The organism is Pedobacter changchengzhani (assembly GCF_004354365.1).
Lineage (GTDB): Bacteria > Bacteroidota > Bacteroidia > Sphingobacteriales > Sphingobacteriaceae > Pedobacter > Pedobacter changchengzhani.
In genome coordinates, this window is sequence record NZ_SJCY01000005.1 from 173,014 (window position 1) to 230,684 (window position 57,671).

At 34.9% G+C, this 57,671-nt stretch carries 42 protein-coding genes, 1 tRNA gene and 1 pseudogene (2 of these 44 only partly in view); 17 read left to right on the forward strand and 27 right to left on the reverse strand.

What is annotated here, in order from left to right; genetic code table 11:
- Positions 1-338, forward strand: the final stretch of a protein-coding gene (locus tag EZJ43_RS09610; protein WP_133262496.1) for an aminopeptidase P family protein. It extends 1,045 nt beyond the left edge of the window; the window shows 338 of its 1,383 coding nt (coding positions 1,046-1,383); its start codon lies off the left edge, out of view; its stop codon occupies positions 336-338.
- Between the two features lie 5 nt (positions 339-343).
- A complete protein-coding gene (locus EZJ43_RS09615; protein ID WP_133262497.1) occupies positions 344-1,360 on the forward strand; it encodes a zinc-binding alcohol dehydrogenase family protein in 1,017 nt (338 codons plus the stop codon).
- Positions 1,361-1,387: 27 nt separating this feature from the next.
- Here the strand turns inward: EZJ43_RS09615 and EZJ43_RS09620 are convergent, their stop codons facing one another.
- The 7 genes from EZJ43_RS09620 to EZJ43_RS17115 form a co-directional block, all read right to left on the reverse strand.
- Positions 1,388-1,846 (reverse strand): hypothetical protein, encoded by a 459-nt coding sequence (locus tag EZJ43_RS09620; RefSeq protein ID WP_133262498.1) that lies wholly within the window; start codon positions 1,844-1,846, stop codon positions 1,388-1,390.
- A 5-nt stretch (positions 1,847-1,851) separates the two neighbouring features.
- The gene (locus EZJ43_RS17110) at positions 1,852-1,992 is read right to left on the reverse strand and encodes a hypothetical protein (RefSeq protein ID WP_165953117.1); all 141 of its coding nucleotides are present in this window, start codon (positions 1,990-1,992) and stop codon (positions 1,852-1,854) included.
- 286 nt (positions 1,993-2,278) lie between these two features.
- Positions 2,279-2,352, reverse strand: a tRNA-Met gene (locus EZJ43_RS09625).
- 298 nt (positions 2,353-2,650) lie between these two features.
- Positions 2,651-3,112: a JAB domain-containing protein gene (locus tag EZJ43_RS09630; RefSeq protein ID WP_133262499.1), complete on the reverse strand. Its 462-nt coding sequence runs from the start codon at positions 3,110-3,112 to the stop codon at positions 2,651-2,653.
- A gap of 418 nt (positions 3,113-3,530) precedes the next feature.
- Positions 3,531-4,697: a hypothetical protein gene (locus EZJ43_RS09635; protein ID WP_133262500.1), complete on the reverse strand. Its 1,167-nt coding sequence runs from the start codon at positions 4,695-4,697 to the stop codon at positions 3,531-3,533.
- A 164-nt stretch (positions 4,698-4,861) separates the two neighbouring features.
- Positions 4,862-5,785 (reverse strand): restriction endonuclease, encoded by a 924-nt coding sequence (locus EZJ43_RS09640; RefSeq protein ID WP_133262501.1) that lies wholly within the window; start codon positions 5,783-5,785, stop codon positions 4,862-4,864.
- A gap of 161 nt (positions 5,786-5,946) precedes the next feature.
- Entirely contained in the window at positions 5,947-6,447 is a 501-nt protein-coding gene (locus tag EZJ43_RS17115; RefSeq protein WP_165953129.1) for a hypothetical protein, read from the reverse strand.
- Between the two features lie 866 nt (positions 6,448-7,313).
- Here EZJ43_RS17115 and EZJ43_RS09650 point away from each other — a divergent pair.
- From EZJ43_RS09650 to EZJ43_RS09660, 3 genes are all read left to right on the forward strand, one after another.
- The gene (locus EZJ43_RS09650; protein WP_133262503.1) at positions 7,314-7,694 is read left to right on the forward strand and encodes an START-like domain-containing protein; all 381 of its coding nucleotides are present in this window, start codon (positions 7,314-7,316) and stop codon (positions 7,692-7,694) included.
- Between the two features lie 28 nt (positions 7,695-7,722).
- The gene (locus EZJ43_RS09655) at positions 7,723-9,141 is read left to right on the forward strand and encodes an LptF/LptG family permease (protein WP_133262504.1); all 1,419 of its coding nucleotides are present in this window, start codon (positions 7,723-7,725) and stop codon (positions 9,139-9,141) included.
- A gap of 116 nt (positions 9,142-9,257) precedes the next feature.
- A complete protein-coding gene (locus tag EZJ43_RS09660; RefSeq protein ID WP_133262505.1) occupies positions 9,258-10,469 on the forward strand; it encodes a bifunctional 3,4-dihydroxy-2-butanone-4-phosphate synthase/GTP cyclohydrolase II in 1,212 nt (403 codons plus the stop codon).
- A 369-nt stretch (positions 10,470-10,838) separates the two neighbouring features.
- Here EZJ43_RS09660 and EZJ43_RS09665 read toward each other — a convergent pair whose 3' ends face one another.
- Positions 10,839-15,269, reverse strand: coding sequence for a translocation/assembly module TamB domain-containing protein (locus tag EZJ43_RS09665; RefSeq protein ID WP_243718076.1), 4,431 nt, complete (start codon positions 15,267-15,269; stop codon positions 10,839-10,841).
- 78 nt (positions 15,270-15,347) lie between these two features.
- On the opposite strand from EZJ43_RS09665, the gene tsaD reads away from it, so the two are divergent.
- Positions 15,348-16,370 (forward strand): tRNA (adenosine(37)-N6)-threonylcarbamoyltransferase complex transferase subunit TsaD, encoded by a 1,023-nt coding sequence (gene tsaD / locus EZJ43_RS09670; protein ID WP_133262507.1) that lies wholly within the window; start codon positions 15,348-15,350, stop codon positions 16,368-16,370.
- Between the two features lie 148 nt (positions 16,371-16,518).
- Positions 16,519-16,725, forward strand: a complete 207-nt coding sequence (locus tag EZJ43_RS09675) for a hypothetical protein (protein ID WP_133262508.1) — start codon at positions 16,519-16,521, stop codon at positions 16,723-16,725.
- Positions 16,726-17,348: 623 nt separating this feature from the next.
- Here EZJ43_RS09675 and recA read toward each other — a convergent pair.
- The 4 genes from recA to EZJ43_RS09695 form a co-directional block, all read right to left on the reverse strand.
- Positions 17,349-18,362: a recombinase RecA gene (gene recA / locus EZJ43_RS09680; protein ID WP_133262509.1), complete on the reverse strand. Its 1,014-nt coding sequence runs from the start codon at positions 18,360-18,362 to the stop codon at positions 17,349-17,351.
- 203 nt (positions 18,363-18,565) lie between these two features.
- Positions 18,566-19,225: an endonuclease III gene (nth, locus tag EZJ43_RS09685; protein WP_133262510.1), complete on the reverse strand. Its 660-nt coding sequence runs from the start codon at positions 19,223-19,225 to the stop codon at positions 18,566-18,568.
- Positions 19,226-20,137: 912 nt separating this feature from the next.
- Entirely contained in the window at positions 20,138-20,329 is a 192-nt protein-coding gene (locus tag EZJ43_RS09690; RefSeq protein ID WP_133262511.1) for a hypothetical protein, read from the reverse strand.
- 88 nt (positions 20,330-20,417) lie between these two features.
- Entirely contained in the window at positions 20,418-21,002 is a 585-nt protein-coding gene (locus EZJ43_RS09695; protein ID WP_133262512.1) for an RNA polymerase sigma factor, read from the reverse strand.
- Between the two features lie 260 nt (positions 21,003-21,262).
- On the opposite strand from EZJ43_RS09695, the gene uvrA reads away from it, so the two are divergent.
- From uvrA to EZJ43_RS09715, 4 genes are all read left to right on the forward strand, one after another.
- Positions 21,263-24,076: an excinuclease ABC subunit UvrA gene (uvrA, locus tag EZJ43_RS09700; protein ID WP_133262513.1), complete on the forward strand. Its 2,814-nt coding sequence runs from the start codon at positions 21,263-21,265 to the stop codon at positions 24,074-24,076.
- A gap of 8 nt (positions 24,077-24,084) precedes the next feature.
- A complete protein-coding gene (locus tag EZJ43_RS09705; protein ID WP_133262514.1) occupies positions 24,085-24,744 on the forward strand; it encodes a LysE family transporter in 660 nt (219 codons plus the stop codon).
- A gap of 728 nt (positions 24,745-25,472) precedes the next feature.
- A complete protein-coding gene (locus tag EZJ43_RS09710; protein WP_165953130.1) occupies positions 25,473-26,954 on the forward strand; it encodes a sensor histidine kinase in 1,482 nt (493 codons plus the stop codon).
- Positions 26,951-27,694 carry a LytR/AlgR family response regulator transcription factor gene (locus EZJ43_RS09715; RefSeq protein ID WP_133262516.1) on the forward strand — a complete coding sequence of 248 codons (744 nt, stop codon included), beginning with the start codon at positions 26,951-26,953 and terminating at the stop codon, positions 27,692-27,694. Before EZJ43_RS09710 ends, EZJ43_RS09715 begins: the two co-directional genes overlap by 4 nt.
- Before the next feature lie 80 nt (positions 27,695-27,774).
- Here the strand turns inward: EZJ43_RS09715 and EZJ43_RS09720 are convergent, their stop codons facing one another.
- The 11 genes from EZJ43_RS09720 to EZJ43_RS17120 form a co-directional block, all read right to left on the reverse strand.
- Positions 27,775-28,809: a DUF2157 domain-containing protein gene (locus EZJ43_RS09720; RefSeq protein ID WP_133262517.1), complete on the reverse strand. Its 1,035-nt coding sequence runs from the start codon at positions 28,807-28,809 to the stop codon at positions 27,775-27,777.
- A 96-nt stretch (positions 28,810-28,905) separates the two neighbouring features.
- The gene (locus EZJ43_RS09725) at positions 28,906-29,922 is read right to left on the reverse strand and encodes a bifunctional riboflavin kinase/FAD synthetase (protein WP_133262518.1); all 1,017 of its coding nucleotides are present in this window, start codon (positions 29,920-29,922) and stop codon (positions 28,906-28,908) included.
- Positions 29,923-30,092: 170 nt separating this feature from the next.
- Positions 30,093-30,956 carry a YitT family protein gene (locus EZJ43_RS09730; protein WP_133262519.1) on the reverse strand — a complete coding sequence of 288 codons (864 nt, stop codon included), beginning with the start codon at positions 30,954-30,956 and terminating at the stop codon, positions 30,093-30,095.
- Positions 30,943-31,683, reverse strand: coding sequence for a tRNA pseudouridine(55) synthase TruB (gene truB, locus EZJ43_RS09735; protein ID WP_133262520.1), 741 nt, complete (start codon positions 31,681-31,683; stop codon positions 30,943-30,945). Before truB ends, EZJ43_RS09730 begins: the two co-directional genes overlap by 14 nt.
- Before the next feature lie 27 nt (positions 31,684-31,710).
- The gene (locus tag EZJ43_RS09740) at positions 31,711-32,505 is read right to left on the reverse strand and encodes an undecaprenyl-diphosphate phosphatase (RefSeq protein ID WP_133262521.1); all 795 of its coding nucleotides are present in this window, start codon (positions 32,503-32,505) and stop codon (positions 31,711-31,713) included.
- A gap of 134 nt (positions 32,506-32,639) precedes the next feature.
- Positions 32,640-32,858: a DUF2442 domain-containing protein gene (locus EZJ43_RS09745; RefSeq protein WP_165953131.1), complete on the reverse strand. Its 219-nt coding sequence runs from the start codon at positions 32,856-32,858 to the stop codon at positions 32,640-32,642.
- Positions 32,848-33,081, reverse strand: a complete 234-nt coding sequence (locus EZJ43_RS09750) for a DUF4160 domain-containing protein (protein WP_133262523.1) — start codon at positions 33,079-33,081, stop codon at positions 32,848-32,850. The genes EZJ43_RS09745 and EZJ43_RS09750 overlap by 11 nt, the downstream gene beginning before the upstream one ends.
- A 76-nt stretch (positions 33,082-33,157) precedes the next feature.
- Positions 33,158-33,385: a DUF3098 domain-containing protein gene (locus EZJ43_RS09755; RefSeq protein WP_133262524.1), complete on the reverse strand. Its 228-nt coding sequence runs from the start codon at positions 33,383-33,385 to the stop codon at positions 33,158-33,160.
- On the reverse strand, positions 33,385-34,263 hold the full coding sequence (locus EZJ43_RS09760; RefSeq protein ID WP_133262525.1) for a cell division protein FtsX: 879 nt from the start codon (positions 34,261-34,263) through the stop codon (positions 33,385-33,387). The genes EZJ43_RS09755 and EZJ43_RS09760 overlap by 1 nt, the downstream gene beginning before the upstream one ends.
- A gap of 474 nt (positions 34,264-34,737) precedes the next feature.
- The gene (locus tag EZJ43_RS09765) at positions 34,738-35,004 is read right to left on the reverse strand and encodes a hypothetical protein (RefSeq protein WP_165953132.1); all 267 of its coding nucleotides are present in this window, start codon (positions 35,002-35,004) and stop codon (positions 34,738-34,740) included.
- Between the two features lie 14 nt (positions 35,005-35,018).
- Positions 35,019-35,189, reverse strand: coding sequence for a hypothetical protein (locus EZJ43_RS17120; RefSeq protein WP_165953133.1), 171 nt, complete (start codon positions 35,187-35,189; stop codon positions 35,019-35,021).
- Between the two features lie 185 nt (positions 35,190-35,374).
- Here EZJ43_RS17120 and EZJ43_RS09770 point away from each other — a divergent pair, with 185 nt between their 5' ends.
- The gene (locus tag EZJ43_RS09770) at positions 35,375-38,347 is read left to right on the forward strand and encodes a leucine--tRNA ligase (protein ID WP_133262527.1); all 2,973 of its coding nucleotides are present in this window, start codon (positions 35,375-35,377) and stop codon (positions 38,345-38,347) included.
- Between the two features lie 377 nt (positions 38,348-38,724).
- On the opposite strand, the gene EZJ43_RS09775 is transcribed toward EZJ43_RS09770, so the two are convergent.
- Positions 38,725-40,026 (reverse strand): DEAD/DEAH box helicase, encoded by a 1,302-nt coding sequence (locus EZJ43_RS09775; RefSeq protein WP_133262528.1) that lies wholly within the window; start codon positions 40,024-40,026, stop codon positions 38,725-38,727.
- 588 nt (positions 40,027-40,614) lie between these two features.
- Between EZJ43_RS09775 and EZJ43_RS09780 the strand changes: the two genes are divergently transcribed.
- Positions 40,615-42,483, forward strand: a complete 1,869-nt coding sequence (locus tag EZJ43_RS09780; RefSeq protein ID WP_133262529.1) for a DNA topoisomerase IV subunit B — start codon at positions 40,615-40,617, stop codon at positions 42,481-42,483.
- 27 nt (positions 42,484-42,510) lie between these two features.
- Positions 42,511-44,652: an ATP-binding protein gene (locus EZJ43_RS09785; protein ID WP_133262530.1), complete on the forward strand. Its 2,142-nt coding sequence runs from the start codon at positions 42,511-42,513 to the stop codon at positions 44,650-44,652.
- Between the two features lie 4 nt (positions 44,653-44,656).
- On the opposite strand, the gene EZJ43_RS09790 is transcribed toward EZJ43_RS09785, so the two are convergent.
- Genes EZJ43_RS09790 through EZJ43_RS09800 form a run of 3 tightly spaced genes read right to left on the reverse strand, consistent with a single transcriptional unit; the run spans position 44,657 to position 52,946 of the window.
- Positions 44,657-45,676, reverse strand: a complete 1,020-nt coding sequence (locus tag EZJ43_RS09790) for a YihY/virulence factor BrkB family protein (RefSeq protein WP_133262531.1) — start codon at positions 45,674-45,676, stop codon at positions 44,657-44,659.
- 3 nt (positions 45,677-45,679) lie between these two features.
- A complete protein-coding gene (gene tamL / locus EZJ43_RS09795; RefSeq protein ID WP_133262532.1) occupies positions 45,680-47,971 on the reverse strand; it encodes a translocation and assembly module lipoprotein TamL in 2,292 nt (763 codons plus the stop codon).
- On the reverse strand, positions 47,955-52,946 hold the full coding sequence (locus EZJ43_RS09800; protein ID WP_133262533.1) for a translocation/assembly module TamB domain-containing protein: 4,992 nt from the start codon (positions 52,944-52,946) through the stop codon (positions 47,955-47,957). Before EZJ43_RS09800 ends, tamL begins: the two co-directional genes overlap by 17 nt.
- A 380-nt stretch (positions 52,947-53,326) precedes the next feature.
- On the opposite strand from EZJ43_RS09800, the gene EZJ43_RS09805 reads away from it, so the two are divergent.
- The 3 genes and pseudogenes from EZJ43_RS09805 to EZJ43_RS09815 form a co-directional block, all read left to right on the forward strand.
- Positions 53,327-53,812 carry a cytidine deaminase gene (locus tag EZJ43_RS09805; protein ID WP_133262534.1) on the forward strand — a complete coding sequence of 162 codons (486 nt, stop codon included), beginning with the start codon at positions 53,327-53,329 and terminating at the stop codon, positions 53,810-53,812.
- A 704-nt stretch (positions 53,813-54,516) separates the two neighbouring features.
- Positions 54,517-57,411: a DNA gyrase/topoisomerase IV subunit A gene (locus EZJ43_RS09810; protein ID WP_133262535.1), complete on the forward strand. Its 2,895-nt coding sequence runs from the start codon at positions 54,517-54,519 to the stop codon at positions 57,409-57,411.
- Between the two features lie 184 nt (positions 57,412-57,595).
- Positions 57,596-57,671 (forward strand): annotated as a pseudogene (locus tag EZJ43_RS09815) (IS256 family transposase) (its annotated part continues 121 nt past the right edge of the window); the annotation flags it as partial.

Genomic DNA, 57,671 nt, shown 5'->3' on the forward strand with positions numbered 1-57,671 from the left:
CCCACGATATGGAAGATTTAGGCGAACAATATGTTGGCTATACCGACGAATTGAAAAAAAGTACACAATTCGGTCTAAAATCATTACGGTTAGGTCGCCAAGTTGAAGAAGGGTTTGTGTTAACGGTAGAACCGGGAATTTATATCATTCCGGAATTGATCGATTTGTGGAAATCGGAAAACAAATTCTTAGATTTTATCAACTATGATAACCTAGAAAAATATAAGGATTTTGGTGGCATAAGGATTGAAGAGGATTTGTTGATTACCGAAAATGGCAACCGTATTTTAGGTAAAAACCTACCAAGAAATACCGAATTGCTAAAACCAAATAATTAATCGACATGAAAACATTAGTCTGTACGGAGCCTGGTAATTTTGAATATCAAAATGCTGAACAACCTGTTTTAGAAAAAGGGCGAGCTATAATTAAAATTAAAAGAATAGGCATTTGCGGTACCGATATTCATGCTTATGAAGGTGTGCAACCATTTTTCGAATATCCAAGAATTTTAGGTCACGAGTTGGCCGGCGATTTAATATCGTTTGATGATGCACCGGGATTTAAAATCGGCGAAGCGGTAACCATTGCGCCGTATTTTAGTTGTGGTACTTGTATCGCTTGTCGCAGTGGTAAACCAAATTGCTGTACCAGTATAAAGGTTTGTGGGGTGCATCAAGATGGTGGCATGGTAGAGTATCTTTCTGTCCCTTCATCATCGTTAATACATGGCGAGGGTTTAAGTTACGATGAACTTGCTTTGGTTGAGCCTTTAGCCATTGGTGCACACGGTGTGAGAAGAGCTGGAGTGCAGAAAGGCGAATTTGTTTTGGTAGTTGGCGCTGGACCAATTGGTTTAGGTACTATGGAGTTTGCGCGCATTGCTGGAGCTAAAGTTATCGCTTTAGATATTAACGACCAACGCCTTCAGTTTTGTAAAGATAAATTGGGCGTTACTCATACTATAAATGCTTTAAGTAACAATATAGTTGGTCAATTGGCCGAAATTACAAATGGAGATATGCCGACCGTAGTGATTGATGCTACAGGTAATTTAAAGGCTATTAACAACGCATTTGAATATATGGCGCACGGTGCAAGATATGTTTTAATCGGATTGCAGAAACAGAGTATTAGTTTTAATCATCCAGAATTTCATAAACGTGAGGCAACTTTAATGAGCAGTCGTAACGCTACTGCACAAGATTTTGATCATGTAATCGCAAGTATGAAGAGTGGCGCAGTTAATCCAGCCACTTACATTACCCATCGCATTGCTTTTGATGATGTTAAAGATGAGTTTAAGAAATGCTTGGATCCTGCAAACGGCGTAATAAAAGCAGTTATCGAAATTAATTAATTTTTAAAGTATTTAAGCAAACCGCATCTATTGCGGTTTGCTTAAAACTCTTTCGTGTACTTTAACCTTAAAATTATTGCTTTTTTTGGTAACTGAATTTACAATTGTATAAAAATCATCGCCTTTGTTTTTATAAATGCTATCCCCAATTTGTACAATACCCAACATTTCTTCGGGCATTGGTAAGGCTCTTCCATCATCAAATTTCATCTCTTTAAAATAGGCTTTACGTGGCTCGTTGTAAATGCCGACCACTGTGTTTTTTAGCGCTACCATTTTAACGATATTGTCTTTTTCAGAACTGCTTATTTGTTTAATGAAAAACCAAAATCCACCAAAAATTAATGCGAAAAAGAACATCACAATCTGAAAAAAACTAATTTTTGTATTGTATTTCTTTGTGTACCAGTTTGCTGTAATCATGATTGCGACCATGAAAAAGAACAAGCCGAACATAATCAGCATCATCATCTTGTCTCCGCTCATGTTGGTTATTTAGCTGGTTTTTTGTTTTTTAAACTTAGTGCAGACTTGGCATTTAATGCCGACACAACTTTTTTTCCTGTTCTTGCCTCTAATTCTTTTTTAGCAACACTTGCAACATTCCATGTTGCGTCGCTTTTGCTAGTCAAAGTTTAAAAACCTGATTTCTATAATTATTTTGCTGAAAATCATATTCCATTGGCGTTATACTTAGGCTCATCGTCATGCTGAATTTATTTCAGCATCTTTCTTGCTATTAAAACCCTGATCCCGATGAATCGGGCCAGGGTGACGGTGTCTAAAAACAGTAAATAAACTTTCCGTTAGTTATTGCTTATCCTACTAATTACTTAGCAATTTACGCATATCTAAACATCAAGCCTACAAAATTTTTTAAACAAAAAAAGCCCACTTTTCAGTGCGCTTTTAAATCAGTAGCGGGGAGCAGGATCGAACTGCCGACCTCAGGGTTATGAATCCTGCGCTCTAACCATCTGAGCTACCCCGCCGGGTTTTTAAACATTTACAAAACGTGTAAATATTCGAATGGTTATTTTTTCGAATTGCAAATATAGAACAAATTAATTTTTTTTTGAAATGAAATGTGAAATATACTGTAACAAGCTGTTAATCCATTAATTATATGACTTATATCAAATCGTTTATTGGTTTTAAGGGTTAAATAATATTGAAATTTTAATTTTTTGTAATCTTCATATGCGATTCTAAAGATAGATTTAGATTCGCATATAAATAATTTATTTAGTGTAAATATTGCTTTTTTGTCTCATATATATCTCATTTAGGTTAAATCATTCCTTCATCAAGGAAACTATAATACCCATATTCAGTAATTATGACGTGATCAAAAACTACTATTTCCAACAGCTTCCCACATTCAACTAATTTTTTTGTTAACCGTATGTCTGATTCACTCGGTCTTAAATTCCCACTAGGATGGTTATGTGCAACTATTATCGAGGAACAGTTACCTTTTAAAGCAGTAGCAAATACAATCTTAGGATCAACAACAGTTCCACTCACGCCACCTATTGAAATGTCAGCCAAACCAAGAACTCTATTTGCTCTGTTGAGTAGGATGACTTTGAACTCCTCTAGGAAGTTAATTCTCCCTTTATCCCACTCTTGTTTTAAAAGTTGATACGTTTCCAATGAAGATGTAATCTTAGGGCGCTCACTAATTTTGTAATCTGGTGTGTAGGTTACTTGTACCTCACATAATCTTAAACTGTTTTCTATCTGTACCATAGTATTTAATTAATTATGGTACTCAATCCACCTTTCAAACCAATTAAGCAAAGGAGGAACGGAATAAATGGGTTGTGTGGGGGCTACGTGAGCGTTTATGCCGGAAATTCCTTTAAGCGTATTGGGTGGACAAGGTTAAATTTGTATAATAATTGATAGATACTCTACTCTCTCTCCCTCTTCAATATCCAGTTTTCAATCTATCTCTTACTTTTAAGGGGTAGGTTTATTTTTTGGATATTGATCAAATGCCACTTACCATGTTGATAGAAATCCTTTTGATCCGACTTAATATTGGAACGCAAAATTGATCTAATAAAATTATATAAGACGAGTAAATGTAATCTGTTCCGTTCAACATAAGCCTCATTGTTGGGTCTGCGAGCCCAACGAGGCCTTAGCTGTTAGGCGATGTTTTTTACCAATCCATATTTGCTGAGTTATCAAAATCTGACATTAATTTATCTGAAAATATTCTCATAATTTCCATACTCCCAATAGCTGTAGAATAAAAACCATTAGAAGCCATTGTTAATATTGTAGGTAGTTCACATTCTTGGGTATAGTACATGATAGGTTCTAAGGAATCCTTCCATAAAAAACTTATGAATTTCTCAATTAATTCTATTACTTCTACTTCTTTAAATGAAAGCTGTCCATTTAGAGAAAATCTGTTTTTTGTCTTTTTATGATTCATAATAACTGGAACTGCCCCTGCATTTGAGTGAAACATAAATGCATTACCATTTTTTCCAAAAGCTCCGTGTGCTACAAAATTGCGAAGTTGTTGTCGTACGATTAATAAATCATTGTAAAATTTTGAAATTTCATTCGTTGTTATCGGAATTGCAGATGTGAATTTTGTTTTCCATTCTGCATCAATTAAGTTAGAAATTTCCTTTCCAGTTGTTACATTTTGTGAAATTACTGCAATATGAATAAATAAGTGTTCTGTCCAACTAAAGAAGGCTTCAATGCAGGAGATTGCAAACCAATTAGATTTTTGAGAATACTCAAAATCTAATGAAGTAATTATTATAGTTTCACTTGATTGTGATTTAGTTACTTTTTTTTCAGTTTTACCTTTGTTTTTAAGATATATTTCATAATTTTCCTTATATAATTTTAATAAGAAATCAAATCTTTCAAATAGTTTTGAATTATTATTATTTATATTAAATTTTGAACTATTAACAGCTTCTTGAGCTATATAATCATAAAATGGGCGAGCAGATTTAACAGCTCCGTTAATTTTTTTTACAATTTCTTCAGCATATTTTTCATCTTTTTCAGCATCTTGAATAAAAAGACCAATGCCAAATTTTCTATGTTCAATTAAAAAAGCTTTTCCATTGTAATCAATTGGAATTGAAAATGCAATCTTTTCAAATTTTCCAAGATTTTTGAAACCGAGTAAATCGACGAATAAAAAATATAATAAATAATATTCAGGAAGATTATATCCCGATTTACTTCGTGTAGCAGTAAATAAAAATTTTTCGTTAGCTTTGGTTTTAGAATCTATTTCCTTAATCGGTAATAAGATTTTTAAAGCGATTTGTTTGTATTTTTCTTGATCAATCAAATTCTTGTTTTTTCGGAATTTCTAAAATATTGCATAGGCTCGTTTTGCTAATTTGTGCAGAAATGGCATTGTTTGCAGAACCATTATTGCATCACACCAAATTAACTAATTATTTAACATAAATCACCGTCCGCCGTTTTTTTGTTAGAAGTAGTGCTTTATTGTTAAATGCCAATTATTCTGTAAAATAGTTCGCCAGTCTGCGATGCATTTCTTCGTTTTATATAAAGCATATCTGTTAATTTAATTCTACCTTCGAGAACCTGCATTAAATCTACCCCGTCCATTAAAATTATCGAGTTCAGCGTTGAGCTTTTGGTTTTCGTGCTTTCTGACGAGTATCCTTCTAAAGAAATATAAAGTCCTAAAGTGTTTTTTAATTTCCCGGTTATTTTGCCACCAAATCCATAAAGGTCTTGTGCGTCAATTTGTTTCTTTTGCCATTTTGCCTCCATAAGATAGTCTGTATTATCAAATGTGAACGTTCCATCAATCTGTTCTCCTGTTATTTTGAAAGAGTTTTTTGGGTCGAGGTCAAAGAAAAAAAATAGTTCTTTTAGGAATTTTTCAAGTTGATGCCCACGTTGTTGATGATTATCATTTAAGGCAATAGCAAAAAATTCAGTTTTTAGTTCGTCTAATTTTTGTTGATATGTGATGCTTTCTTTAATTTTTGCTTGATTACTTTCTCTTGATTTTTCTGTTTTCTTCAGTTCTTCAATTGTGTCAAAATAACTTTTTGTATTTAACCTTAACTTTTCAACAGATGCTTTTGCTTTTCGTATTTTGTCTTCGCTATTGTCCCAAATTTTCAAGTGAGAGAAATCATTTAAGTTGCCAGTTTCTTGTATGAGTTTTAACAAATCAATTTGATATATATCTTGACGTTTACTCATTCTATCTATAAGTTGCGAAACACTCTCAAGTTTAGTATTTTCATTCCAGTTAATTGTCGAAACTATTAGCGGGTTTTCAATTATCAGTTCAATAAATTGTCGTAAATCTTTCTTAGTCCAAAAAACATTTGTCAATGCATCTTTAAGAGCAAGTAATGATTGAACTGACACTTTTTTTTCTGTAAAACTCATATTGTCTGTGTTTGTCGGTTTTGCAGTATTACTGCTAAAGTTTTGAAAATTTGCGCATAAATGGCATTAATAGCAGTTCCATTGTCAGCCAGTACCAAACTTAGTAAATAACTGATGAATTAACGTAAACCACCGTCAGCCATTTTTGAATAATTTTGCTGTTAGTTGCCGTTTAATTCTTTTTCAGCAAGTATGTAAAATGGATCTATACTACCCGCGTAGTCAGAATTAATTGCAAATGGCAGAAAACCATGCTCTTCAAAAGTCGTGAAAAATAAAGGCAATTCCTTTTTATAAGTATCATAAACTTTTTGATATTTAGCTCTTATTTTTTTAACTGGATGATTTCGTTTTATGTATTGAATTTCTCGAAAAAATCTTACGTCTTCGTCAATTCTGTGAAATGTATCGGTTTCGCTAAGTAAATTAATGTCTATTGGTAAATTTCCTTCTGTCGTTTTATATAGGTTTTTTATTGATTGGCACAATAGAATAAACTCGTATTTTTCCGTAAAAGGTATTTTGTCAAAAACAATAATTTCATTTGATAAGCGCTTATCAACATAAAGTCCAAAACCCTCTAATGCCCCTTCCTCTCTATTACTTTCGTCTTTATAAGCGTCAATAAGTGCTAAACCATAATATGCTTGAATATTTGACATTTGGGTGAAATTAAATTCGCCAAAAGTCAAGATACCTCTGAAATAAACATTTATTAAGGACAGTCGATAAAAAAGTACTTGGGCGTACTCAACTAAATATGTACAATAATAATCTATGGAACGTTCTTCATCCTTATTAAAAACCAAAATTGTGTCGGAGAAAACAACGGTCTGTAAAGCAAAATGTTTGTGCACTTTTAGAGTATCAAAAATTGCAAATATTTGGTCAACCTTGGTAGAGTTTGTCCTTACAAGATCTTCAAAACCTAAAATGTCGATGTATAGGAATGTTCGGTTCATAAATGGCAGGTAACTTATATGTGTGTTGTAGTAGTTATTTTAAATATATTGCATTAAGACGCTCAAATGCACATTTCCTTAGCTGTGACACCAAATTTTGAGTTGTAGCTGTTAGTAAGTAACTACTACATCCGCTTATAATCGGGTAAATTTTGATCGAGCATGATGGCTAATTTAGTTTCTACAATGTATAAATTTTATATCAAAAATCAAATGCGGCTTTCACTAACAGGTGATATCCGAACACCTAAACATGCAGCTTCCCTGATTATTCGGCCAAGTTAAGTATTAGTAAATTAGCAACCTTACGGCAATCCGTAGTCGGCGGTTTTTTCTGAAAAATCTATTGCTGTTATTATCTTACGTGTTTTTAAGCTGGAACATTTCATATTCTTGTTAATTTCTACCAAAAACAAATATCGCTCACCTCATTTCCAAGCAAAATGTTTATAAATAAATAGCAACCCAACTTTTAAGAGTTGCAAATGATGAATAAATTACCTTTCTTTAGGAAAATTAATATTAAAATAATCAGTCAAGTTTTTAGCTGAGTAGTAGAAAATAGCATGGCAGAAAAGAAAAAATTCACGCTTGAGTACGAGATTAAATCTTCACCAAGAATATTATATACTTTTATAAGTGAGCCTAATGGATTATCGCAATGGTTTGCCGATGACGTTAATTTCCGTGATCAGGTTTACACCTTTACCTGGGATGACGAGGTGCTTAAAGCTAAATTAGTTTCGATAAAAGAAAATAAACTAATTAAATTTAAGTGGTTGGATGATGAGCCTCAATGCTATTTCGAAATGGAAATTGTGCAGGATGAGCTAACAAATGATGTAGCGCTTTCTATCACCGATTTTTGCACTGATGAGTTACTTGCCGAAAAGAGATTAATTTGGGATAATCAAATAGATTATCTGATTAGTGTTTTAGGCGCATAATTTCCTGTCTTTTGGCTACCTTTGAAGGGTGAAAAAAATACATCTTCTTTTAATAAAATCATTTATAAATCCATTCATTGCCACCTTTTTTGTGGTGATGTTTATTTTATTGATGTTTTTTTTGTTCAAATACGTTGATGATTTAATTGGTAAAGGCTTTGAGTGGTACACTATTTTAGAGCTGATGTATTACCAATCGTTGGTTCAAATTTCTATGGCATTACCACTTTCGGTATTGCTTTCCTCCATCATGACGTTTGGCACACTTGGCGAAAACTACGAATTGGTGGCCATTAAATCGGCCGGTATTTCGTTACAGAAAGCAATGCGGCCGTTATTTGTTGTTATTTTATCGCTCACAGTAGCCTCTTTGTTATTTTCGAATTATATTTTGCCGAAAGCCAATTTAAAACTTGGTTCAGCACTTTTCGATGTAACCAAAACTAAGTTGGCTTTTTTAATTAAGCCCGGTGTTTTCAATAACAGTATTCCAAATTACTCCATCCGGGTAGATAGTAAAGATAACACCGATAAATTATACGGTTTAATTATTTACGATCATAAAGGCACGAACGGTATCCCTAAAATTATAATGGCTAAAGAGGGCGAAATGCTCAAAACCGATGATGGAAAATTTCTGATTATTAAACTTAAGGATGGCATACAGTATGAAGAACAATCTGGAAAAGCAGGAAGTTATAATCCCCGCCAGATTTTAAATCGCACTCGTTTTAACGCCACTGAAATAAGATTGGATTTATCAACATTTGGAATGAGTAAAACCGATCCAAAAGCGTTTGGCACAAGCACTCAGGTACTAAATTTAAAGGGAATTAGTCGAAAGCAAGATTCGCTCATCAAAAAGATGGACACCATCAATCGTTTCACTAAAATTTCTATGGCAGCCAACTACAAACAAAATGATGTAGCAAGAGGTTACACCAAAATTAAAGTAAAGCCAATTGTAGTAGGTACCGATATTTTAAAAAATATTCCAAAAGATTACCGAATGCAGACTTTACAAAATGCAACTGCCACATTAACCAACGTAAGTCAATACCTCGAAAACAGAGTGCCAGCACATACTAACTTGGAGGGTGAAATTATTTTTACGAGTGTAGAATATCAACGGAAGTTTACGTTAGCGGCTTCGTGTATATTGTTGTTCTTTATAGGAGCACCTTTGGGCGCCATCATCAGAAAAGGTGGTATGGGTTTACCAGTTGTAATTGCGGTTGTATTTTTCTTAATTTACCATATTATTACTACTGTGGCCGAAAAATCAGCGAGAGATGGTTCCTTAAATCCTGTGTTTGGCATGTGGCTGGCGTTTATTATTTTATCGCCGTTGGCAGCTTTTTTAACTTATAAAGCCACAGCAGATTCTGCTTTATTTGATTTGAACTATTATAAACAATTTTTCATCAAACTTTTAAAGATCAAGTAGTCTTAACATATCCTTTTCCTTTACTTAGAAATGATATTTTTTTCGGTGTTTTGCTTAATAAGGTTGTACCTTTGTGCATAAAATCCGTTCAGGGTTTTTATTAATTGTACGCAAAAATGCAAGCAAAATTAAACTCAATACAAGAGGCAATCGCCGATATAAAAGCTGGTAAAGTAATTATAGTTGTTGATGATGAAAACAGGGAGAACGAAGGCGATTTTTTAACCGCTGCAGAAAATGCAACGCCTGAGGTAATTAATTTTATGGCTACTTATGGCCGAGGATTAATATGCGCATCACTCACCGAACAGCGTTGTAAAGAATTAAATTTGAATTTGATGGTAGGCAAAAATACGGCTGCTTACGAAACTAATTTTACTGTTTCGGTAGATTTGGTTGGCAATGGCTGTACAACTGGTATTTCGGCAAGCGACCGCTCTAAAACGATAATGGCGCTGGTAAATCCGCAAACCGAACCTGAAGAACTAGGCAGACCCGGACATATTTTTCCATTAATTGCCAAAGATGGTGGCGTAATTAGAAGAGCCGGACATACCGAAGCTGCGGTAGATTTGGCCCGTTTAGCGGGAATGAAACCAGCGGGTGTTTTAGTAGAAATATTGAAAGAAGATGGCGAAATGGCTCGCTTACCTGATTTGTTTAAGATCGCAGCACAACATCAATTAAAAATAATTTCTATAGAAGATTTAATCGCTTATCGTTTAAATATCGATAGCTTAATAAAACAAGAAGTAACCATTAACTTGCCTACGGAATGGGGAAATTTTAAAATGACTGCCTATACCCAGTTAGATAATGATGCGACACATTTAGCGATATCGAAAGGCGAATGGAATGCTGATGAACCTATTTTAGCCCGTGTACATAGCTCTTGCGTTACCGGAGATATTTTTGGTTCTTGTAGGTGCGATTGTGGACCACAATTGCATAAAGCGTTAGAAATGATTGAGAAAGAAGGTAAAGGAATTGTAATTTATATGAACCAAGAGGGTAGAGGTATTGGACTTGTAAATAAATTACGTTCGTACAATTTGCAAGATGCTGGTTTTGATACTGTAGAAGCCAATATAAAATTAGGTTTTAAAGGCGATGAACGCGACTACGGCGTGGGCGCTCAAATCTTACGTTCAGAAGGTGTAACTAAAATGCGCTTAATGAGCAATAACCCAACCAAGAGAGCAGGTTTAATTGGTTATGGATTAGAAGTGGTGGAAAATATTCCGATTGAAATTGAAAGCAATAGCCACAACGAAAGATACCTTAAAACCAAACGCGATAAAATGGGGCACTCGATTATGAAGGGATAGTTTTTTGGTTGAAAGTAGAAAGTTAAAAGTTGAGGGTTGAAGGTTTAGCGTTAACAATTATCTGAAACTTAGGCTTACCTTCATGCTGTCCCGAATTTTTCGGGATCAGCATCTTTCCTGCTATAAAGACCCTGAACTGAATTCAGGGTGACGGACGGACTACTATTATCTGAAACTTAGGCTTACCGTCATGCTGTCCCGAATTTTTCGGGATCAGCATCTTTCCTGCTATAAAAACCTTGAACTGAATTCAGGGTGACGGACGGACTACTTAAAACGCCATTTAGATTCTGGAAAGTAGTATTTATTTATCGAACTTAGGTTATGCAGCCCATCTCAAACTATGAGCCGAAAACTACGAACTGCCCACTATTTTCTGTTTTTATTTTCTCTCGTTTGCTTCATAATCACTTCTTTCGGTACCGATTTATTTGTTTTTATAGGATTCTCGGCTTGTTTGCGCTTTAAGTTTTTGCGATACGAACCCGTTATCTTCTGTATAAATTCCTTAAATGTATCAAATTGTTGGGTATAAATAATACCGAGAGAGGTTACATTTGCCGTCGGACTGATACCGCTATTTAAAAATATACTTTGTTGAGTTGGCGGTTTATTCGCAACTTTCCCGGTAAGCGTACCATCTTTTCTAATTAAAAATAAAGCTTCCACTTCGCTACCTACATTGTTTTTCGAAAAGTCGATTACAGAGAAATCATTCAAACTATTCCGATCAACAATACCCGCATTGATGATTAAACGATCGTTAAAAAACTTAAGTGATGCACTTGCCTCACTCAATGATTTTACGTTAAAATCGACAAAGTTTAAGTTTAATGAAGAAAGAACATTATTGAACTGATTAAAAACCAATTCTGTTGCGGTGCTAGAAACCGTAGATTGTAATTGGTTGGCGATAGATTGGCCACCATTTCCTGGCGCAAAACTCCTCCTAATAATCAAACTTAAAGCTTGAAGGTTTACATTGTTCTGGTCGCTAAAATAAGTTTGAAGCTCTTCCTTTATCGCTGGTTGGGATGGAAAATTAATGTTTAGTTTAATCTCGGGTTTTAATAAAAGCTCGGTTAAACCCATCTCTACTTCGGTATTTACACGTTGATTGGCGTTACTGCTTGCATCTCTATTTGCAGCTTTAAACAATTCGTTTAGGTTGGCCCTTACTGCATAAGTAGCCTTTAAATTAATTTGAGCTGCAGTCGGGTTTCCTGTCCACCTAATTGTTCCACCCTGTCTTATGTCAAATTTTTTATTTATATATTCTTGGGCAGTGAAATCAAAACTTCCGGTTTCAATGATATAATCTCCCGACATTTCAAAATCACCCAAGCTATTGATGTTTAAGTTTAATTCTGCATTTCCCTTCCCACTCAAATTACCTAAAGCGGTATAAATATTTGCTGTGGTATTTGGGTCTATTGTCAGTTTGAAACTTAACGTTAATCCATCAAAGTTAGTCGCTTTTTTAACTACTTTGCTGGTATCACTACTTACAAAATTTATAAAATCTTTATCACTTACCGTTTCAGAACTATTTAGCGGAAGGTTAAATACGGTGCCTTTTTCGGTTTTCGCTTTAATGTCTATCCGCATTTTACTGGTTGGGCCATTAAACTTAAATAAACCTGTGCCGTAAGCCCTACCATAATATACAGCGTTGTCTTTAGCAGTAGTATTAAGCGCCATTAAACCATCTGCATTTAGCTGAACATTAATGTCTGGATCATCAATATTAGTCAAATCAACAGTTCCGTTTGCAACCGCTTGGTGTCCTTCAACATCATTTAACGTAAAATCATTGATATTGATGATACTATTTTCCACATCCACATTATCGGTAATGATATAGGTGGTTTTTAGGTAATTCACCATCAGCTGACCTTTATTCAGCTTTAAAGTTCCATTTATTAATGGATGATCTAATTTGCCTTTGATGCTTAAATCTGCCGAAATATTACCTTTTAAATTGGTCACTAACTTCTTTACCAAGGGTTCTAAAACGGTTAGTTTCGTATCGCTCATCATAACCTGTAAATCAATTTCTTTTTGCTTTAGGTCAAGTCCGCCGGTAACTTTAAAAGTTTCTTTACCATCGGCTACGATTTTGGTATAAACATCAGCTTTGTTTAAATCTTTGCTAAAGGCAGAGGTATCTGTAAGCGTGCCAATATAAATGTCGTTAAATGTTAAGGAATCAACTTTGATATCATCTCTTACCCGCAAATTCTTTAAAGCACCATACAAATCAGTTTTTCCATTTACATTGCCACTTAATTTAACGCCAAAACCTTTTGTAAACGGATTTAAAGTTTTTAAATTAAAATTGTTAAATCCAATTTTCATCAAATCATTTGGATCATCTGATAGCAGGCCATCAGCCGTAATTTGCTGTGTTCCGTTACTTAAATCAAAGTTATCAATTTGGGTTTTTCCATTATTGAAAGCCACTTTAAATTTTTCTTCTATTCTCCATTCCTCTCCATTAATAATCAGAATTGATGGTAAGATGCTTAGTTTGGCGGTGGTATCTCGATTCTTTGTAAATTCCACTAAACCGTTCAAATCTAACTGATTAAAAGCTTCTGCGCTTGATAGTTTTACGTTAAAAGCTAAGCTATCGTTTCGTAGGATATTAGAAATGTTTACATCTTTTATGAAGAGGCTATCGTTAATTTGTACGCGATCGGAAGTAAGGTTTAATTGTAGTTGGCGTTCGGTTGTATTTTCATCAATGATGATGTTATTTACAACAATGCCTTTATACTTCAAATTCTTAATAAATCCGTTTAACGTCGCGATATTATTCCGCGAATCAAAATTACCTACAAATGTTGCACCTTCATCTAACGCTAAACTCGGCACAAATATTTGCGCAATCGGCTCAAATTTTTTAACCTTTAAATTAAACTGAAAAATTTGATTTTTATATTTTATTAAGTCTGGTTTAAACGATGGAATATAAGTTTTAGCGATGGCTTTATAGTACGAACCGATAGAATTTAAATCGAATTCACCTCGAATACTAGCATCTAAAATATCAGAGCTGATCACTAATTTCCTGTCAACACCATTTCCATTTGCCTGCAAGCTTACCGAGTCGATTGTGTAAATTCCTTTTGGGTTTTCAATCCTAATGTCGTTGATGAATAAACTTCCAGCAATGTTGCTTAAGTTCGTGCCCGAAAAATTCGTAGTAAACTTGGCATCAACCATTACTGTATCTTTTAACAGTTTTAGGGCTTTTAATTTAGCATTGGTAATGGTTGCATTAAAATTAAATATCGGTAATTTGGGGTTTAGGTTTACATTTCCGTCAAAAATAAGTTTTACATTTTTATCGTTGATGCTCAACTTTCCATCAAAAAATTTCTTTTCAAATGTGCCATCAATTTTAACATTGGTATATCGGTAATTGTTAAAATCTATATAAGAAACATCGCCATTTAATTTTTCTTTCAATCCATTAAGCTCGGTTCCTTTACCTTGAACGTTGAGTGATGATGTAATTCTTCCTAAGCTTTTTTCATCTAATAAGTTGCCAATATTAAAGTCGTAAGTTTTAATATTTCCGGTGTATGAAGGCACATTATTTTTGTCGATTTTCATATTAACATCCGAAACCACTCTACCTAATTTGGTTTTGAATTCTCCGTACGCTATAAAATCATTTTGGAAACCGGTAAAGCTACCGTTGAAATTTATGTTACCAAATTTTTTCACAATAATTGGGATTTGAGACTTTTTGCTTCCGGTAATGCCCTTTATCACCTCGTCTAAATCTGACTTGTTTGTTCCTGCCATTTCAATTTTTAAATCCATAAAGGTTTCTTTCCATTTTGGTAAGCCTTTAAGGATAAAATCGCCTTTTATGTATGTTGCGTTTCCGGCCTTTAATGATAGTTTCTTCGCTTTTAAATCGCCAACCAGACCAGAGATTTGTCCATCAATATCCAAATCTAAATGCATGTCATCTAATTCAGGTGCGAAGTAAGCAACGTCTTTTGATGATAGATGACTGTCTTTAAAGTTAGCTTTCATCCTCACGTTTCCTACATATTTGTTAAAATCCCGAAAAGTTTTAAAACGCATCTGATAAAAATCGGTAAGCCTACTGCGGTCGGTAACCAAAAGCAGTTTATTCAACTCTATTTTATTGCTGTCGATTGTAGTCTCTGCCGAAAGGTTTTTCAGGTAAAATCCGCTTTTCTCCCTAAAAGTTAAGTTTTTAATAGTTGTTTTAACTAAATGGTTTTTGGTATCTAAACCTTCAAAAATCCCACTTAGTTGCTTTAAACTTACGTTGTCGAAATTAACATGATTTTTAAGCGAATCTTTGTATTTATAATTGATGTATTTAAAGGCTATGTTGTTTAAAATAATTCTATCGAAATTTATTTTATAAGGCTGTTTTTTCTTTTTTGGCATAGTTGGCGCCGAATCGAAGTAGTTGATGATTACATCGAGGTTGGATGTTTTGTCTTTATAATCTTTTAAAAAGAATTTTCCATCGTTTAGTTGTACGGTATTTACATCCACAATCCGTTTATCCAACGATAGTCGATTTAAATCGACCATGAATTTAGGCATAAACAATAAGGTATCTTTTTGCGCATCTAAAACAAGTAAATCTTCGAGCACTACAGATTTAAAGGGTTTTAAATATAAACTCTTAATAGTTATTGTATTTTTGTAGTCTAATTCTTTTGATAAATATGCAGCTGCTTTTTGGGCAAAGTAAGTTTGAACAGGTTTAAACTGTAACGAGAACACAAGCAACGCGAGCAACAATATTATTGATGCAATTACCCAAAGAAATATTTTAAATAGTTTTTTAATAATTTTGAAGCTTAAAAAATAAATAATTTGTCTATTATACTTGCTATAGAGTCCTCTTGCGACGATACTTCAGTTTCCATTTGTAATAACGGCGAAATTACGTCCAATGTTATTGCAAACCAAACTATTCATCAAAATTATGGTGGTGTAATTCCCGAATTGGCTTCAAGAGTACATCAACAGAACATCGTGCCCACTGTAACACAGGCGCTGATTGATGCTGGAGTGACGAAACAGGACATAACTGCGGTTGCTTTTACACGTGGCCCTGGCTTATTGGGTTCTCTATTAGTCGGTGTTTCTTTTGCAAAATCTTTTGCGTTAGCGTTAAATATACCCTTAATTTCTGTTAATCACATGCATGCACATATTTTGGCTCATTTTATTCCTGCCCGTTCCGCAGGCGGGGATGAACCAAAGCCTGCATTTCCGTTTTTGTGCTTAACCGTTTCTGGCGGGCATACTCAAATTGTATTGGTAAAAGATTTTTTTGATATGGAAGTTGTTGGCGAAACTTTGGACGATGCCGCTGGCGAAGCTTTTGATAAAACGGCCAAAATACTTTCTCTACCGTATCCAGGCGGACCATTGATTGATAAACATGCCAAATTAGGAAATCCTAATGCTTTTAAATTTGCAGTGCCACAAATTGCCGATCTTAATTTTAGTTTCAGCGGTTTTAAAACGTCTATTCTGTATTTTATCAGAAAGCAAGAAAAAGTAAACCCAAACTTTATTGCCGAAAATTTAGATGATATTTGTGCATCGGTACAACATAGCATTATAGAAATTTTAATGAATAAGCTAAAAATGGCGTCAAAGCTTTATGGCATTAATGAAATTGCTATTGCGGGTGGCGTATCTGCTAATTCGGGCTTAAGACAAGCATTACAAAACGGTGCTGTTGATTATGGTTGGAAAGTTTATGTTCCGGCTTTTCAATATTGTACCGATAATGCTGGTATGATTGCAATTGCAGGTTATCATAAATTTTTAAAAAATGATTTTGCAGATCAAAGTGTTTCGCCATTGGCGAGAATGGAATTTTAATTTATTTGGTTAGGTTTGGGTGATTAATTGTTTGAATGTTTAGTTGGGTTATTTGTTAACCGACTTAGGATAATTGGTTAGATTTTTTTAATAGACGTTTTATTGTTGGTTTGTAAATTGAAAACTGCCAACTGAAAATTTAATTTATATGGCAGGAGCTTCTTTAGTATTTTGGTTGGTATGCGGACTTCCTTTAATAGGCGTATTATATTGGTTAATCAGGAAAGACAAAAATAAATTTGCGGGTATTTGGGGGATTGTTATCCTCGGTGCATTAATTGTAGGCGGGTTTTTAGCTATTATTTATATTACTAAAGATTTTAACGCAGTTTTTAGTCAAGATCCTACGAAGTAGCTTAAACCTTTGGATTGCAAGGCGCAAATGAAGTTTGTTGATTAGGATTTGCAATCCTAATCCCCGAATAGAGGATTTTAAAAATCCTCAGATCAGTAATCCAGGAAAACATTTCCTGACTAGCGAAATTTTGTCCTTATCCTAAAAATTCAATAAAAAAATCGTGTTTGCGAAAGAGCTTTTTCAGCCGATGAAGCAATCTATTAAACAAGAAAGGTTGCTTCGTCGTTCCTCCTCGCAAGGACGGGGCGTCGAGGCAGATGCAATAAAAAAATCGTGTTTGCGAAACAGCTTTTTCAGCCGATGAAGCAATCTATTAAACAAGAAAGATTGCTTCGTCGTTCCTCCTCGCAAAGACGAAGCGTCGAGGCAGATCCAATAAAAAGGTCGTTATTGCGAGAAGACTTTTTCAGCCGATGAAGCAATCTTTTTAGCAATAGGGAAAATGAAGTTTGTTGATTAGGATTTGCAATCCTAATCCCCGAATAGAGGATTTTAAAAATCCTCAGATCAGTAAGTCAGGAAAACATTTCCTGACTAGCGAAATTTTGTCCTTATCCTAAAAATCCAATAAAAAAATCGTGTTTGCGAGAAGACTTTTTCCTCCTCGCAAACACGATACACTATTTTTCTTCCAACTTATCGCCAGTTACTTCGGCTTTAATTTTAAGTTCTAATTCCTCTGCTAATTCTGGATTATCATTTAATAACTGTTTTACAGCATCTCTACCTTGCCCTAATTTAGTATCTCCGTAAGAGTACCAAGAACCTGCTTTTTTTATAATCCCGAAATCTACGCCTAAATCTACAATTTCACCATTTTTAGAAATGCCTTCTCCAAACATAACATCAAACTCTGCAATTCGGAAAGGTGGTGCAACTTTATTTTTTACAATTTTCACCTTCACTCGGTTACCCGCAACCTCGTCAGAATCTTTAATTTGAGACATTCGACGGATATCTAAACGTACCGAAGCGTAAAACTTTAATGCATTACCACCAGTTGTTGTCTCCGGATTACCGAACATAACCCCAATTTTCTCACGCAATTGATTAATGAAAATACAGCAACATCCCGTTTTAGAAATTGTTCCTGTTAACTTACGTAAAGCCTGACTCATTAAACGAGCATGTAAACCCATTTTACTATCGCCCATTTCACCTTCAATTTCACTTTTAGGTACTAACGCTGCAACAGAGTCAATCACGATTACATCAATTGCACCAGAACGGATTAAGTTATCCGCAATTTCCAAAGCTTGCTCACCATTATCTGGCTGAGAGATTAACAAATTATCAGTATCTACACCTAATTTCTTAGCGTAAAACTGATCGAATGCATGTTCAGCATCAATAAAAGCAGCAATACCACCTCGTTTTTGCGCTTCTGCAATAATATGAGTGGCTAAAGTTGTTTTACCAGATGATTCTGGACCATAAATTTCAATAACTCTTCCTTTCGGAACTCCACCAATGCCTAAAGCAATATCTAAACCTAAAGATCCGGTCGAAATAAAATCTATTGGTTCAATAGCAGTATCACCCAATTTCATTATCGTACCTTTTCCGTACGATTTTTCTAATTTATCTAAGGTTAATTGTAGGGCTTTTAATTTATCTGGGTTTGCGCTTGCCATGTTTGTTTTTTTAATTTGATTACGTAAATATAATTGATTATCGGCTAAATTACTATGATGTTTAAAACTATATTACTAATATATTTAGCTAAGGTAATTGTTTTTTAGCTAATATCAATAGTAAATTGAAAAATATTTTTATCGAATGATTTACTGTTGGTTTCGGGTTACCTGTTACAAGGGTTGAGTGATAGGGTAGAACATTAAACCTTCAACTTTTCAACTTTCAACTTATTTCTTTCAAAATACCTGCAAATATGGCTAATCTCGCAAATGCTACATTTCGGGCTTCTCGCCACGCAAACATATCTACCATGTAGTATTAGCCAGTGGTGGGCAATATGAATATCTTGTTCTGGCAAGTTTTTTACTAAGTCTTTTTCTACAGCTAACGGTGTTTTTCCATTGGTTAAACCCAAACGGTTTGCTACTCTAAATACATGCGTATCAACAGCCATTGCAGGCGCATTATAAATTACCGATGCAATAACATTAGCCGTTTTTCTGCCAACGCCGGGCATTTTTTGTAAATCATCAATGTCAGATGGAACGATATCATTAAACTCGTTGACTAAAATATTGGCCATTCCAACTAAATGTTTAGCCTTATTATTGGGGTAGCTAATACTTTTTATATAATCAAAAACAATGTCTGGCGTAACTTCGGCCAATGCTTTTGCGTTTGGAAACCGCTGAAAAAGTGCGGGCGTAACCATATTTATCCGTTTGTCGGTGCATTGGGCCGAAAGAATAACGGCCACTAACAATTGGTAAGGATTATTATAATGTAACTCTGTTTCGGCATTTGGCTGTTTAGCCGAAAAATGTTCTACAAAAAGTTTATACCGTTCTTTTTTAAGCATGGGCAAATATAGGTAGGTAATTTAAAGGATTTGTTTAGAAAGCGTTTAAATTTCGGTTTGCTAATTTGAAAACGAAAGTCAGTAGGTTGTCGGTAAATGTAGCCCCGCTTTCAGTTGTATCTTTTTAAACTGCTGTTTGTGCTTTAATTAAAGTGATGTGTTTCATCGGTTAGTTGCGAGCTAAAATTTCAGGCAGTAGAAAAAAAGTATACTTACTTCAATCGGGTTTAAAAACAAAATTGGTGCTAAAAACTCCTGTTTGCGGTAAGTAGTCGATCAGCCATCGGACCACTATTGGTAACCAGGCAAATATTGAAAGGATTGCTTTTAAGCGTTTTATTTTTTAACTGCACTAACCTTTGTTACTAAACGTGATGGCAGCGAACACGGAGTGCAACGGAGTAAAGCGAACAGCAGGACTGAGAATTTTTAAGATTACTGAACGATCGTTTCCTAATTATTGAAACAATTTTATTGGATTTTCGAGTTTATAATTGGCAATCGACTAGCAAAATAATCAACCGATGGCTTTTAAGTAATTAATTTTTGCCCAGATCAGCCATCGGACCACTATTGGTAACCAGGCAAATATTGAAAGGAATGCTTTGAAGCGTTTTATTTTTTAACTGCACTAACCTTTGTTACTAAACGTGATGGCAGCGAACATGGAGTGCAACGGAGTAAAGCGAACAGCAGGACTGAGAATTTTTAAGATTACTGAACGATCGTTTCCTATTAATTGAAACGATTTTATTGGCTTTTCGAGTTTATAATTGGCAATCGATTAGCAAAATAATCAACCGATGGCTATTAAGCGATTTAATTAGGTAGAAATGCGAAAAAAGTACCGGACTTGATAAAACAAAAAGAGCCATTTTACTTTGTAAAATGACTCTTTTCTTGTTGCAAAAATTACTTCGATTTGCTGTAAGCTAAAATCCTGTCGATGGTTTCATCTTGTGGACTTACAATTAGCGCGTTTAACTTGCTTTTAAGTTGATCGTAAAATAAGTCAAGATCAGCATCCGATTCCATATCTGTAACTAATGGAGACATGTTGTTTTGTAAATTTGCACTTTGTTTTGATGTAGAGGTTTTTGTCATAAGCAACTAAATGTGATAAGTTTTATAAACTTAACGGAAGTTGTTTAATTTTATTTTACGCACCTAAAAACAGTACGTAACATTTTTATTACCCTCTATATGTCATCTCTTTGGTTTTTAGCATTTTGCGCAAATTACTTAGCGCATAACGCATTCTACCTAAGGCTGTATTAATGCTAACTTCGGTTAATTCTGCAATTTCTTTAAAGCTTAAATCGCCGTAATGGCGCATTAACAATACTTCTTTTTGGTCATCGGGCAATAATTGGATCATTGCTTTTAATTCTTTATGAGATTGTTCTCGAAGCATTTTATCTTCGGTACTTTCATCGTGAAATTGGAGCATGTCAAACACATCTGTACCATCGGTGCTGGTAATTACAGGTGTTCGCTTTTCTTTCCGAAAGTAATCGATAACTAAATTATGGGCAATACGCATTACCCAAGGCAAAAATTTGCCTTCTTCGTTATATCTTCCCGATCGGAGGGTGTTAATTACTTTTATAAAAGCATCCTGAAAAATATCTTCTGCTAAATATTGGTCTTTAACCAATAAATAAATAGAAGTATAAATTTTGCTTTTATATCGCCTTATCAGCTCCTGCAATCCATTCTCGTTCCCGGTAATGTATAACTTTACCAGGTCCTGATCATTATATGATTGTAAATTCATAGGTGTACCTACACTAAAATCCCGTACTATTTGCTAAAAATTAATTTGTAGATGTTTAATTTCTATAGCGCTTCTCCTATGTTAATGAATTGTTTTTTGTTTGGTATGCGTAGTCGTTATTCAAAGAAAGTTATTTTTTTATCAAAAAGCAAAAAATTTAGGGTTAAAAAATGAATTAATCGCTCTAGTACCCTATTTTTGTATGTCTTTAAAAACCCAATACTATTTTACGGGGTTATATTTTAACTACCTTATTATCCATGAGCAAAAAAGAAGCCGAAAAAGATCCCCATAAAAATATAATTATAAAAGGTGCACGTGTGCACAACCTTAAAAACATAGATGTTGCCATCCCAAAAAACAAATTAGTTGTAATAACTGGTATGTCGGGTTCAGGAAAATCGTCGCTTGCTTTTGATACTTTGTATGCTGAAGGGCAACGCCGTTATGTAGAAAGTTTATCATCTTACGCCCGCCAATTTATGGGCAGAATGAACAAGCCCGATGTAGATTATATTAAAGGTATTGCACCTGCAATTGCGATAGAGCAAAAGGTAATTACCTCAAACCCGCGCTCTACGGTAGGTACATCGACAGAAATTTACGATTATTTGAAGTTACTTTTCTCTAGAATTGGCAAGACAATTTCGCCAATTTCTGGCAAAATTGTTAAAAGAGATACCGTAAGTACGGTTGTAGATTATGTTGGCGCTTTGCCCCAAGATACTACGGTAACCATTTTTTGTCCGCTCTACCCGCACAACAATAGAACGATTAAGGAAGAGCTTGCCATTTTATTGCAGAAAGGTTTTTTAAGGGTTTTAATAGCTGGCGAAATATTAAAAATTGAAGCTGTTTTAGATGATCCTGATTTTAAGGATGCAGAATTAACTGACGACAAAACAGTACAGATTTTGGTCGATAGGATTGTGAACAATATCGAAGAAGAAACTTTGAGCCGCTTAGCAGATTCAGTTCAAACTGCTTTTTTTGAAGGTAAAGGCGATTGCTATGTAGATGCCGAACATAAAACCAAGCATTTTAGCGATCGGTTTGAGCTTGATGGGATAAAATTTGAAGAACCAACGCCGAATTTCTTCTCGTTTAATAATCCTTATGGGGCTTGTAAGCGGTGCGAGGGTTACGGAAACGTAATTGGTATTGATGAAGATTTGGTAATACCCGATAAAAGCAAAAGTGTTTACGATAATGCAATTGCGCCGTGGCGTGGAGAAAAAATGGGTGTTTGGTTGCAGAATTTTATTAAGGTTTCTTCAAAATTCGATTTTCCTATTCACCGTTCATTTAGTCAGTTAACCGAAAAAGAGCAGAAATTATTGTGGACAGGCAATAAATATTTCGAAGGTTTGGATGCTTTTTTTAAAGAGCTTGAGACGCAAACTTATAAAATTCAATACCGCGTAATGTTATCGCGCTACCGCGGAAAAACGGTGTGTCCGGATTGTAAAGGTTCACGTTTACGCAAAGATGCTTCTTATGTTAAAATAGCCGAAAAATCGATTATTGATGTAGTTTTAATGCCTTTATCTAAAGCTTTAGTGTTTTTTAATGAGTTAAAACTTAATGTTAACGATACCAAAATTGCAAAACGTTTATTGGCCGAAATAGATAACCGTTTTCTATATTTAAACAATGTTGGTTTGGGTTATTTAACGTTAAATCGTTTGTCTAATACTTTATCGGGAGGAGAATCGCAACGGATAAATTTAGCAACTTCATTAGGCAGTAGCTTGGTAGGTTCTATTTATGTGTTAGATGAACCGAGTATTGGTCTGCATCCACGCGATACCAATAAACTCATCGAAGTATTAATCGCATTGCGAAATGTTGGCAATACCGTAATTGTAGTAGAGCACGAAGAAGAAATGATGCGTGCGGCCGATTATATTATTGATATTGGTCCGGAGGCAGGTACCCACGGTGGAAACTTAGTTTTTAGTGGCAATTACGAAGAAATTCTTAAAGATAAAAAGAGTTTAACGGGCCGGTATTTATCGGGAGCAGAAAAAATTGCGATTCCGACAAAACGCCGTAAATGGAACGATCATATTTTAATTAAAGGTGCAAGAGAAAATAATTTAAAAAACATTGATGTAAAGTTTCCACTTGGTGTTTTTACTTGTGTAAGTGGTGTTTCGGGTTCAGGGAAAACGAGTTTGGTTAAGAAAATTCTTTATCCTGCTTTGCAGAAAGTAATTGGAAATTATGCTGGCGAACAAACTGGTGCTTACGATGGCATTTTTGGTAATTATGATTTGGTAAGTGCGGTAGAAATGGTCGATCAAAACCCAATTGGGCGATCTAGTCGTTCTAATCCGGTTACGTATGTAAAAGCTTGGGATGATGTTCGGGCTTTGTTTTCAGGTTTAGCATCGGCAAAAGCAGCGGGATTAAAACCGGCAGCCTTTTCTTTTAACGTAGAAGGTGGCCGTTGCGATGTATGCCAAGGTGAAGGCGAAGTGAAAATAGAAATGCAGTTTATGGCCGATATTTATTTGCCATGCGAAGCTTGTGGAGGCAAAAGATTTAAGCAACAAGTTTTAGACATTTCGTATCACGATAAAAATGTATCTGAAATTTTGGATATGACCATTGAAGAAGCGGTTACGTTTTTTAAAGATGAGCAAAAGATCTTAAATAAGCTAAATCCATTGGTTGATGTTGGTTTGGGTTATGTGCATTTAGGGCAGTCATCAAACACTTTATCGGGTGGCGAAGCACAGCGGATTAAATTAGCTTCATTCTTAATTAAAGGCAATAATGCCAATAAAACGTTGTTTATTTTTGATGAACCCACAACAGGTTTGCATTTTCACGATATTAAAAAGTTGCTTAAAGCATTAAATACCTTAATTGAACAAGGCAATACTATTTTGGTTATCGAGCACAATATGGATATGATTAAATCTGCCGATTGGGTAATCGATATTGGTCCTGAAGGTGGTGATTACGGTGGTAATTTAGTTTTTGAAGGATTGCCCGAAGATTTAGCAAAGCAAAAAGATTCGTACACTGGAAAGTATTTAGCTACACATTTGAATTTAAATTTATAATTTCGGAAATGCTTTTCACAACGTTCTTCTTGGGCATTCTTCTAAACGCTATGGGCTATATTCCGCCCGGCAATATCAACTTAACCGTCGCTCAACTCGCCATTAACAAAGGCATGAGGCAGGTTTGGTATTTTATACTTTCATTTTCGATTGTTGAAGTGTTTTTTACTTTTGGGATGATGCGTTTTGCCCGTTGGGCGATGAGCGATATTAATCCGAATGCGGCGGTAAGCGAAGTTAGATTAGGGACATTAGTAGATTGTTTTATGATACTGATGTTCATCACCATGGGTACAATTACGTGGATTAATCGTAAAAAAGTACCAAAAACGAGTAAAAGTAAAGACGATAAAAGAAGCGGAAGCGTGTTATATGGCTTAATATTAGGCGTTCTAAATCCGGTTCAAATTCCGTTTTGGTTGTTTTTTGGCAATTATGTAATCTTGCACGAATGGATTAAAACTGATTATCTCTCGCTAATTATTTTCGCTGTTGGTTCTGGCTTTGGTTCTGCTTTGGCGTTGTATGTTTATGCACACTTTGCCACTTTCATTCAAGAAAAATTTGCACTGAGCAGTTTAATTATCAATAAATCTATCGCTATATTTCTTTGGGTTCTGGCAGTTTATTTAATTGTTAAACAGGGGATGATTATATTGCATTTGTAGATTTTCAATTTTAATTGGTTGTTTTTGTAAAGCAAGGTCAGGTAGTTCTTCTGATAAATCAGCCCTGCTATCCATTACAAGCCAAGCAGAAAAAGCTTGGGCTTTACATTTCTATCAGGTTTATTATACTTGGTTTTGTACTAAAAAGCCAGGTAAGGAAACCACCCCCGCCATCGCACAACCCATTCCACCCCCTCCTTGAAAAAAGGAGGGGAGTTTAAGTTCCACAACTATCCCGTGTTTGACTAATAGGAAGCCGAGAAGTCTTTTTTTTGATGTATTTTGTCATCCAGAGCACAGCGAAGGATCTATTTGGCATAGCCAATTTGGAAATGGACTCCTCTCCAATGAAATTGTTCTTTGGGACAAAGGCGAAATGAGAGAAAAGCAATCTATTTCCAGCATCGTAAAGTTGATGGGAAAGTTGAAATTCTAGCTCATTTCAGTTAAATACTAATTTGTATTACGTATTCGCTATTTTTCCATTTTGCAAACCATTTACAAACCGCAAGTTTGAGGACATCTTAAACTAAAAAATGATGAGAAATTACCTAACAATATTTTTATTGTGTATAACAACGGTTTGCTTTGGGCAAAATAAAGGTATTGACGAAATAACTTTACAACCCTTTAAAAATTCCCCAGATGGCTGTATAGGAGTGCTAACCTTTGGGGATGTCAAAAGACCAGAATCCCTCTGTCTTAATGCTGATTCGGGCACAAAAAAAATGTCTAATGTAATAATCCATCCATCCAAAGAAAGAACTTTTTTATTATATTTAGAAGGCGCCACTACAATAAAGCTCTATTCTTACATTCCAACAGATAGTTTGAAATATTATAGATACTCAATTTTTGATGGGGATGTAGTCGTAGCAGGAAAAAGAGACTTAATTCCTGTCGCATTAAAAGAAGATATTAGAACGGATTTTGGCACTTATTCCATTGCAAACCAAAATTTTGCCATCGTTATTTATAAGGTTGGTGATGAAGAAAACGCTAAAAGGCTTACTGTTTTGAACAAAAAGCTAAAGCCGGTGGAGATAGTATCGACTGAACTATCAGAGGCATTAATAGTGTATAAAAAGCCTAAGGTTATCAAATTTGAAATAAATAAAAAAGGTGACACAACTGTATTAGAAACGCAAATTAGCAATAGGACATCTAGTAATATTAATATTCATGGTGGAAAACTTCCTTTTAATAAGGATATTGATTATGCAGAAATAACGATTAAGCCAATAGACAACGATTTTTTATACAAAATTCTTATAAAAAGGCAACTAGGGGATGAAATTTTTATCGATATGATAGACAACGTAGGTTGGATTTATAATGAGATGGGAAATCTTAGTAAACGCTTAGATAAAGAGTATTTTGAAAAACCAGGTAAATACACAATGTTCATTTACCCGAAAATTGGAAATACAGATTTCGGCATGACAGGAAATGCTAAATGTATTGAATTTGAGATCGGTGCTCCAGATTACTTCACCGCCAAACAATTAGCTATTTACCTCTTAATCGTTGGTAGTGGTTTAGGTATTATTGCTGGCTTAGTAATTTATTACATCAAACGAAAAGGCAAACGCAAACTGCTTGCCGAACAACAACAAAAAGACATTGCCAAAACACAATTGGCAAGTATTCGTTCTCAACTTAATCCGCATTTCATGTTCAACGCTTTAGCGGGTATTCAAAGCTTAATGAATGACCAGAAGACTAAAGAAGCGAATCAATATTTAAATAAGTTTTCGAGGTTAACTCGTAATGTTTTAGATAATAAAGAGCTCATCAGCCTTGCTGAAGAAAAAACTTTATTAGACGATTACCTGCAAATGGAGCAATTGAGGTTTGGATTTAGATATGAAATCAACGTCGAACCCAATGTTGATTTGAATATCGAAATACCTGCAATGTTGCTTCAACCCTTTGTAGAAAATGCAGTAAAGCATGGCATAGCAGAAAAGGGAAAGCAGGGAGAAGTTTGTATTCGCTTTATTAAGCAAGAGAAAAATTTAATTTTGGAGTTGAAAGATAATGGGAAAGGTTTTGATACGTCAAAAACCTACGAGGGCTATGGTTTGCAACTGAGTAAAAATAGAATTCTGCTATTAAACGGTATTTACAAAGAAGATACCATACTTTTAACTATGAATTCGGAAAGTGACGGCATTAACATTACAATAACTTTAACCAATTGGCTATGAGAGCAGTATTAGTTGATGATGAATTGCCGAATTTGAGGAATTTAGAAATTTTGCTCAATCAATATTGCCCAACCATAAAAGTGGTTGGTGCTTCTGCCGGAATTGAGGAAGCGGTTGGGATAATTGAATTGCAACAGCCAGATTTGTTGTTTCTTGATATCCAAATGGGTAGTAAAACAGGATTTGATTTATTGAATTTGTTACCGAATAAATCTTTCGAAGTAATTTTTGTGACGGCTTATGATCATTACGGTATTCAGGCGGTAAAATTTGCTGCATTAGATTACTTGTTAAAACCCGTAAATACCGATGAGTTGATTGTTGCCGTTGCAAAAGCTGAACAACGAATTAAATCTAAATTGCAAAATGAACAACTTAGTTTTCTTTTACAGAATTTAAAACAACCTGAGTCAATTGTACAAAAGATAGCATTGCCACAGCAGAATGAAATAAGATATATAGCCATTAACGATATTGCGCGCTGTGAAGCATCAAATAGTTATACCTTTTTCTTTCTTGCCAATGGCGATAAACTCTTGGTATCGAAACCTTTAAAAGAATATGCTGATTTATTGAAACCAAAAGGTTTTTTGCGAACACATCAAACACATTTGGTTAATCCACTATTTGTTAAAAGTTGGTTAAAAGAAGATGGAGGTACATTGCTGATGAAAAATGGAGATAAAATTTTGGTTTCAAAACCGAATAGGGAAACCGTAAAGGTTGCGTTAGGGAAATAGACTCAACCATTGAGTTAGATTCCTCCAAAGTCGGGATGACAAATTTTGGAAAAGATCATGTTGCGCCAAACCATTTTATTTTACTTCAAAAAACCAACATTCCATATTTTTTCTGCTTTACGGCCGATGAGCCAAAAAGAGGCAGCCAACACGGCAAAGAACAAAGCTTTATGCCAACTGTCCCAAAAGTATTCGAAATAGCGGGTGTAGAGATTAATGAAAAGAAAGGTAATACCAAATTCACGGGCAATATCATCACGATATTTTAAACCATAAAGTGTACTCGCTACACAAACTCCTGCAGAAAGTAGCGCCCAATAAAATAAGCTGAGTTGCCTTACATTATACCACGCTTCCAAACTGGCGAAATTGCCAAATACCGATAAAGCCCAAAGGGAGATAAAGAGATAAATCATTCCGGCAATATAAGTTGCCTGAAAAAATATTTTAGTCTTGTCAAATCGGTTCATAATAAATGATGACGCAGTAAGCACAGCTCCGAAAACAACAAAACGTAATGGATAGTTCATCCCCAAGAAATAATAATTCCATCTGCTTAAGTAGCCAGTTTCAGTGCCAAACCATGCACCCAATGAAATTAAAGCAAACACCCATATTAATCTGGAGTTAAAAATATAACCTAATACGCCATAAATAAATACGGATATAAGTATCAAAATGGAGAAGTTGCCAGAACCATTATCCATTACTTTACCGAAATAAGCTACAGCGTTTGCGGTGAGTAAAATGGCAGAAAATATAATCGCCTCATTACTAAATTTTAAATGCGCTTGCTTTTTCTTCCGTCGGAAACCGAGAATATAAAGCCACGCTGCAATACCTGCAGAGCCAATTGCGATAACAATATTTGGCGTATTGTAAACTCTTTTTAAATAGTTGAGTATAGAATTATCGATTAACAGAGAGCCCAATGCAATAAAGCCACAGGCAAGCGCTACCCAAAAAGCATACTGCGCCAAGCGCAACCAATCGAAGTTTTTAGTTTCGTAACTTTTACGGAGCTTGTTGCCTGTTTCAGCGGTAATTAAGCTATCGGTTTCCCATTGCTCAATCATATCATCTAAGAACTCGCTCTTTTCTCTATCTACTTTCATCCGTTTTGTTATATTACGAAGATATGTTTTTTAGTCGGAGCATCTGAAAAATCAAAAGGCCGAAAGTTGGAAGGTGTAGCAATAAACTCTTAAAAATTATTGCGTTGCACTTTCCTGAGACTTAAAATAAGCCAACGTATTATCCTTATCTTTTTGCAACTGAACTTTTAGTGCTTCCAATCCGGTAAACTTTACATCATGGCGCAAAAACTTTAAAAAATTCATTTTTATATCTTGTCCGTAAATTTCTTGGTTAAAATCGAAAATGTTGACTTCAATATTCCTCGTCATGCCGTTAATGGTTGGGCGCTGACCAATGTAGGCCATACCTTTAAAGGTTGAGGGTGTAGGGTGTAGGGTGTAGGGTTTAGGGGCTTCACCTTTTAGCTTTAAGCTTTCAGCTTTCAGCTTTTCTTCCATCTCAACCGTTACCGCATAAATCCCATCACTAGGAATTAATTTATAAGTTTCTTCTACAAAAATATTAGCTGTAGGGAAACCGATGGTGCGGCCAATTTTATCGCCTTTAATTACGCTACCGAAAATAGAGAATGGATGACCCAGATAAGCGTTTGCCAATGATACTTTTCCTTCTAACAAAGACTGGCGAATCTTTGTAGAACTTACGGCGACATCGTTAATATCTTGCTCCATAATTTCTTCAACGGTAAAGCCATAATCTAAGCCTGCGCGTTTTAAATCTACCAAATTGCCCGTTCTATCTTTACCAAAGCGATGATCGTAACCGATAATAATATGTTTGATACCGATGGTGTCAACCAAGATATTTTTGATATAATCGTTAGGTGTTTGATTAGAAAAATCTCTGGTAAAAGGGGTAATGATTAAATGATCTACACCTAGATTTTCCAAAATCTTAGCTTTTTCGTTTATGGTATTGATCATTTTTAAATCCTGGTTTTCTGGATCGATAATCATACGCGGATGTGGAAAAAAGGTAAGAATTACGCTTTCGCCACCATCGGCTTTTGCTTTTGCCACCAATTGATTGATGATTTTCTGGTGCCCGAAATGAACACCATCAAACGTGCCAATGGTTACAATGGCATGTTTTAATTTTGAAAATTCGGAAAGGTTATTATATATTTTCAATGCTGTTATTTTATGGGATTGGGTTTTGCATGAGGGATGGAAGCGGTATCCTTTTTTGTTGTCCTTCGACTACGCTCAGGACGACAACAAAAAAGATTTAGCGTACAGCCCGACCCCTTGCGTAGCTTGGGGGCACCTGCCTGCGTGCCGGCAGGTGCCCAAATTATTTTTTAATGTATAACGGTTTGTTTTTTCACCACGCCGCCTTTTAAATCGGCTATTTGTTGTTGTATTACAAATGCATCGCTATCAATATGATTAATCATGCTTTGTAATTTGCTCATTTCTAATTTGGTAAGTACGGTGTATAAAATGCTGATGTCTTTTTTTTCTACGTAACCGCCTTCGCCTTTATAAATGGTTACGCCACGCTTCATATCGGTTATGATGTACGCTTTAATTTCTTCAAATTTTTCGGAAATAATGGTTACGCCAGTGTATTGCTCCAGCCCGTTTACTATAAAATCGACCGTGCTCGATGCCGATAAATAGGTTAGGATGGCGTAAAGAGCCGTTTCGATATTCAGAAAATAAGCCGCAACAGCAAAGATGATGATGTTTAAAATTAGGATAATATTGCCTACGGTTAATATGCTGTTCCTACTAATGTAAAGCGCTAAAACTTCTGTACCATCGATTACGCAACCGCCACGCATGGCTAAACCGATACCACCACCAAGAAAAAAACCACCAAAAAATGCGATGAGTAGTTTATCGTGCGTTATAGATTGGAAAGGCAATAAAATTAACGCTAGAGAAAGTGCCGTTATGGCCACGGCTGTTTTAATTGCAAAAGCTGTACCTATTTGCTTATAACCCAAAATTACAAAAGGAATATTGATAATGATAATAAGATATGAAAGTTTAATTCCTGTTAAGGTGCTTATTAACAAAGATATACCCGTAACGCCACCATCTATAAAATGACTAGGCAATAAAAAACTTTTAAGCCCAAAACATGCCGAAGTAATACCCGCTGCGATGAGTAGAATCTCTTTTACAATACGAGTTTTACGGTTTTTAATCTTGTTCATTATGTTCAATCAATTTAGTTTCTTCTTTTTTACTTCGCACATGGTTTACAAATTCTAAAACATCGAACGCATTGCTAAGCAAAAAATTTCCACTTCGGGTACGGATTAATTTGGAAAGATAAGCACCGTTGTTGAGTGTTTTGCCAAAATCGGAGATTAACGACCGAACATAAGTGCCTTTACTACAAACAATTCTAAAGTCTATTTCAGGCAATTCTATTCGGGTAATTTCAAACTCGGGAACGGTTACGAAACGCTTTCTAAGCTCTACTTCTTCGCCTAAACGAGCCTTAACATACAAGCGTTCGCCGTTAACTTTAACAGCAGAATGTGCTGGTGGATATTGTTCTATATCGCCTGTAAATTGCGTGGTGTTTTCGTAAATCTGCTCGTGTGTGATTTTACTGATGTCAAAAGTTGTGTCAATTTCAGTTTCCAAATCGAAAGATGGCGTTGTTGCGCCCAAAATCATAGTGCCTGTATATTCTTTTTCTTCAGCCTGAAAGGTATCTATTTGTTTGGTAAGTTTGCCTGTACAAACAATTAATAAGCCTGTTGCCAAAGGATCTAACGTGCCGGCATGACCAACTTTTAGTTTTAAGGGTTTTAACGAATTACGTATTTTACCCACAACATCAAAGGATGTCCACTTGTAGGGTTTGTTTATTAATAATAATTCACCTTCGGCGAAATTGAAATCTTTGAATTTTGAATTTTCTGTACTCACAAATCTTTTTTTCTGCAAAGATACAGATTATATAATTTGCATACTGTGGCCACTTAATAGCAATATTATAATAACTAAACCGGCAACAATTCTATAATAACCAAACATTTTAAAACCGTGTTTATTTAAGTAGCCGATAAAGCTTTTTATAGCCAACAAGGCGATTATAAATGCTACCACGTTGCCAATGATTAATAAATTTGTTTGTTCGTGGGTGATGGTGTGACCTTCTTTATAAAAATCGTACAGTTTTTTTGCCGTTGCAGCGAACATGGTTGGTACTGCTAAAAAGAATGAAAACTCGGCAGCAACTTTTCTGCTCAACTTCTGACTCATACCGCCCACAATTGTAGCGCCCGAACGAGAAACGCCAGGAATCATCGCAATACATTGAAAAAAACCAATTTTTAAAGCGGTGAGGTAACTTACATTTTCTTCTTCGTTAATGGTTGGCTTGTTAAACCATTTATCAACAAATAACAAAATGATACCGCCTACCAAAAGCGAAATACCAACCGTCATTGGGCTTTCTAAAAGTTCGTCTATTTTTTTGCTCAACAATAAACCAAACATAGCTGCGGGGATAAAGGCAACCAATAACTTAATGTAAAAATCTATCGTTTTGAAAAACCTTTTAAAATATAGCACAACGACTGAAAGTATGGCGCCTAGTTGTATAGCAATGGTAAATAGTTTTACAAATGGATCGCTCGCTATGCCCATAAATGAGGATGCGATAATCATGTGGCCAGTGCTCGATACTGGTAAAAACTCGGTTATGCCTTCGATAATGGCGAGGATAATGGCTTCGAAATTGGTCATTGGTTCATCAATGGGTTAGTCCCACTTTATTTTTAGATTATAGTTTTGTAATTTTTTATCTCTAGAGACTAAAACCAAATTTTCTGCAATGGCTTGAGATACGATGATTCTATCAAACGGATCGTTTTTTGAGATTATTTTGTGAAGTTAAAAAAGCCATCAAAACTTAAATCTTCATCCAGTTTTTCCCAATGAATGCCAAAAGGCGATAATGTAAAACTCTCTAAAACTTCTTTACTCGCTTTTTGTAACTTAGGAAACCAACTAAGTGGATGGCTTTTTTTCTCGCCTTGATTAGTTTGAATAAAAATTTTATCATCTTCAAACCAAACTTTTACAATTTTATTTTCCATGATGTTCATTCCATTTATTGATAATAATCTCCTTATTTTCTTCAATAATTGCTGATGCTAAAGCAACATCTTTTTTCTTTAAACCCTTATTAGAAATAAGCACAACGTTTTCAACTTCAAATTTTGCTTCTCCATCTGCGTTCTTAACATGAATATGTATTGGCAGATGCTCATTTGAATAAAAGAAAAATCTTAATCCAAAAATTATAAATAATGTAGGCATAAATTTTATCCTTATTTAGGAATGATATACTTAGTCATGAAGATAAATTGGTTACACTATAAATGCTAACTCAATTTTATTTCTTTAAAACTGCATAAATACCAAAGCCGAAACCTGCCAGTACAACCATTGGTGCAAGTAACGTTCTGCGGAAATCATAAATATCTCCGGTTGTACCCATCATTAATACAAAACCAAATATTACAATAGCCATGCTAATGATTAATAATTGATAGTTTTTTTTGTTAAAAACCAACTCGTCTTTAACTTCCTTATTAAAAGGAATATGTTTTTTTTCTGCCATTATCTATATAAATGATATGATTTTAACCTTAAATATCTGCTTACTGCAAACCAAGTGCTAATTCCTGTTATAAAAATTCCTATTAAAAATAGACCAATAAATACAATTCCAAATTCTTTATAATTATTCAGAATAATGATCTCAGGGACTTCCTTACGGGCATAAATTAGTGTTGCCAATAAAATAATAATGGCAATACAGGCTGCAATAAACCCATGTAAACCCGCAAATAATAAAAACGGCTTGCGAATAAAGTTTTTAGTTGCACCTACCAACTGCATACTTTTAATTAGGAAACGCTGTGAGTAAATGGCTAAACGTATAGTATTGTTAATTAATGCGATAGAAATAACTAACAAAATAGCGGCAAAAGCTAAAATAATTAACCCGATGGTATTAATGTTCTTATTTACCATGTCAATCAGCGAAGCTTGATAAACGACTTCTTTTACAACTGGATTTTTAGATATGCTTGCTTTTAGCGATTCGATACTTTTAGTGTTTGCGTAATCTGCCTTTAAATAAATATCAAAAGTTGATGTTAAAGGGTTGTATCCCAAAAAGTTAACAAAATCTTCGCCCAAATCTTGAGTTAAATTTCTTGCAGCTAATTCTTTATTAACATATTGTGTTTGCTTAACCGCAGGGTTATTGTTCAGTTCTTTTTGAAAAGCCAACACGTCGGTTTCTTTCGCACTCTCATCAACAATTACGTTTAATACAATATTTTCTTTAACGTAGTTGGATAAGTTTTTTGCATGTACAAGTACTAAGCCTAGTAATCCTAACATCAACAAAACCAATGCGATACTAAAAATAGTCGAAATATAAATCGTTTTGGTTTTCCTAGATGCATCACTAACTTCGAATTCTTCCATGTATTTTAATTTTGTATCTGCGAAAATAGAAATTATCCCTTATAACCGCAATTTAATGATTGTTTAAATATTCAGTTTATTAACGTAAAACATCGCCATATCTTTTATTTTGATTATTTATATGGTGTAAAAAAATTGAATTGGTACGAAATCTGATTTTATGACGTTATTAATGGGTATTTAAAAACTAATCTTCCCCGATTATTTGCTTGCACCATTGGTTATAAAATCAATGGTGCATTTTTTTGTTGGTGGATAAATATTTGCAAGGTGCTAGTCTAATCACTACTTATGTTAGAATATTATTGCGCTGTACGTGGCGAAATCTTTATCATCAGAATCAGTGTTTTGATTTTAAATTCATTTAATAAAGTTGGCGGTGCTTATCACAAAAACAAAGATATCTGTTCGCCAAAAGATTATTTTAATCACCTCGTTTAGAATTAATGTTGTGAGTATTTAAAATCATTACGGCTACCAATAAATCATTTTTGACGGCAGAAATTCGCAAATTAGAATTTCAGTATCCAATTCAATAAAAACGACGGTGTATTTTTTCTTGTAGGATATACATTTATAATCCATCAATTTTCGATATGGTTCTCTACAGGTTCTGTATCTTTTTCGACTATCTGCTAGTTTTTCTATAAAGTCATAAGCGTCGTCTGCAAATCTTTCAGCAGTGAAGGGCATGCCTTCCGATTCTAAATACCAGGAAACCTCTGCGATTTGACCCGCCACGGATTCTGTAATTATTATTTTTCTGTCGCCCATTTCCTAATCAACTTTTTGCTGTAGGCTTTCGCTTCTGCAATAGAAAAAGTTTTTTCGGGATGACATTTTAAAGCAGCAGTTTTTTTTAACTCTTGATAACTTTCCTCGGGGATGAGGACGTATTTTTTGTTTTCAATTGTAAGTTGTGTCATGACTATTTCTTTTGATATACGAATATAATCATTATTACTGCAACGATTGAGTCTTTTTGCGTTTAAATCTAAAATTATAATTTCGTCAAAATATGATTTTCATCAGCAAAATACTAAAAATGAATCCGTTTTTTTAAGCCCCTTAAATTCCGTAATTTTGCACTTTCAAAAATTTATAACTTGCAATGGATTACCAATTTAAAGAAATAGAAGAAAAGTGGCAGCAGTTTTGGGCCGATAATCAAACATTTAAAGCCGAAGATAATTCTACGAAGCCAAAATATTATGTTTTAGACATGTTTCCGTATCCATCAGGAGCAGGTTTACATGTTGGTCATCCACTAGGCTATATTGCATCAGATATTTTTTCGAGATACAAACGCTTAAAAGGCTTTAATGTATTGCATCCAATGGGTTACGATTCTTTCGGGTTGCCTGCAGAGCAATATGCAATACAAACTGGTCAACACCCTGCAATTACTACTGAAGCAAATATTGCAACCTACCGTCGCCAGTTAGATCAAATTGGTTTTTCTTTTGATTGGAGCCGCGAAGTTCGCACCAGTGAGCCGTCTTATTATAAGTGGACACAGTGGATTTTTATGAAATTATTCAATTCGTGGTACAACGTAGAAAATGATAAAGCAGAAGATATTTCTACTTTAATTGAGAAATTCAATATTTCTGGTACTGCGGATGTAAAGGCCGTTTGCGATGATGATGTGAAATCATTTATGCCAACCGATTGGGCAAACTTTACAGAAGAGGAAAGACAAGAAGAACTATTAAAATACCGTTTAACCTATTTGAGAGAAAGCACTGTAAACTGGTGTTTGGCTTTAGGTACTGTTTTAGCTAACGATGAAGTTAAAGATGGTTTCTCTGAGCGTGGTGGTTTCCCCGTTGAGCAAAAGAAAATGATGCAGTGGAGTATGCGTATTACCGCTTACGCTGATCGACTTTTGCAAGGTTTAGATACCATCGATTGGCCAGAACCGATTAAAGAAATGCAGCGTAATTGGATTGGGAAAAGTGTTGGGGCATCGGTCAAGTTTAAAGTTGAAAGTTTAAAGTCGAAAGCATCTACTTTGAACTTTGAACTTTTAACTGATAACTTTATTGAGGTTTTCACCACCCGTGTTGATACCATTTTCGGTGTTTCATACTTGGTTTTAGCACCAGAACATGAGTTGGTGGCTGGATTAACCACTCCTGAGCAGAAACAAGCAGTTGAGGATTATATTTCTAAAACTAAAAAGAAATCGGAATTAGACCGAATGGCGGATACTAAAACTGTTTCTGGCGCTTTTACAGGTAGTTATGTAATTAATCCTGTTAGTGGCGAACGCGTTCCTTTATGGATTGCAGATTACGTACTTGCAGGTTACGGAACTGGAGCAGTTATGGGCGTGCCAAGTGGCGATCAACGCGATTGGTTATTTGCAGCTCATTTTAACTTACCAATTGTTCAAATTTTAGATGGTCAAAAAGATATTGACGTTCAAGCAGATTCTACCAAAGACGGAAAATACATCAACTCTGGTTTTATTAATGGATTAACTTACAAAGAAGCTGTACCATTTTTGAATAATTGGTTAGAAGAACATGATGCTGGTAAAGCAAAAGTTAATTTCCGTCAACGTGATGCCGTTTTTGGCCGACAAAGATATTGGGGCGAGCCGATTCCTGTTTATTTTAAAGATGGTTTACCTTATTTAGTGAAAGAAGAAGAATTGCCTTTAATTTTGCCAGAAATTGACAAATATTTACCAACTGAAACTGGCGAACCACCTTTAGCTAGAGCAGAAGGTTGGGCTCCGAAAGATGGCGAACACTATGAATTAAGCACCATGCCAGGTTGGGCAGGAAGTAGTTGGTATTGGTACCGTTACATGGATGCAAATAACGATTCTGATTTCGTTTCGAAAGAAGCCGTTGATTATTGGAAAGCTGTCGATTTATACATTGGCGGTTCTGAGCACGCAACTGGTCACTTATTATACAGCCGTTTCTGGAACAAGTTTTTGAAAGATTTGGGTTACACCAAAGAAGAAGAACCTTTCAAGAAATTGATTAATCAAGGCATGATTCAAGGTAGAAGTAACTTTGTTTATCGTTTAGCTATTCAAAGTTTTGCCAACGAACAAGAAGGAGATATTTTACCCCCTTTAAAAAAATCAATTTTTGTATCTAAGGGTTTTGTTAAACAAATAGAAGATAATTCGAATAGTGAGATTCAAAGTCAAATTTTCAGTATTCTCGATAAAGAAACAAAATTAATTAAGGATTTAAATCCAAGTTTGATTGGTAAATATATTTTTACTGGCAATATTCTTCCTTTGCATGTTGATGTAAACATCGCTGAAAACGAAATTCTTGATTTAACTAAATTCAAAGCTTGGAGAGAGGAATATGCAAACGCAGAATTCATTCTTGAAAGTGGCAAATACATCTGCGGTGTTGAAGTCGAAAAAATGTCGAAATCGAAATTCAACGTGGTTAATCCCGATGATTTGATTGAGCGCTACGGTGCCGATACTTTGCGTATGTACGAAATGTTTTTAGGTCCGTTAGAGCAAAGTAAACCTTGGAATACCAATGGTATTGAAGGCGTATTTAAGTTTTTGCGTAAGTTTTGGAGATTATTCCACAATGAGGAATGGACATTCCATGTAAATGATTCTATCCCGACCAAAGCAGAATTGAAAACTTTGCATAAAATCATTAAGAAAGTACAAGATGATATTGAGCGTTTCTCGTTCAACACTTCAGTATCTAGCTTTATGATTGCGGTTAATGAATTAACAGATTTAAAATGTAAAAGCCGACAGGTTTTAGAAGATATGGTGGTTATTCTTTCGCCATATGCACCACATATTTGCGAAGAACTTTGGGTGAAATTAGGAAACCAAGCAGGAAGTTTATCCTACACTGCATTTCCGATTTTTAATCCAGAACATTTAGTAGAAGATGAGTTTGCTTATCCAGTTTCTATCAACGGTAAAATGAAAATGAACTTAAATTTGAGTTTAACTTTAGCGCAGCCAGAGGTTGAAGCGATTTTATTTGCTGATGAACAGTTTGCTAAATATTTGGACGGCAAAGAACCTAAAAAAATTATTTTCGTAAAAGGAAAGATTATCAATGTCGTTCTTTAAGCTGAACGCTTAAAGCCTAAAGCGGAAAGCTTTCCTGCAAATTTTTATAAATTAAAACCCCTGAGTTTAGTAGCTCAGGGGTTTTTGTTAGCTTTTTTTATTTCGTCTTTGCGAGGAGGAACGACGAAGCAATCTTTCTAATAATATAGATTGTGCCAACGGTACTCCTACGGAGCTTCGTCGGCTGAAAAAGCTTCCTTGCAATTACGGTTTTTAGTCCGCAGGCTATAGCAAGATAGATTCTGAAATAAATTCAGAATGACGACCGTTCATGTATGATGACTTGGGTTTTCGCTTTCACCTTTAGTCTTTCAGCTTTTCGCTTTAGTCTTTCAGCTTTTCGCCTTAAGCCCTAAACCTTCAAGCCCTCCACCTTCTTAGTCTCTTCTTCCTCTATTTCCGCCAAATTTTCTTTGTCCGCTGGCGTTGCGTGGTTTGCCACTCATGTTGCCATCACCGCGTTTTGCGCCACCACCGCCGGCGCCTTTCGACTGTGCTTGTGGTTTGCGTTTCACTTGGTTTTTAGCCATCATATTTTCCCAACTTAACGGATACGGATGATCCTCAACGACAGGAAGTGTTATTTTAATCAGTTTCTGAATGTCTAATAAATATTCATTTTCCTCTGCATCGCAAAAAGAAACTGCAATACCATTTGCACCAGCACGGCCAGTACGACCAATTCTATGTACATAAGATTCAGGAATATTTGGTAACTCGTAGTTAAAAACGTGCGATAATTGGTCAATATCAATACCACGCGCAGCAATATCAGTTGCCACTAAAACGCGTATTTTACGTTCCTTAAATTCTGTTAAGGCACGTTGACGAGCATTTTGAGATTTGTTTCCGTGTATAGCAGCAGATTTAATACCTACATGACCTAAATCTTTCACAATTCGATCGGCGCCATGCTTTGTACGTGTAAAAACTAAAGCCGTTTCAATTCCTTTATCTTCTAATAAATGAATCAGTAATTTCTTTTTATCGCCTTTATCAACAAAATAAATAGATTGATTAATGGTTTCCGCAGTTGAAGAAACTGGCGTAACCTCAACTTTGGTTGGATTAGATAAAATAGTATTTGCTAATTTTTGAATTTCATCTGGCATGGTTGCCGAAAAGAATAATGTTTGGCGCTTGGTTGGTAATTTAGCAACCGTTCTTTTCACATCGTGGATGAAACCCATATCCAACATACGGTCGGCTTCATCTAAAACAAAAATTTCGATTGTGTTTAAATTGATAAAACCTTGGTTCATTAAATCTAATAAACGCCCGGGCGTAGCAACTAAAATATCTACACCCCTTTTCAAGGCTTCAACTTGGCTATGCTGACTTACGCCACCAAAAATTACCAAATGGCGCAAATTTAAATTTCTGCCGTAAGCTTTAAAGCTCTCTTCAATTTGAATGGCAAGCTCGCGTGTTGGCGTTAAAATTAAGGCTTTAATGTTTTTAGATGCCTTAGTATTGATGTGTTTTTCGTGTAATAACTGCAACATCGGAATCGCAAATGCTGCGGTTTTCCCTGTTCCGGTTTGTGCGCAACCTAATAAATCTTTTCCTTTTAATATGGTTGGTATAGATTGCTCCTGTATTGGTGTAGGCTGTGTATAACCTTCAGTATCAAGCGCCTTTAAAATTGGCTCTATGAGGTTTAATTCTTTAAATAACATGTAAGTTTTTTTGTAATATTAATTTGAAGAAGCTAGAACGATCATTTTTTGAGGGACTAACTTGCGGATTGCTTTAAATGATAAAGAAATTCTGCTTCGGTTGCAAAGATAGAGAAATAAATTGTTTTTATTGTTATATGGTTCAATTGTTAAAAGCGCAAACGCTCTTAAAATGCTTGTGATTAAAAACTAATAATTTGCTTGATGTATATTTACCTTATCGCTAAAGCATATTTTTTATTTCAAATAACCATTCGGATGAAGCCAACGGATATGGATTTCATTATTACAGGTAGCCGTTAAATAACAACTTGAGAAAAAATGAAAGAATTAAATTGCTTTTGCAACGGGTCTCAAATCTCAACTCTCAATACTTCTAATCAAATGCTCATTTGTTGAAATCTTCTATTTGATGCTCTTGAAGATTAAGCTTATTATTGTAAATTAAAATTTTGTGTTTAGGAATTAATTTTTGAACATCAATTATCCCAAATAGTTATCATTTTGAAACTTCAGATAATCAACCGCATCTCACGGAATTGTCGCTTTTTATTTAAAGGTGTTTTAGGTGATTAGTATAGCAAATTTATGGCAGAAGTAATTTATAACGACGATAGTATCCGCTCATTAGATTGGAAAGAACACATTAGGTTGCGTCCCGGTATGTACATCGGTAAACTTGGTGATGGCTCTGCGCAAGATGATGGAATTTATGTGTTGCTGAAAGAAATTGTTGATAATTCTATCGATGAATTTGTAATGGGAACTGGTAAAACGATAGAAATTACGGTTTCTGAGCAAAAAGTAAATATTCGCGATTATGGTCGGGGCATCCCTTTGGGTAAAGTTATAGATTGTGTAAGCAAAATAAATACTGGCGGAAAATACGATAGTAACGCTTTCCAAAAATCAGTTGGTTTGAATGGAGTGGGTACAAAAGCTGTTAATGCGCTCTCTGCAAATTTTATGGTACAATCCTATCGGGATGGAAAAACCAAAAAAGTAGAATTTTCTAAAGGAGAAATTGTTGCCGATCAGCCAATTATAGATACCACACAGCGAAATGGTACGGCAATTACTTTTTATCCTGATGAAAGTATTTTTAGAAATTACCATTATATACCAGATTTTGTGGAGAGCATGGTTTGGAATTACGTGTTTTTAAATACTGGCTTAACGGTAAGTTTTAACAATCAAAAGTTTTTTTCTGAAAGAGGACTTTACGATCTACTTTCCAAATTTAATAAACCCGAAGAAATCCGTTATCCAATTATTCACATGATTGGCAACGATATCGAAATTGCGATGACTCATGGTCAGCAATATGGCGAAGATTACCACTCTTTTGTAAACGGCCAACATACCACGCAAGGTGGTACACACCAAGCGGCTTTTAGAGCTGCGGTAGTAAAAACCATTCGCGAATTTTTTAAAAAGGAATTTGATGCTGCAGATGTTCGTTCATCCATCATTGCAGCAATTTCTATTCGTGTGCAAGAGCCTGTTTTCGAATCGCAAACCAAAACTAAACTAGGTTCTCAAAATATGGGTCCGGAAGGGCCTTCAGTGGCAACTTTTATTAATGATTTCGTAAAAAAGGAATTGGATGATTATTTGCACAAAAATTCGGATGTTGCTGATGCACTTCTAAAACGCATTAATCAATCAGAAAGAGAACGAAAAGATATTGCGGGCATAAAAAAACTGGCTAACGATAGGGCTAAGAAAGCTTCGTTGCATAATAAAAAGCTTCGCGATTGTAAAGTTCATTTCAACACTACCCACGAAAAACGATACGATACTACTTTGTTTATTACCGAGGGAGATTCGGCTTCGGGATCGATTACAAAATCGCGAGATGTGGATTGTCAAGCCGTTTTTAGTTTAAAAGGCAAGCCGTTGAACTGCTACGAATTAACCAAAAAGGTTGTTTATGAAAACGAAGAATTTAACCTTTTACAGCACGCTTTAAATATTGAAGATGGTTTAGAAGGTTTGCACTACAACAATATCGTTATTGCTACCGATGCCGATGTTGACGGCATGCACATTAGGTTGTTAATGATGACTTTTTTCTTGCAGTTTTTTCCTGATTTGGTAAGAGCTGGTCATGTTTATATTTTGCAAACGCCTTTATTTAGGGTGAGAAATAAAAAAGAAACCATTTATTGCTATAGTGAGGAAGAACGCAGAAATGCTGTTGAGAAGCTAGGTAACAGGCCAGAAATAACTCGTTTTAAAGGTTTGGGAGAAATTTCTCCAGATGAGTTTGGTTTATTTATTGGAAAAGACATTCGGCTTGATCCCGTTATTTTAAAAGATCAGACGATTAAGAGTTTGCTAGAATATTATATGGGAAAAAATACACCAGATAGACAGCAACACATTATCAAGAACCTAAGAATTGAAAAAGACCAAGTTGCAGCAGACCCGAAAATAATCGACGAAGTCGCATAAAATACACATAAAATTAATAAATTTATTTTGAAATCAATTCAAAGCTCAGCTGTAAAATACCTTTTAGTTGTTTTTCTTATCCTACTTATTTTTGCAATAACAGCAAAATTATATATCAACTTCTCTAAAATTTCGCTTTTTAAGTCTTCAACAGAAATAATTGAAGTTAAAAAGGATTTTAGCAGGTTAGACAGCTGCATATTTAAACTTTACAGCGCAGAGAACAACTCTAGGATGTATGTTGTTACGGGAGATAAGAAATACTATCAAGCATTTTTAAGCGAAATTTCTGAGGTTTCTGTTGCAATGGATTCCATAGCGCTCGAAAATCAACATGAGAAACCGCTATCTGATGGATCATTTAAAAGCTTAATTACACAAAAAAAAATCCGAACGGATCAATTTATTAAGTTAAAATATTTGGCAGATAGTTTAATAAACTTTTCTGTAAATTTTGATAAAAAACTGGGTAAATTAAATCCTGTAAATACTATATTTTCTACAAGGCAATTCAAAAGCATTGTTAAAATTGATACACTAAAACCGGGTGCTATTGCGCAACCAAAAAAGAAATTTTTTGGAAGAATTTTGGCCGCTATCAATGATAAAGGCGCAAAAGGCAAAGAAAGTGAAAAATCTACTTTGCTAAAAACTACGATAACTGCAGATACATCAATAGAGAGTAAAAATTTTAATAAGCTACAACTTAAAGAAATAAATAAATTTTATGCATCGCTTTACAGCGTAAATAATAAGTTAAAAGCAAAAGAAAGAGATTTATTAGATATTAACCATAAATTAATAATCACTATTGTAGATGGACTAAAAATTTACAAATCGGGTGAGAATAGTTATTATACAAATTTACAAAACTCAGCTAACTCGTCAGTTCGCGATGTATTAAACAACCTTGATAAATTTACAGTGGTTTTGATATTGCTATTAATTGGCTTATTGTTGTTTATGTTCTATGCCATTTATCATTTATACAAAAATGAGCAACAGTTAATTAAGCAGACTAAAAAAGCATCACTCTACGCACTATCGAAAAGTAGATTTTTGGCCAATATGAGTCACGAAATTAGAACACCCTTAAACTCTATTGTTGGTTTTTCTGAGCAACTTTCGCAAGTAGATTTACAACCACAGCAAAAAGAACAACTAAAGGCAATTAGAAATTCTTCGATAATGTTGTTGGATGTGGTAAATGATATTTTAGATTTTTCTAAATACGAAACCGGGAAGGTGGTTTTAGATTCTACGCCATTTTCGCCGCTTGTAGCTATAAACGATGTTTTCGATGGCATGAAAGTACAAGCCAGTAAAAAACAAATTGATTTTGTTAATAATGTTAATATAGATAAAGATTTATTTATTTTGGGTGATGCCCTGCGTTTAAAACAAGTAGTAATGAACTTGCTGAACAATGCAATTAAGTTTACAAAAGAAGGTAGCGTTACCATACTGGCCAATGCCGTAAAAAGTAGCACTAAAAACATTACGCTAAAAGTGAGTATTATTGATACTGGAATAGGAATCAATAAGCTAGATCAACGGTTGATTTTTGATGAATTTGCACAAGCGTACTATTCATCAACCAAAGAGAAACAGCAAGGAACTGGCTTAGGATTAGCGATTTGTAAAAGAATAGTCGATTTTCATAAAGGTGATATTAGTGTAACGAGCGAGGAAGGTAAAGGATCTACTTTTACTTTTGAGTTACCATACCAAATGGTTGTTAACCTGCCCCAACAAATTGAGAAGAAGATTTTGAGTGCTGCCGATATTGCATTCCTAAGAGGAAAGAGGGCTTTATTGGCAGATGATAATATCCTGAATATTTTATTAGCCAGCACTATTTTAAAAAAGTACGAAATTATTTTCGATGCTGCTTATGATGGTAAGGAAGCTTTAGAATTATTTAAGGATCAAGATTACGATATTGTGTTAACCGATATCCAAATGCCAGAAATGGGTGGGATAGAGCTAACCAAAAAAATTAGAGCGTTTAAAAATCGGAAAAAATCAGCCGTGCCAATACTTGGAATCACAGCAAACGTAATGCAAGATGACCGAATTAAATATCTAGATTCGGGCATGAGTGAACTTGTTTTAAAGCCATTTATGGAACAAGAACTTTTGAAAAAAATGTTAAAGTTTTTAAAATAGGTATTTAGTCTTCCTTTGGAATATCCACCGTATCTTCTGGATGTTGTGGAGGCAATACATCTACTTTTTTTTCTACAACAATAACTTCTGTGTGAACGGCATATTTACTTGGTGTAATGCCTCCATCATGTTGTTCTGCAAAGGCTTGAGTAAATTCTGCCCCAAAGTATAAAATAATCGAAGTATAATATATCCAAAGTAAAATTACAATAATAGAACTTGCGGCGCCAAATGCCGAACCAGGATTTCCTTTTTCTATATAAATACCGATTACATACTTACCTAAACTAAATAATACAGCCGTAAACAGTGCGCCAATTATTGCCGATCGCCATTTTATATTAACGTCGGGTAAAACTTTAAATATTACCGCAAAAACAGAAGTAACCGCTGCAAGCGTAATTACATTATTTAGAATATAAATAATTAATGCCATCGTATCATTCGCAACTGGAATTACCTCATCTATTTTGCTTTGAGAAAGTAGTGATGCGAGTTTAGAGCCTAAGCCAACAACAACACTGTTAATCATTAACGATACCAAAAGCAGAAAACCCATCGAAACCACTAACGAAAAAGAAAGCAAACGGTTAGATAGCATTTTGAGCCAGCCCTTTTTGGGTACCGCCCTCACTTTCCAAATTAAGTTAATACTATCCTGTATCTCGATAAAAATAGCTGTAGCACCAACAATAAGCGTAGTTATTCCGATAATTAGACCAATAGTAGATTGCCCAGTTTTATTGGCTTTTTCTACAAATCCTTGAATTTGTACGGCTGCATCTTTGCCAACCATCTCCGTAATCTGAACATAGAATTTATCTCGGGTTTTCATTTTGTTGCCAAAAAAAAGCGTCGCCGAAGATAGCACGATAATGATTAAAGGCGTTAGCGAAAATATAGTATAATAAGCAAGCGCAGCACTTAGTTTCGTAACCCTATCTTCTATAAATCCTTTCCCGGCAGCAACAAATAAATGATAAGTATTTATGCCGAAAACTTTTACTTTTTTGATCAACTTCATCTATTAAAAAGGATATCCTATACCAATATTATAAATTATATTTTCCTGTCTGTACACTTTATCCCCGAAGTTAATTTTATCAATTACCAATCGTTCACCTTTAGGATTGTAAGGTTTTCTAATTGGTATCGCAGCATCCAAACGGACTACAAATATTTTCGCATCAACGCGTAATCCTGCACCAGTACCAACTGCTAATTGATCGATTATATTTTTAACTTTAAATTCTGACCCAGGTCTCAAGGGATCTTCTTTTCTTAACCATATATTTCCTGCATCAACAAACAAAGCACCGTAAAGAATACTTACAATTTTAAACCTTAATTCGGTGTTCAACATAATTTTAACATCGCCACCTTGATCTGCAAAGATTGCATTACTTGGTACTCTGTAAGTTCCAGGACCTAACGATCTAGCTGGAAATGCTCTAATGTCATTACTTCCGCCAGCAAAAAACTGTTTAACAAATGGGAGGGAGGTACTATTGCCATAAGCATAACCGTAACCCACGTTAAATCTATTTGCCCAAGTTACATTGCGGGTAATTTTATAGTAATCACGTAAATCGGCTTCTGCTCTAATAAATTGAGTTAATGGCGTTTTAAATAACGATTTTTTGCCGTTGCCATCCGTTGGTACAAATAAACCCCAAACATTACCACCAGTTTCTAAACCACCAAAAAAGTAAGTGGTATTTCTACGTGCTTGATCCATTTGATTCGTAAACGTAAAATTGTAATTGCTACCAATGATGAATTGGTTATCTAACGTGGTTCTTAATAATGGATTTGTGACCAAAATACGAGTCTTTGTAGTATCACTAGGAAAACTCGTGGCAACATAATTTACAGATATTGGGTTGAAATTATGTTCTTTATGCAGATTCTCTTTGAAGTTATAACCGAACTCAGCCTTAAAAGCATTGAGCGTATACTCCGATCCTCTATTAAGCATTTGATAAGAAAGAGATGCTATAGTTTTCGGTATAAAAGCATTTGTTACATTAGGTTTATAAAAAGGTATAATAAATTGAGGAAAAGTTAATTTAGCCTCTCCGGTAAGCGACAATGTGTTTTTTCCTTTTGATGTTCCTTTTGTCTGTGTTTCGAAACCGCCACTAGCACTGATGTCTAATTGCTCAGCACCTCTAAATAAATTTCTTGTGGTTTGCGTAATTTTAACTTCCGAGCCTACAAAATTATTTGATTTGCTGGTTCCGAGTACTGAAAAAGTTAATGAGTTTTTTTTGAGTGGTGTTAAGTAAATGTTTAAATTTAGTTCGTTGTTCCTAAAACTATCTAATGGCAGAAATTCTGCTCTAACATCTTGAAAAGCACCAATATTAACCATACGGTTTAAAGATTGATTATGGTCTTTACGGTTATAGAGTTCTCCTTTTTGAAAAAACACCAGTCGATCGAAAAGCTTGGGTTTAAAAGTATTTTTATTGTCGTAAATTTTAAAATCATTGTAATCCAACGGTTTTAATTGTCTCAATAAACTATCTCTCCTTAACGTGTAATTTGGATAAATGTTAATATCTTTAATGGTGTAAGGCTTTAAGGCGGCGTCTGGCGCAATGTCTTTTACTTTCAGTGTGATATTTACCATGTTTTTACCGATGGTACTATCAACTTGTAAAATCAAATAATCCGGACTAAAATAAAAAAAGCCTTTCTCTTTTAAGTCATTGTCAATCCTAACGCGTTCATTCTTATAGGTATCTAAATCGTAAAAATTACCAACTTTTAACAAAGTATTGGCTTTGTTTTCATTAATAATTTTAGTTAAAGTGCCAGTATCTGCGGGGAAAGTAACTTTGTTTATTTTATACCTAACGCCGGTATTTACAGTATAAATCGCCTTGCCTTTTTTTCCTTTTGTAACGGTATCGCCAGTAACAGTACTTTGTAAATAACCACTACTAATTAAGTAACTTGTTAAAACATCGTTGTTAAACTTTATTTTTACCTCTTTTAATAATACCGGTGGTTCGCCTTTTCTTCTCAACCAACTTCTAAAACCTTTTGGTTTTTTTGGCTCGCCAGCTAAATTGTAAATCAGTAGCTTGTACTTAATCCCCAATATAGAAGTATTTGGACGCGGTCTGGTTTTTGCCTCCAAATCTTTTTTTACATCTTTTTGGTTTGCAATTCTAGTAGAAGAATCTGGATTAATAATGATATCCGCGCCGGTGTACAGAAACTGTCCGGGTTTAAGATTTCTTGTTGTACTACAGCCTGCCCAAACTAAGCAGACCATTATAAATAAGCTCGGTCTAATTAGTTTTTTCATCTTCTACTTTTTGATTCATTTTTTTAATTCTCTTTTTTCTACTTTCAAAAATTTGCTTAAACTTATTGTAATCAACCACAAGCGTAAAGCCAATTCCTGTTTCAATAATTTGTCCTTCAACAATTCCTTCTGTTTGGTTACGTCTGTACGCACGTAAGCGGTACCTGCCATCTGCAGAAAGTGCATATTCTACATTAACATTACCCGCAATGTTTGATGAGTTTTGGTCGCCTGTTTTTGCGCCTTCTAGCCCAAACGAACTACCAACGGTAACGGTTAAACGATCGTTCAGTAATTTTTTCGATAAGCCTACTTCCAAATCGGTTTTTTGTTGCAATGCACCCGACGAATAATCTTCTGATGAATTTACGCCAAAGTTAATATCAACACCTTGAATTAAATCTGAAGCCAAATTATTTAGCTGTTCAGTTAAAAGCTTACTCACACTAGATCGTGCAAGCGTTGAAACGCCTCCGCCACCACCTACTAAACTTTGGAAAGGATTGTTTGCAATAAATCTATTCAAGGCCAACAAAGCAAAAACTTGTTTATTCAGCTCGCTTTCATCTCTGTTAACATTCAACAATTTTGTGTAAACCACGCCACCCAAAGCACCGCGTTCATTTTCGGGTAAATCTAATCTGAATGATATAATTGGTTTCAGAAGTTCACCTGTCATCATTAAATAAACCTGAAATGGCAATTTAGTTTTGGCTTGTGCGTAACTTGGATCGTTGAGTAAATCGATAGGCGCGGCGTTAACCTCATAAACTGCCGTTAAATTTACATTTGCGGTAGTGGGCTCGCCTGTCCAAATTATAGTACTTCCCTTAACAATTTTAAATTCTTTTTTGCCAAGCGGGCCAACGGATAAATTATAAGATCCGTCAATTATTTCATATCGTCCTGTTAAGCTTATTTTCCCACTTTGATCCATAGTGGCATTCAAATTCGCATCGCCTTTAACTTTTAGCGCATCTCCATTTGATGGATCTACAACCACATTAAGTTCGGCTTCTGGATCTATAACCACTTTAGCTACTAAGTTTAATCCTTTAATTGGCGATTTAGTCAAACTGTCAACATTTAACGCTTTTTTGCCGTTAAACGGTGGCGCATCGGCATCAATAAATTGTACAATGCCTTTTTGATCGATTATGGATGGATCATTTTCTGGTATGGCAAAGAAAAATTTTGTTCCCTTATCAATTTTAAGGTTCATATTTACATCCGGGCGATTTAAATCACCTCGAACTTTGATGTTACTTGTAATAAACACCGTACCGTAAATTAGTTCATTATCGTCGGATGTAGAGTTGATTGCTCTAAAATTCTTCATAGCAATATCCAAACCAAATTTGTAATTTTTGTAATCGGTTGTGTAAACTTTACCGTCTATTGTAGCTTTCTGATTCAACGAATCGATCAGCGTAAAATTATTAAAGCCAATGCCATCGTTATCGAATGTGATGGTTTCTTTTGGCAAACGGAAATATGAATTTACATAAGCAACATTTATACCTGCGTTGTTAAACGTTAAATCGCCTAAAATTTTTGGGGCAGTTAGTGCGCCTTTAACTGTAAGTGCTCCACTTAGCGTTCCTGTTCCATTTCGCAATTGCCCTGCCGATACGCTTTCGATGTTTTTAAGGTCTATTTTATCGATGTTTACCTTCAAATCTAACGCACTCTCGGGTTTAGTATAATAAAATCCATTCGCTCTAATTTCATGCACACCCGTAAGCGCCATATTTATTTCAAAAGCATTTGTGGTATTGTTGTTAACCGTTAAACGCATGGTACCCAATTGGTCTTTCTGGTAGCGAAGCTGATCAACAGTAAGGTTAGCTTCAAATTTTGGATTGCTAGCTAAATCTTTCACATTGGCAGTTCCATTTAATCTGCCACCAACAAGGGTAGTATCTGTTTCGGCAAATTTAGTAAGTGTTTCCAGTTGAAAATCTTTAAACTCAACCTTTAATGGTGCGTTTGGTACAACCGGATTGCTGTTAATAGATAAAGATTGACCAGAATTGCTGATTTGAAACTGATTAACAGCAATTCCAGATTTACCAAATTGGATGTAATTATCAGGCGAAACCATCCATTTCTGGTAATTTAATAACAATTTCTGTGGATCGAGATTAAAACGAAAATCTTTGTTAATGGATTTAAAGTTTCCACCAATTGTATATTTATCTTTTAATTTGCTGTCGCGAAGAAAAATATTAACGCCTAAATTATTGTTTGCTGCATCTCCACTTATTTCTGAATTATATAACTGTATAGAAGGACTTTGAATGCTTTTTAAGTTTAAAGCATAATCTAATTTCCCATTATCGTTATTTACATTAAGTTTAGTACTGTCTAATTTAAAAGTACCATAAACTATCTGCGGAAAGTTTGCGCGAATTTTTAAGCTGTCTTTTTGCGTATCAATCAAACCATAAAACTGCGATGATTTAAAAGTTGTTAATTGTGGCACAAAGTTTTTTAGCAATTTTGAATCATAAATCTGCACAAAAAATCTAAACCGCTGGTCGGGAATTTTAGTTACCGTACCAAAAGTATAATATTTATTTATTTGATTGATAATGGCACTGCCAACTTTAGTGAGTTGATATTTTCCATCTATCTTAGCAGAAAGCACTTCCGATTTTAAGGTTAACTCGTTAGAAGTTGCCGTAGATTTTGCTTTAATTGAAATGGTATCTACAATAATTCGTTGTTGATCTTTTACAATTTGTAAGCTAGTTGCATCAATCGTACCGTTTAAATAATCAGGGTTGGCAGTGGTTAAATTAACTTTTATTACGCCAGCGGCACTTAAAACCGTAGGACTAAAATTTAAAGCCTGAAGGTTAACTTCTTTTAAATTTAGATTTGCCTTAACTGACGGATATTTGCCAGCCAAGTTTACTTTAGCATCCAAAACAAAATTTGCATTTTTATCGGGCATGCTGCTTTTAATGTTGATATTTTGATTGGCGTAATTACCAGCAACTAGCAAATTACGATAAGTATATTTATTGTAGTATGCACTCAATACTTTAGCGTTAAACTTTGCATTAATCTTTTTAGGGTCTAAGCCCGAGCCAACAACATCGGCTTTTGCCGAAACTCTTCCAAGTTTATCTTGCATTTTTAAAAGCTTGCCAACATTAAAATTGATTAGGTTAACGTTTGCTTTATAACGTTCGTTACCTTTCGGTCCGTTTAAACTCGCTATCAAATCTGCGCCACCCATATCTGTTTGAATTTTTAGGTTGGTGTTAAAATCACTCATCGAACCTTTAAAATTACCTTTTGCATCAATTACATTTGGCAACTCAATAGTTGGCGGTAACGATTTTTTCGGAACCACAACCAAAATATCAGCTTTTGTTACATGAAGTTTTTTGATGTTTAAATCGAGAAATGTTTTTTTGATATCAGGTAAACCCTTTGCAGTACCACTAATATCAATCTGCGTATTTTTTAAGCCAATAATTTGCAAACGAGGAATGTTTAGATTGTTCAAATAACCATTAACATCGGCATTTAATTTTACGGTTTCGTTTCGGTAAGCAACCGGAATGGCATCGCTAAAAAACCCAGCATCTTTAAGTCCGATGGTTGTGTTTTTAAAATTCAAGCTCAGTTTCACTCTTTCAGGATGTTTTGTTAAATCATCCATGGATGTGAAATTCAATTCGGTTGCATTCTCAATACTGGTATTTGGTGTTTTTAAAACGAAGTTGGTCAGCTTAATCTGCCTATTATTATAAATTGCATTTCCTTTTAAGTCCGTTAAAATAAAGCCACTTTTATCTTTCAACGAACCGTTTTTGACGTTTGCTTTAATTCCGGCAGCACTATACGTTAAATCTGTAGCGCCCAAACTTAGTCCGTTTATTTTTAAGTGATTAAAGTCTATTCCTTTTGGCGCTGGTTTCGCCCCTAAATTATCAAATTGTACAATATTATCGTTAAAGCTGATATTTTTAATCATTAACGCCAAAGGCGATTTTTTGGCAAGTACTGTATCTTTAACCTTTTTTAAATCGTTTGATGGAGCAGGCTTAAACGCAAAAAGGATATTCGATTTGTTCAGTTTAGCATCATCAGCAGTGTATTTGCTATTGGTTAAATCTACTTTTAAGTTAACAAAGCCTAAATCATTTATATCGGCAATGGCTTTGGTGGTAGAAAGCTCATCGTTATAATTAACTTTTACATTGGCGAAAGCAAAATTTTCTACTTCGATTAATGGAAGTTTACCATCCTTTTTCTGAGTACTATCAACCGAATTTTTTATGTTCTGCACCAATTCCGTTAGCGGTTTTTGTTGTAAATAAGCTAGGGAAGTATTTTTTAAAGTTAAATTTTTGATTACATAATGCTGATTGGCTAGGTCGAAATCTTTTATTTTGGTTTTAAATTCTCCCAAATATAATTTCACATCATTACCAGCCACATCATCATGGTAATTTATGCTAATATCCTCAAACGAAGCTTTATCAATAGAAAATTTTAACGCCGAGGTGCTGTCTTTATCTACTTTATCTTGAGGTTTTTTCTGGTCGCTCATAAATGCATCAACCAAAAATGAGAAATTGAATGTTGTATCGGGATTGATGCGCTTCACGTTCGCACGGATAGTTTTTAGTTCAATGTTATTGATTTCAACAGTATTTTTCAGCAGTTTGAATAAGTTAATATCAACCGCTAATTTTTCTGCATACAGCAAGGTATCTCCTTTTTGGTCGGCGATGTAGAACTTATTCAAAACTACATCTTTAGGCAACGCAATTTTGATGCTTTCTAGGCTAACTTCTGTTTTTGTTTTGTTTTTAAGATAGTTTATGGCTTTATCCTTTACAAAATTTTGTACAGCAGGAATATTTAAAGATAGTGCGACAGCAACTATCAATATAATGATAGTCGCAACTATCCAAAGTATTATTTTTAAACTTTTACGTACGTATTTATTCAAAGCTAAATGAATTTGATGGTTTTGTAGGAACTAAAATTATGCTGCTAAGATAGGCAGAATTTCAACTTACTAAATAATACAAAAAAAAGTCCAAATTGTTCAAATTTTTTGAAAATTTAATTGTTTTGATATTTAGTTGGTATGAATTTGTTTTTCGGGTAGACGATTTCTAACCGAATAACATTTTAAATCGCTGGAAACACAATAAATGGCCATTCTGAAAATAAATATTCAACAGCAACGATTGGCCATGTTAACATAACAATTTTATATAATATTTTTTTTAAAAAAATTGCAGTGAATCGTTTTAATAGAAAAAATAAACTACATTGTACGCCCACTAAAAAAATTAGTATTGGTGGGTTATAAAACATTTAGGAATGAATTTAGTAGATTTAAATATAAGCTTTGAGCGGTATGCCGATATCAAAGAACTAAACGAGAGCGATCATTTACTTTGCAAACAATCTGAGCAGGCTTTGTCGAGTTCTCATTCGCCTTATTCAAAGTTTAAGGTAGGTACCGCTATTCAGTTGGCGAGTGGTGAAGTTATTTTAGGCAGTAATCAAGAAAATTTAGCGTATCCATCGGGTTTATGTGCAGAACGTGTGGCTTTGTTCACAATAGGCGCTACTTATCCAAACGCCGTGATAGAAAGTATGGCTGTTACTGCTCAAACCAGCGAATTTGAAATTTTAAAGCCAATTACTTCTTGCGGTGGTTGTTTGCAAGTGATGGTGGAGTTTGAGAGGAGGCAAAATAAACCAATTGCCGTGCTTTTTTATTGTTTAAATGGCGAAGTTTTAAAGGTAAATACGGTTAAAAGTTTAATCCCATTCGCATTTGTTGAAGACGGGTTGGGTTAGTTATGAGTGATGAGTGATGAGAGATGAGTATTCTGCTCGCCAAACCAACAAGTCAAAAAACAATTCGTTATGCACTCATTTTGGCAAACCAAAAAACGAAATATATTCTTTTTTGGAGATGGTTTTTTAGTTATGAGTGCTGATTTATGAGTGATGAGTATTCTGCTCGCCGAACCAACAAGTCAAAAACCAATTCGTTATGCACTCATTTTGGCAAACCAAAAAACGAAATATATTCTCTTTTGGAGATGGTTTTTTAGTTATGAGTGATGAGTTATGAGTGATGAGTACTCTGCTCGCCGAACCAACAAGTCAAAAAACAATTCGTTATGCACTCATTTTGGTAAACCAAAAAAGCGAAATATATTCTTTTTTGGAGATGGTTTTTTAGTTATGAGTGCTGATTTATGAGTGATGAGTATTCTGCTCGCCGAACCAACAAGTCAAAAACCAATTCGTTATGCACTCATTTTGGCAAACCAAAAAACGAAATATATTCTTTTTTGGAGGTGGTTTTTTAGTTATGAGTTATGAGTATTCTGCTCGCCGAACCAGTCAGTCAAAAATCTTAAGCTTAATGCATTCCTTTCGGACTAACTAAAAAACAAACCAACCAAAAAACTAAAAAACCAAATGTGAATAACCTAACCTCATACACTAAAATCATTTTTGTTATATTTACAGCTGCCAATTTTTGTAGATAAATGAGTGAAGAATTAGACCAAAATATAAACGGAGAACAAAAGCATACCATCACCCCAATTAATGGTTTATATGAAAATTGGTTCCTCGATTATGCTTCTTATGTAATTCTAGATCGTGCTGTTCCGCATATTCATGATGGATTAAAACCCGTTCAGCGCCGCATTATGCACTCGCTAAAAGAAATGGACGATGGACGTTTCAACAAAGCTGCGAATGTAATCGGCAATACCATGAAATATCACCCACACGGTGATGCATCAATTGGCGATGCAATGGTACAAATAGGGCAAAAGGATTTGTTAATTGATATGCAGGGCAACTGGGGCGACCCAATCACCGGCGATAGTGCTGCTGCACCTCGTTATATCGAGGCTCGGCTATCAAAATTTGCCAATGAAGTAGTTTTCAATGCCGATACTACAGAATGGCAATTGAGTTACGATGGAAGGAATAACGAGCCCATCACACTTCCTGTTAAGTTTCCTTTATTACTTGCGCAAGGTGCAGAAGGTATTGCCGTAGGCTTGGCAACGAAAGTAATGCCGCACAACTTTATCGAGCTTATTGATGCATCGATTGATGTGCTTAACGGTATTCGTCCTAATATAATGCCCGATTTCTTTACGGGAGGTATGGCCGATTTTACAAACTATAACGAAGGACAAAGAGGGGGTAAGATACGGGTAAGGGCAAAAATTACCGAAAAAGATAAGAAAACTTTGGTGATTACTGAAGTGCCGTATAGCACAACAACCAGTTCTATTATCGACAGTATTTTAGCGGCCAACGACAAGGGCAAAATAAAAATTAAAAAAATTGAAGACAGTACCGCTGCCAATGTAGAAATTATTGTGCATTTGGCGCCAGGCATTTCGCCTGATGTAACCATTGATGCACTTTATGCGTTTACGGCCTGCGAAGTCTCCATTTCTCCAAATACATGTATTATTCAAGATGATAAGCCACACTTTTTAAGTGTAAACGATATCTTGATTGAAAATACTAAACACACTAAACGGTTATTAAAAAAAGAACTCGAAATTCGTTTGCACGAATTACAAGAGAAAATTTTCTTTAGTTCGTTGCTCAAAATTTTCATTCAAGAAGGGATGTACAAAAACCCCGAATATGAAAATTCTACCAATTTTGATGCCGTAGTAGAAGTTCTACATCGTTTATTCCAGCCATTTAAACCTTCGCTTTACCGCGAAATACTGCCCGAAGATTTTAAAAAGCTCATTGATAAACCAATGAGCAGCATTACACGTTTCGATGTGAAAAAGGCTGACGAGCAAATGAAAAATCTGGAAGATGAAATAAAAGTGGTTAAAAATCATTTGAAGCACCTTAACGATTATTCTATTGCGTGGTATCAAAGGCTTAAAGATAAATACGGTAAAGGCAGAGAACGTAAAACTGAGATCCGTTTATTCGATCGTGTAGAAGCATCAAAAGTAGCTTTAGCAAATGTAAAGTTGTACATGAATACCGATGATGGTTTTATTGGTACAGGCTTAAAGAAAGATTTATTTATTGCCGATTGCTCGGATATTGATGAGGTGATTGTTTTCCGCGAGGATGGAAAATGCATCATAACCAAAGTAGCTGATAAAACGTTCGTTGGCAAAGGAATTATACATGCACAGGTTTTTAAAAAGGGTGATGAACGGACCATTTATAATATGGTTTACAAAGATGGATCAACAGGAACGGCTTATATAAAACGTTTCGCCGTAGTTGGTGTTACACGCGATAAAGAATACGATTTAACAAAGGGAACTAAGGGCTCTAAAGTTTTATATTTTACAGCTAATCCAAATGGCGAAGCTGAAATTATAAGCATTGCGCTAAAGCCACATTCTAAACTCCGTAAGTTGCAGTTCGACCATGATTTTGCTGAAGTTGCAATTAAAGGTCGTGGTTCTCAGGGAAATATTATTTCTAAATTTCCTGTTAAGAAAATTATCCTTAAAAGTAAAGGCGTTTCTACCTTATCGGGATTAAAAATATGGTATGATGATTTACTAAAACGGTTAAATGTTGATGGTAGAGGAAAATATTTAGGCGAATTTGATGGCGATGACAGGATTTTGCAAGTGCATAAAGACGGTTTCTACGAGTTAAGCTCTTTCGAGTTAAGCAACCACTTTGATGATGGTTTAATTTCGATACAGAAGTTTGATGCAGAAAAAGTTTTTGCTGCGGTTCATTTTGATGGGAAAGCGCAGAATTACTTCGTAAAGCGGTTCGTTTTTGAGCTTCAGTCGAACGGTAGGAAAGTGATTTTTATCAGTGAAGAGCCAAAATCTAAATTATTATATTTAACAGCAAATGCCGAAGCAAAGGTTATTGTTGATGTTTTAAAAGGCAAAACCCAAATCGCAGAGACCTTAGATTTAGTAATATCAGAGTTAATTGATGTTAAAGGTATAAAAGCAAACGGCAACCGATTATCGCCACATGATGTGAAGAAAGTGGTTTTAGAAGAGCCAGAGAGTGAGAGCGAGATTGAGGCTGAGGTTGAGGTTGAGGCTGAGGTTGAGGTTGAGGTTGAGGTTGAGGTTGAGGGCGAGATTCAGGCTGAGGTTGAGGATGTTTTAGACGAAAATCCATCGGAAAAATTAGAGAAGCCAGAAGTTGAAGAAAAACCATCTGCAGCTGTTAGCAAACCCCAAGTAGAAAGATTAAAAAATACGGAAAAGGTGCGTTTAAATTCGATTTCGGAAGATAAAATAATTGAAGAAGATACCCCAGCTGAGCCTAAAATCGTGCCTGCAAAAGAAAACGATGTTATTAAGGAAGAACAAGTGAAACCAGCTAAAAAAATTAATCTTGAAATTACCAACCCTGATGATATAGAAATTGATGATAAAGGGCAGTTAGGATTGTTTTAGTTTTTATTTCAAAGTCATCCAATGACTAATATACGTTACGCACATACTTCTTGGAGTCATCAGATGAATATAAGCACAGCAATAATATTCATCCGATGACTAATTAACAAGCATAATTGATATCATGCTCCGAGTATGTACCACGAACTGTGTCAAAGCGTTAAACCTTTAAACACAATTAGCGATGAGAACAGGAGAAGATTTTGATTTTGAGAGCTTCAAAAACGAAGCAATGGCTGGGCTAAGTTCCGGCAAAAAGA

Coding starts and splice junctions, on each gene's coding strand:
- recA (WP_133262509.1), bottom strand. CDS start 18,362: ATGGCAAGCGCAAACCCAGATAAATTAAAAGCCCTACAATTAACCTTA.
- uvrA (WP_133262513.1), top strand. CDS start 21,263: ATGAGCAAAAAAGAAGCCGAAAAAGATCCCCATAAAAATATAATTATA.
- EZJ43_RS09690 (WP_133262511.1), bottom strand. CDS start 20,329: ATGACAAAAACCTCTACATCAAAACAAAGTGCAAATTTACAAAACAAC.
- EZJ43_RS09780 (WP_133262529.1), top strand. CDS start 40,615: ATGGCAGAAGTAATTTATAACGACGATAGTATCCGCTCATTAGATTGG.
- EZJ43_RS09715 (WP_133262516.1), top strand. CDS start 26,951: ATGAGAGCAGTATTAGTTGATGATGAATTGCCGAATTTGAGGAATTTA.
- EZJ43_RS09810 (WP_133262535.1), top strand. CDS start 54,517: ATGAGTGAAGAATTAGACCAAAATATAAACGGAGAACAAAAGCATACC.
- EZJ43_RS09705 (WP_133262514.1), top strand. CDS start 24,085: ATGCTTTTCACAACGTTCTTCTTGGGCATTCTTCTAAACGCTATGGGC.
- EZJ43_RS17115 (WP_165953129.1), bottom strand. CDS start 6,447: ATGTCAAATATTCAAGCATATTATGGTTTAGCACTTATTGACGCTTAT.
- EZJ43_RS09615 (WP_133262497.1), top strand. CDS start 344: ATGAAAACATTAGTCTGTACGGAGCCTGGTAATTTTGAATATCAAAAT.
- EZJ43_RS09775 (WP_133262528.1), bottom strand. CDS start 40,026: ATGTTATTTAAAGAATTAAACCTCATAGAGCCAATTTTAAAGGCGCTT.
- EZJ43_RS09740 (WP_133262521.1), bottom strand. CDS start 32,505: ATGACCAATTTCGAAGCCATTATCCTCGCCATTATCGAAGGCATAACC.
- EZJ43_RS09745 (WP_165953131.1), bottom strand. CDS start 32,858: ATGGAAAATAAAATTGTAAAAGTTTGGTTTGAAGATGATAAAATTTTT.
- EZJ43_RS09770 (WP_133262527.1), top strand. CDS start 35,375: ATGGATTACCAATTTAAAGAAATAGAAGAAAAGTGGCAGCAGTTTTGG.
- EZJ43_RS09710 (WP_165953130.1), top strand. CDS start 25,473: ATGTCTAATGTAATAATCCATCCATCCAAAGAAAGAACTTTTTTATTA.
- EZJ43_RS09730 (WP_133262519.1), bottom strand. CDS start 30,956: ATGAACAAGATTAAAAACCGTAAAACTCGTATTGTAAAAGAGATTCTA.
- tamL (WP_133262532.1), bottom strand. CDS start 47,971: ATGAAAAAACTAATTAGACCGAGCTTATTTATAATGGTCTGCTTAGTT.
- EZJ43_RS09695 (WP_133262512.1), bottom strand. CDS start 21,002: ATGAATTTACAATCATATAATGATCAGGACCTGGTAAAGTTATACATT.
- EZJ43_RS09755 (WP_133262524.1), bottom strand. CDS start 33,385: ATGGCAGAAAAAAAACATATTCCTTTTAATAAGGAAGTTAAAGACGAG.
- EZJ43_RS09720 (WP_133262517.1), bottom strand. CDS start 28,809: ATGAAAGTAGATAGAGAAAAGAGCGAGTTCTTAGATGATATGATTGAG.
- EZJ43_RS09750 (WP_133262523.1), bottom strand. CDS start 33,081: ATGCCTACATTATTTATAATTTTTGGATTAAGATTTTTCTTTTATTCA.
- nth (WP_133262510.1), bottom strand. CDS start 19,225: ATGCTTAAAAAAGAACGGTATAAACTTTTTGTAGAACATTTTTCGGCT.
- EZJ43_RS09675 (WP_133262508.1), top strand. CDS start 16,519: ATGGCAGGAGCTTCTTTAGTATTTTGGTTGGTATGCGGACTTCCTTTA.
- EZJ43_RS09640 (WP_133262501.1), bottom strand. CDS start 5,785: ATGAGTTTTACAGAAAAAAAAGTGTCAGTTCAATCATTACTTGCTCTT.
- EZJ43_RS09650 (WP_133262503.1), top strand. CDS start 7,314: ATGGCAGAAAAGAAAAAATTCACGCTTGAGTACGAGATTAAATCTTCA.
- EZJ43_RS09760 (WP_133262525.1), bottom strand. CDS start 34,263: ATGGAAGAATTCGAAGTTAGTGATGCATCTAGGAAAACCAAAACGATT.
- EZJ43_RS09660 (WP_133262505.1), top strand. CDS start 9,258: ATGCAAGCAAAATTAAACTCAATACAAGAGGCAATCGCCGATATAAAA.
- EZJ43_RS09630 (WP_133262499.1), bottom strand. CDS start 3,112: ATGGTACAGATAGAAAACAGTTTAAGATTATGTGAGGTACAAGTAACC.
- EZJ43_RS09620 (WP_133262498.1), bottom strand. CDS start 1,846: ATGAGCGGAGACAAGATGATGATGCTGATTATGTTCGGCTTGTTCTTT.
- EZJ43_RS09790 (WP_133262531.1), bottom strand. CDS start 45,676: ATGAAGTTGATCAAAAAAGTAAAAGTTTTCGGCATAAATACTTATCAT.
- EZJ43_RS17120 (WP_165953133.1), bottom strand. CDS start 35,189: ATGACACAACTTACAATTGAAAACAAAAAATACGTCCTCATCCCCGAG.
- EZJ43_RS09805 (WP_133262534.1), top strand. CDS start 53,327: ATGAATTTAGTAGATTTAAATATAAGCTTTGAGCGGTATGCCGATATC.